At 41.5% G+C, this 57,671-nt stretch carries 52 protein-coding genes (1 of these 52 only partly in view); 33 read left to right on the forward strand and 19 right to left on the reverse strand.

Features of this window, described 5'->3' with window-relative positions:
• Window positions 1-190 (reverse strand): RRXRR domain-containing protein (locus tag FC83_RS17515; protein ID WP_236700858.1); only part of this gene is annotated, 190 nt, incomplete at its 3' end.
• 38 nt (window positions 191-228) lie between these two features.
• Between FC83_RS17515 and FC83_RS15355 the strand changes: the two genes are divergently transcribed.
• On the forward strand, window positions 229-1,473 hold the full coding sequence (locus FC83_RS15355) for an RNA-guided endonuclease TnpB family protein (RefSeq protein WP_035451392.1): 1,245 nt from the start codon (window positions 229-231) through the stop codon (window positions 1,471-1,473).
• A 361-nt stretch (window positions 1,474-1,834) separates the two neighbouring features.
• Here FC83_RS15355 and FC83_RS15360 read toward each other — a convergent pair whose 3' ends face one another.
• Window positions 1,835-2,518, reverse strand: coding sequence for a DUF6198 family protein (locus FC83_RS15360; protein ID WP_476692196.1), 684 nt, complete (start codon window positions 2,516-2,518; stop codon window positions 1,835-1,837).
• A gap of 121 nt (window positions 2,519-2,639) precedes the next feature.
• Entirely contained in the window at window positions 2,640-3,659 is a 1,020-nt protein-coding gene (locus FC83_RS15365) for a sugar kinase (protein WP_035451395.1), read from the reverse strand.
• A gap of 214 nt (window positions 3,660-3,873) precedes the next feature.
• On the opposite strand from FC83_RS15365, the gene FC83_RS15370 reads away from it, so the two are divergent.
• Complete coding sequence (locus tag FC83_RS15370; protein ID WP_035451397.1) at window positions 3,874-4,074, forward strand: hypothetical protein; 201 nt, start codon at window positions 3,874-3,876, stop codon at window positions 4,072-4,074.
• Between the two features lie 60 nt (window positions 4,075-4,134).
• On the opposite strand, the gene FC83_RS15375 is transcribed toward FC83_RS15370, so the two are convergent.
• Together FC83_RS15375 and FC83_RS15380 are read right to left on the reverse strand one after the other, a co-directional pair.
• Entirely contained in the window at window positions 4,135-4,917 is a 783-nt protein-coding gene (locus FC83_RS15375; protein ID WP_035451400.1) for a sulfite exporter TauE/SafE family protein, read from the reverse strand.
• A 12-nt stretch (window positions 4,918-4,929) separates the two neighbouring features.
• The gene (locus FC83_RS15380; RefSeq protein WP_057002973.1) at window positions 4,930-5,892 is read right to left on the reverse strand and encodes a sugar-binding transcriptional regulator; all 963 of its coding nucleotides are present in this window, start codon (window positions 5,890-5,892) and stop codon (window positions 4,930-4,932) included.
• Window positions 5,893-6,074: 182 nt separating this feature from the next.
• On the opposite strand from FC83_RS15380, the gene deoC reads away from it, so the two are divergent.
• Genes deoC through rbsK form a run of 4 tightly spaced genes read left to right on the forward strand, consistent with a single transcriptional unit; the run spans window position 6,075 to window position 10,096 of the window.
• On the forward strand, window positions 6,075-6,728 hold the full coding sequence (gene deoC, locus FC83_RS15385) for a deoxyribose-phosphate aldolase (RefSeq protein ID WP_035451402.1): 654 nt from the start codon (window positions 6,075-6,077) through the stop codon (window positions 6,726-6,728).
• Window positions 6,729-6,749: 21 nt separating this feature from the next.
• Window positions 6,750-8,126 carry an L-fucose:H+ symporter permease gene (fucP, locus tag FC83_RS15390; protein ID WP_035451405.1) on the forward strand — a complete coding sequence of 459 codons (1,377 nt, stop codon included), beginning with the start codon at window positions 6,750-6,752 and terminating at the stop codon, window positions 8,124-8,126.
• 17 nt (window positions 8,127-8,143) lie between these two features.
• Window positions 8,144-9,160, forward strand: a complete 1,017-nt coding sequence (locus FC83_RS15395; RefSeq protein WP_035451407.1) for an aldose 1-epimerase family protein — start codon at window positions 8,144-8,146, stop codon at window positions 9,158-9,160.
• Between the two features lie 12 nt (window positions 9,161-9,172).
• On the forward strand, window positions 9,173-10,096 hold the full coding sequence (gene rbsK / locus FC83_RS15400) for a ribokinase (RefSeq protein ID WP_035451409.1): 924 nt from the start codon (window positions 9,173-9,175) through the stop codon (window positions 10,094-10,096).
• A 210-nt stretch (window positions 10,097-10,306) separates the two neighbouring features.
• Here the strand turns inward: rbsK and FC83_RS15405 are convergent, their stop codons facing one another.
• The gene (locus FC83_RS15405; protein WP_035451410.1) at window positions 10,307-10,738 is read right to left on the reverse strand and encodes an Hsp20/alpha crystallin family protein; all 432 of its coding nucleotides are present in this window, start codon (window positions 10,736-10,738) and stop codon (window positions 10,307-10,309) included.
• A gap of 438 nt (window positions 10,739-11,176) precedes the next feature.
• On the opposite strand from FC83_RS15405, the gene FC83_RS15410 reads away from it, so the two are divergent.
• Genes FC83_RS15410 through FC83_RS15420 form a run of 3 tightly spaced genes read left to right on the forward strand, consistent with a single transcriptional unit; the run spans window position 11,177 to window position 14,659 of the window.
• The gene (locus tag FC83_RS15410; RefSeq protein ID WP_057002974.1) at window positions 11,177-12,631 is read left to right on the forward strand and encodes an ABC transporter substrate-binding protein/permease; all 1,455 of its coding nucleotides are present in this window, start codon (window positions 11,177-11,179) and stop codon (window positions 12,629-12,631) included.
• Between the two features lie 12 nt (window positions 12,632-12,643).
• Window positions 12,644-13,387: an amino acid ABC transporter ATP-binding protein gene (locus FC83_RS15415; RefSeq protein WP_057002975.1), complete on the forward strand. Its 744-nt coding sequence runs from the start codon at window positions 12,644-12,646 to the stop codon at window positions 13,385-13,387.
• A gap of 15 nt (window positions 13,388-13,402) precedes the next feature.
• Entirely contained in the window at window positions 13,403-14,659 is a 1,257-nt protein-coding gene (locus FC83_RS15420) for a M20/M25/M40 family metallo-hydrolase (RefSeq protein WP_035451411.1), read from the forward strand.
• A 58-nt stretch (window positions 14,660-14,717) separates the two neighbouring features.
• On the opposite strand, the gene FC83_RS15425 is transcribed toward FC83_RS15420, so the two are convergent.
• Both FC83_RS15425 and FC83_RS15430 read right to left on the reverse strand, forming a co-directional pair.
• Window positions 14,718-17,339: an efflux RND transporter permease subunit gene (locus FC83_RS15425; RefSeq protein ID WP_035451414.1), complete on the reverse strand. Its 2,622-nt coding sequence runs from the start codon at window positions 17,337-17,339 to the stop codon at window positions 14,718-14,720.
• Between the two features lie 113 nt (window positions 17,340-17,452).
• Window positions 17,453-18,037, reverse strand: a complete 585-nt coding sequence (locus FC83_RS15430) for a TetR/AcrR family transcriptional regulator (RefSeq protein WP_052004496.1) — start codon at window positions 18,035-18,037, stop codon at window positions 17,453-17,455.
• A gap of 458 nt (window positions 18,038-18,495) precedes the next feature.
• On the opposite strand from FC83_RS15430, the gene FC83_RS15440 reads away from it, so the two are divergent.
• From FC83_RS15440 to FC83_RS15455, 4 genes are all read left to right on the forward strand, one after another.
• A complete protein-coding gene (locus FC83_RS15440) occupies window positions 18,496-18,735 on the forward strand; it encodes a hypothetical protein (protein WP_035451419.1) in 240 nt (79 codons plus the stop codon).
• A 76-nt stretch (window positions 18,736-18,811) separates the two neighbouring features.
• The gene (locus tag FC83_RS15445) at window positions 18,812-20,239 is read left to right on the forward strand and encodes a glycoside-pentoside-hexuronide (GPH):cation symporter (protein WP_057002976.1); all 1,428 of its coding nucleotides are present in this window, start codon (window positions 18,812-18,814) and stop codon (window positions 20,237-20,239) included.
• 525 nt (window positions 20,240-20,764) lie between these two features.
• Entirely contained in the window at window positions 20,765-22,507 is a 1,743-nt protein-coding gene (gene ilvD, locus FC83_RS15450) for a dihydroxy-acid dehydratase (protein ID WP_057002977.1), read from the forward strand.
• A 37-nt stretch (window positions 22,508-22,544) separates the two neighbouring features.
• Entirely contained in the window at window positions 22,545-23,537 is a 993-nt protein-coding gene (locus FC83_RS15455) for a bile acid:sodium symporter family protein (protein ID WP_035451421.1), read from the forward strand.
• Window positions 23,538-23,681: 144 nt separating this feature from the next.
• On the opposite strand, the gene FC83_RS15460 is transcribed toward FC83_RS15455, so the two are convergent.
• Together FC83_RS15460 and FC83_RS15465 are read right to left on the reverse strand one after the other, a co-directional pair.
• A complete protein-coding gene (locus FC83_RS15460; RefSeq protein ID WP_035451424.1) occupies window positions 23,682-24,560 on the reverse strand; it encodes an alpha/beta fold hydrolase in 879 nt (292 codons plus the stop codon).
• Between the two features lie 73 nt (window positions 24,561-24,633).
• Window positions 24,634-25,182: a TetR/AcrR family transcriptional regulator gene (locus FC83_RS15465; RefSeq protein ID WP_035451426.1), complete on the reverse strand. Its 549-nt coding sequence runs from the start codon at window positions 25,180-25,182 to the stop codon at window positions 24,634-24,636.
• Between the two features lie 199 nt (window positions 25,183-25,381).
• On the opposite strand from FC83_RS15465, the gene FC83_RS15470 reads away from it, so the two are divergent.
• Window positions 25,382-26,383: an NADP-dependent oxidoreductase gene (locus FC83_RS15470; protein WP_057002978.1), complete on the forward strand. Its 1,002-nt coding sequence runs from the start codon at window positions 25,382-25,384 to the stop codon at window positions 26,381-26,383.
• 164 nt (window positions 26,384-26,547) lie between these two features.
• On the opposite strand, the gene FC83_RS15475 is transcribed toward FC83_RS15470, so the two are convergent.
• Entirely contained in the window at window positions 26,548-27,432 is an 885-nt protein-coding gene (locus tag FC83_RS15475; RefSeq protein ID WP_236700852.1) for a helix-turn-helix domain-containing protein, read from the reverse strand.
• Between the two features lie 156 nt (window positions 27,433-27,588).
• Between FC83_RS15475 and FC83_RS15480 the strand changes: the two genes are divergently transcribed.
• The 3 genes from FC83_RS15480 to FC83_RS15490 all read left to right on the forward strand — a co-directional run bounded on the left by FC83_RS15480 (window position 27,589) and on the right by FC83_RS15490 (window position 31,716).
• Window positions 27,589-29,664 (forward strand): beta-galactosidase, encoded by a 2,076-nt coding sequence (locus FC83_RS15480; protein ID WP_057002979.1) that lies wholly within the window; start codon window positions 27,589-27,591, stop codon window positions 29,662-29,664.
• A 12-nt stretch (window positions 29,665-29,676) separates the two neighbouring features.
• A complete protein-coding gene (locus FC83_RS15485; protein WP_057002980.1) occupies window positions 29,677-30,987 on the forward strand; it encodes an MFS transporter in 1,311 nt (436 codons plus the stop codon).
• A 177-nt stretch (window positions 30,988-31,164) separates the two neighbouring features.
• Window positions 31,165-31,716, forward strand: coding sequence for a TetR/AcrR family transcriptional regulator (locus tag FC83_RS15490; protein ID WP_052004497.1), 552 nt, complete (start codon window positions 31,165-31,167; stop codon window positions 31,714-31,716).
• A gap of 56 nt (window positions 31,717-31,772) precedes the next feature.
• Here FC83_RS15490 and FC83_RS15495 read toward each other — a convergent pair whose 3' ends face one another.
• From FC83_RS15495 to FC83_RS15515, 5 genes are all read right to left on the reverse strand, one after another.
• Window positions 31,773-32,138, reverse strand: a complete 366-nt coding sequence (locus tag FC83_RS15495) for a hypothetical protein (RefSeq protein ID WP_057002981.1) — start codon at window positions 32,136-32,138, stop codon at window positions 31,773-31,775.
• Between the two features lie 57 nt (window positions 32,139-32,195).
• The gene (locus FC83_RS15500; protein ID WP_052004498.1) at window positions 32,196-33,002 is read right to left on the reverse strand and encodes a GntR family transcriptional regulator; all 807 of its coding nucleotides are present in this window, start codon (window positions 33,000-33,002) and stop codon (window positions 32,196-32,198) included.
• A gap of 90 nt (window positions 33,003-33,092) precedes the next feature.
• The gene (locus tag FC83_RS15505) at window positions 33,093-33,404 is read right to left on the reverse strand and encodes a hypothetical protein (RefSeq protein ID WP_035451430.1); all 312 of its coding nucleotides are present in this window, start codon (window positions 33,402-33,404) and stop codon (window positions 33,093-33,095) included.
• 156 nt (window positions 33,405-33,560) lie between these two features.
• Window positions 33,561-34,682 carry an NAD(P)-dependent alcohol dehydrogenase gene (locus FC83_RS15510; RefSeq protein ID WP_057002982.1) on the reverse strand — a complete coding sequence of 374 codons (1,122 nt, stop codon included), beginning with the start codon at window positions 34,680-34,682 and terminating at the stop codon, window positions 33,561-33,563.
• Window positions 34,683-34,866: 184 nt separating this feature from the next.
• Window positions 34,867-35,874 carry an AraC family transcriptional regulator gene (locus FC83_RS15515; RefSeq protein WP_035451434.1) on the reverse strand — a complete coding sequence of 336 codons (1,008 nt, stop codon included), beginning with the start codon at window positions 35,872-35,874 and terminating at the stop codon, window positions 34,867-34,869.
• A gap of 122 nt (window positions 35,875-35,996) precedes the next feature.
• Here FC83_RS15515 and FC83_RS15520 point away from each other — a divergent pair, with 122 nt between their 5' ends.
• The 6 genes from FC83_RS15520 (at window position 35,997) to FC83_RS15545 (ending at window position 43,058) form a co-directional block, all read left to right on the forward strand.
• Entirely contained in the window at window positions 35,997-37,358 is a 1,362-nt protein-coding gene (locus FC83_RS15520; protein ID WP_057002983.1) for an MFS transporter, read from the forward strand.
• A gap of 14 nt (window positions 37,359-37,372) precedes the next feature.
• Complete coding sequence (rhaB, locus tag FC83_RS15525; protein WP_035451436.1) at window positions 37,373-38,839, forward strand: rhamnulokinase; 1,467 nt, start codon at window positions 37,373-37,375, stop codon at window positions 38,837-38,839.
• A 25-nt stretch (window positions 38,840-38,864) separates the two neighbouring features.
• Window positions 38,865-39,179 carry an L-rhamnose mutarotase gene (gene rhaM, locus FC83_RS15530; protein WP_035451439.1) on the forward strand — a complete coding sequence of 105 codons (315 nt, stop codon included), beginning with the start codon at window positions 38,865-38,867 and terminating at the stop codon, window positions 39,177-39,179.
• Window positions 39,180-39,209: 30 nt separating this feature from the next.
• Window positions 39,210-40,496, forward strand: coding sequence for an L-rhamnose isomerase (locus tag FC83_RS15535; RefSeq protein WP_035451441.1), 1,287 nt, complete (start codon window positions 39,210-39,212; stop codon window positions 40,494-40,496).
• 118 nt (window positions 40,497-40,614) lie between these two features.
• Window positions 40,615-41,502, forward strand: coding sequence for a rhamnulose-1-phosphate aldolase (gene rhaD, locus FC83_RS15540; protein WP_035451442.1), 888 nt, complete (start codon window positions 40,615-40,617; stop codon window positions 41,500-41,502).
• Window positions 41,503-41,735: 233 nt separating this feature from the next.
• A complete protein-coding gene (locus tag FC83_RS15545) occupies window positions 41,736-43,058 on the forward strand; it encodes a CitMHS family transporter (protein ID WP_035451443.1) in 1,323 nt (440 codons plus the stop codon).
• A gap of 182 nt (window positions 43,059-43,240) precedes the next feature.
• Here the strand turns inward: FC83_RS15545 and FC83_RS15550 are convergent, their stop codons facing one another.
• Window positions 43,241-44,026, reverse strand: a complete 786-nt coding sequence (locus FC83_RS15550; RefSeq protein ID WP_035451444.1) for a class II aldolase/adducin family protein — start codon at window positions 44,024-44,026, stop codon at window positions 43,241-43,243.
• Between the two features lie 186 nt (window positions 44,027-44,212).
• On the opposite strand from FC83_RS15550, the gene FC83_RS15555 reads away from it, so the two are divergent.
• The 8 genes from FC83_RS15555 (at window position 44,213) to FC83_RS15590 (ending at window position 53,746) form a co-directional block, all read left to right on the forward strand.
• Window positions 44,213-44,968, forward strand: coding sequence for a DeoR/GlpR family DNA-binding transcription regulator (locus FC83_RS15555; RefSeq protein ID WP_162260678.1), 756 nt, complete (start codon window positions 44,213-44,215; stop codon window positions 44,966-44,968).
• Window positions 44,969-45,115: 147 nt separating this feature from the next.
• Entirely contained in the window at window positions 45,116-46,903 is a 1,788-nt protein-coding gene (locus FC83_RS15560) for an L-fucose isomerase (protein WP_057002984.1), read from the forward strand.
• A 24-nt stretch (window positions 46,904-46,927) separates the two neighbouring features.
• Entirely contained in the window at window positions 46,928-48,433 is a 1,506-nt protein-coding gene (locus FC83_RS15565) for a rhamnulokinase (protein WP_035451446.1), read from the forward strand.
• A gap of 1 nt (window position 48,434) precedes the next feature.
• Window positions 48,435-49,949, forward strand: a complete 1,515-nt coding sequence (locus tag FC83_RS15570; protein WP_057002985.1) for a sugar ABC transporter ATP-binding protein — start codon at window positions 48,435-48,437, stop codon at window positions 49,947-49,949.
• Window positions 49,939-50,970, forward strand: coding sequence for an ABC transporter permease (locus FC83_RS15575; RefSeq protein WP_052004508.1), 1,032 nt, complete (start codon window positions 49,939-49,941; stop codon window positions 50,968-50,970). Before FC83_RS15570 ends, FC83_RS15575 begins: the two co-directional genes overlap by 11 nt.
• Window positions 50,971-51,036: 66 nt before the next feature.
• Window positions 51,037-52,131, forward strand: a complete 1,095-nt coding sequence (locus FC83_RS15580; protein ID WP_035451448.1) for an ABC transporter substrate-binding protein — start codon at window positions 51,037-51,039, stop codon at window positions 52,129-52,131.
• Window positions 52,132-52,153: 22 nt separating this feature from the next.
• Window positions 52,154-52,591, forward strand: coding sequence for an RbsD/FucU family protein (locus FC83_RS15585; protein WP_035451450.1), 438 nt, complete (start codon window positions 52,154-52,156; stop codon window positions 52,589-52,591).
• Window positions 52,592-52,624: 33 nt separating this feature from the next.
• Entirely contained in the window at window positions 52,625-53,746 is a 1,122-nt protein-coding gene (locus FC83_RS15590) for an NAD(P)-dependent alcohol dehydrogenase (RefSeq protein ID WP_057002986.1), read from the forward strand.
• A 68-nt stretch (window positions 53,747-53,814) separates the two neighbouring features.
• Here FC83_RS15590 and FC83_RS15595 read toward each other — a convergent pair whose 3' ends face one another.
• A complete protein-coding gene (locus FC83_RS15595; RefSeq protein WP_035451452.1) occupies window positions 53,815-54,570 on the reverse strand; it encodes a DeoR/GlpR family DNA-binding transcription regulator in 756 nt (251 codons plus the stop codon).
• Between the two features lie 140 nt (window positions 54,571-54,710).
• Between FC83_RS15595 and FC83_RS15600 the strand changes: the two genes are divergently transcribed.
• Both FC83_RS15600 and FC83_RS15605 read left to right on the forward strand, forming a co-directional pair.
• Window positions 54,711-55,016, forward strand: coding sequence for a hypothetical protein (locus tag FC83_RS15600; RefSeq protein ID WP_035451454.1), 306 nt, complete (start codon window positions 54,711-54,713; stop codon window positions 55,014-55,016).
• Window positions 55,017-55,239: 223 nt separating this feature from the next.
• Window positions 55,240-56,082 (forward strand): hypothetical protein, encoded by an 843-nt coding sequence (locus FC83_RS15605; RefSeq protein WP_057002987.1) that lies wholly within the window; start codon window positions 55,240-55,242, stop codon window positions 56,080-56,082.
• Window positions 56,083-56,364: 282 nt separating this feature from the next.
• Here the strand turns inward: FC83_RS15605 and aldA are convergent, their stop codons facing one another.
• Window positions 56,365-57,671, reverse strand: the 3' portion of a protein-coding gene (gene aldA, locus FC83_RS15610) for an aldehyde dehydrogenase (RefSeq protein ID WP_057002988.1). It continues 157 nt past the right edge of the window; 1,307 of the gene's 1,464 nt are visible here — the last part of the coding sequence; its start codon lies off the right edge, out of view; the stop codon is at window positions 56,365-56,367.

Below are 57,671 nucleotides of genomic sequence, written 5' to 3' on the forward strand. Positions count from 1 at the left end.
CATGTTGTTTATAACCAGTTGAGCTGAACAATAGTTGAATAGTGAATGGTTCTTTCTTGATAACTTTGGCTCTACCAGCCTGTAAGAGTTTGCGACATTTTTGTGAGGAATTCCGATTGAGTTTGAAGAACTCAAATGATTTATAAATATGTGCACATTTTGAGCACGATTCTTCCTTTGTGGTTATCATATAAGTTATAATAACTATAAGAGGAAGAGGTGGTCAAAATGCTGTTAAGTCTAACGGTCAAGGCTAAACTCAAACTAGATAACGCTACTGATGCTGCTAAATTTCAGGAGACCAGTGAACAATATCGCTCAGCCTGCAATCATGTTTCTGAGTATATTTTTAACAATGGTTTTGAATTGAGTATCCTCAAAATTCACAAAAAGCTTTATCGAGACTTGCGGCAACAGTTTAGGCTGAAATCACAACTAGCCATCTCTGCGATCAAAACAACGGTTGCCCGTTATAAAACTGTTCAGACGCAATTGCGACGCAAACCCATGGCCTATGCCACCGGTAAAAAAGATAAAAAAGGTAAAGAAATTTATCTAAAAGTTCCCAGAGACCTGCACTGGCTTTGGAAACCAATCCGTTTCCAGCGTCCGCAAGCTGACTTAGTCCGTAATCGGGATTGGTCTATCGTCGCAAACGGTGAAAAGCTGTCCATCAATACGCTCCAAGGCCGGGTGAAAGCCCGCTTTGTGTTGAAAACTGGCTTTGAACAGTATCTGGATGGCACCTGGGAATTTGGCGGTGCAAAACTGATCAAGTCAGGTACCAATTGGTTTTTACACATTGCAGTTAATAAAGAATTCCCTGAGTTGGCCCGTACTGATATGCAACACGTTGTGGGGCTTGATCGGGGGATCCGGCAATTAGTCACCACCTATGATGAACAAGGGAAAACAACGTTTTTCAATGGTCAAGCCACCAACCATAAGCGCCGCCACTACAAAGCGCTGCGGGCTAGTCTGCAAAAACACAATACCAGAAATTCCAAACGACGTATCCGTCAAATGGGCAATAAAGAGAACCGCTGGATGACTGATCTCAACCATCAGCTGTCTAAGACACTTGTTGCGAAGTACGGACCGAATACCTTGTTTGTTTTAGAAGATCTGGTCAACGTTCGTTTTGCCACAGAAAAGGCCACCAAGGACACACGTTATGAGAAAGTATCTTGGGCATTTTACCAGCTGGAACAGCTGTTGACTTACAAGGCTATTCAAGCAGGCGCTGCAGTCATTACTGTCAGTGCAGCTTATACCAGTCAGCGCTGTCCTGCTTGTGGTGAAATCAAGAAGACAAACCGCAACCACCAACTGCATGCCTATCAATGTTCAAACTGCGGGTACCAGTCTAATGACGACCGTGTCGGTGCCATGAATATTCAATTTCTGGGCACCCAATATATTGCTGGCGTGAAAAAGCCCAAACTCAAAAAGAAAAAAAGTGCGAACGGGTAAACCTGTTCAATCGCCGGTGAAGTCGATCATCGGACTGCTGGGACCCTTAGATAAGTAAGACCCAACAGTAAGTAACGCCAACACAGCGCGTGCTTATCACACGCAAACTACGTGGGAGACCGGAAGGTTGTTAGACCACATAGCGTTAGGCGTAAGTCTAAAGGTATCTATCCAGATGCCCTCGCCACTTGGTGGTGAGAGACAAGCTTGGTACTTTAGTGCCGAGATCATTGACTCGCCTCCAACGTTATCTTTTATCTATCATAGCAATTCTCAATGGCCAGCGGAACTAAGAAGCCCTAGATTGGAATGAGTTTAAGCAAAAACTGGCCATCTTCAACAGACAGCCAGTTACTTGAAATTATTTATTAACAATTTTTTTAACATTTTCGGGGAGCTTGAAGTTATGTTTTAAATGACCCCAGATATGCTCATCGGACCAGGCGATAATGACCCCATTGAAGGCCATGGAAAAGACCGTGGCAATATTGATGCCTAAGAGTTGTTTTGAGAAGATCCAAGAGATGATGATCAGGATAACGGGCGGCACAAAGTCAATCAATTGAGAAGCCGTGGCGTTACCTTTTAGATATTTGAATCTTAAAATATTGGTGGTGTCGTCGTTGGGATGCATGATGATGTTGGCCCGTTGGTAGAGCGAAATAGCCACGCCAAAGGTAAAGACCCCAAAACAAGATACGAAGGCCCGGGCCACAATGGGCCAACTGCCCACGCCCAGGATGGTGAATAACCAGGTGAAGATGTTGACAAAATAACCATAGAAAATGGCGTAGAGTACTTCACCAATGAAGCGGGGGAGGTCCAAACGGCGGATCAAGAACTGATTGATCACGGCATTTAAAAAGCCAAAGGCGATTAAAACCCAGCCAATATTAAAGCCCTGCCAATTATTTAAATTAATGGCAGCCGCAGTCCAAATACCACTCCCCATGGCCCCCACAATACAAAGACCCTGGCCCATGGCATTGAGTAATAAGCCGATAATTAAACCAAGCCAGCGCTCGGTTTTTGTATTTTTTTCCATGTGATCCTCCAAACTCGCTGCAACAGCTGGCCATGAAAAAGAGAATCAATTCTAAGAACTGATCCTCTTGAAACCAAGCTTGCAGCACGCTATAGATTATAGACCAAGTCCAGATTATTTGCTATCGGTCAACGGAATTGCCACTTTGCATGGCATTACGGACATCGGCATCAGTGACCAGGTTCAAATCCCCAGAGATGGTCAACTTCAAAGCACTGGCCGTGATGGCATAATCGATGGTTGCCTGTGGGGTGAAGTCATTGATCAGGCCGTGCATCAAGCCAGCTCCAAAGGCATCCCCGCCAGCAACGCCTTCAAAGACATGCATCTTATATGCTGGGCCTTCAAAGACTTGGCCATCTTGGAGCATCATGGCCGTCCAAGTGCTATCTTCTACGGAGTGGATATCCCGCAACACACTGGCAACAGTATGGCAATTTGGATATTGTTGTTGCACTTGCCGCATGGCTTGCTCGAATTGATCCCGTTGTTCAATGCCCCGGGTCATATCTCCATCAAAGGCTTTAATACCCAAAGAAGCTTCAAAGTCTTCATCGTTGGCCAGACAAATATTAATATAAGGCATTAATTTAGCCATGGCGGCTTGAGCAGCTTCAGGGGTCCACATTTTACCCCGATAATTCATGTCGCAGGCCACCGTGATATGGTTGGCTTGGCAATATTCACAAGCCTGTAGCAAAGCGGTGCGGATATCTGCGGACAATGCTGCGGTGATACCGGAGAAATAGAAATAATTCACACCAGCTAAAATCTTAGGCCAGTCAAATTCTGTACTGGTCATGGTGGCAAAGGAGCTATCGGCTCGATCATAAACCACGCTGGTGTTGCGAATGCTGGCACCTTTTTCAAAGAAATAAATCCCTAAGCGCTTGCCACCCCGCAGGACTTTACTGGTATTGACCCCATATTGACGCAGGGTACCAATAGCCATATCCCCTAAAGGATTGGCTGGCAGTTTACTAAAGTATTCAGCTTGATCACCCAATAAGGCTAATGAAACTGCCACGTTAGCTTCCGAACCGCCATAATTGGCGTCATAAGTATTTGCTTGAATAATCCGTTGGTGATCAGTGGGCTTTAAGCGCAACATCATTTCGCCCAAGGTAAGAACTTTTGTCATATATGTAGAACCTCCAATTGGTAAACGTTTTCTAGACCTATTTTAACCTTTTAGAAACGACATTTCCAGTAAAGAAATAACTTATTTTGAATTTATGACAATTGTCATGACATACCTGTGACAAAATGGTCTGTTGCGCGGCCAGTTTGGTAGCTATACTAGGTTTATCTTCTAGAAAACAGCGCTATATAATAACTAAAGGGTGGTCAAAATCATGCCTACAGAAAACCAACATATTGAAGAACTGGAACTTAAAATTAAAGCCATGGCTCTGGAGAATGAACGGTTACGCATTGAAGCTGATAAGGCGAAAGCTTCTAAAAACTGGATCTGGGCATTCGTGCCCATCGTCACTATTTTAGCCGGGAACTTTGCCCATATTTGGAATAGCTTAATAAACAGTTTTCTACACTAATACAAAACACGCTGACAAAGTATGGATTTCCAACTTTGTTAGCGTGTTTTACGTCGCATTTTAAAAATAAGCCGTCACGAATAAATAACTGGCTAAGCCAAAGGCGGCTAAGGCAATTAAAAGCCGCAATAGTGCCACATTGACATGGCGGACAATGATTGGCCCTAAGTAACCGCCGATGAATAACCCAATTCCTAAAGGCAGGACATAAAGCCACTCAATATGGGCCCTGAAAATAAAAATGACTGTGGCCACGAAATTGCCAGTGAAGGCGATGACGTTTTTCATGGCGTTCACAACTAAAAACTGCTCCGTGGTTACCAAGGACAACAGGGCTAGGGAAATAACCCCAGCGGCAGCACCAAAATAGCCCGTATAGGCCCCCACGAATAAAATACCCAAGCCACTGAGGATAGCTACTAGCTTTGACCGCGGCTCAGAAGTGTTGGTCGGTGCGGTATTTTTCGCCGTATTTGGCCGTCGCCCAGAAACCAACAGTAAAATACCCGCGGCTAAAATGAAAAAGGGCACTGCTTTTTCAAAAGAAGTTGCTGGGGCGATTAACAACAGGGCACTGCCACCAATACTGCCCACTAACGCTAAGATGACCAGGACTGCAATTTGTTTACCATGATGTTTAAGCTCTTTGGTGGAAGACAAAATAGAACTAAAGCCAGAAAAAATTAACCCAGTAGTGTTGGTAACATTAGCAATCACCGGTGGTAAGCCCGCGGCTAATAAAGCCGGATAAGTCGCCAGTGAAGCTAGGCCGGCAGTAGATTGCAATAAGCCCCCAACGAGGCCGGCGCTGACTAGAAATATGAAAGTCCAGAAAAATGTCATCATTCACCATCCTTACAGGTCTAATAGTTTTTGGGCAACATTTTGATCGGTGATGAGAACATTTGCATAGCCACCTAGTAATGCAGCATGAATAGAGTGAAGTTTTGATTCACCACCAGCTGTTAAGATTGAATAGGGCTTCTCGTGTAGTTTATCTAACGGGAGGCCAACAGTTCGTTTATCTAGTTCTGGATCAGCTATTTCCCCAGTACTAGTAATAAATCTGGAAAGAACATCCCCAACAGATTTTTTTCGTAAATCATCGATATGTTGCTGATCAAGATAGCCGAGCCGAAATAACATGGCACTTGGTCGAGTAGTACCCACAGTAAATAGAGCAATGTTGGCGCTGTAGCCTTCTTGGATAACACTTTGAATAAAATGATCTTTGGTAACAAGTTCTTTTGTTTTGGCATTATCGAATATTACAGGTAGGGGTAAAATCTGTGATTGAGTGTGAAAAGCCTTATTAAAGCTGCTGGTAATATCAATTGAGTAATTATTTTCTTGAGAATTTGCGACACTACCTTTAAGTTGAACAATTTTGACATTATCTTTTTGACTTTCTGTCAAATGATTAGCAATTGCCTTCATGGTTAAGCCCCAACTTATACCAATGATGTCATTATTCTTTACAATTTTATCTAAATAACGGGCCGCTTCCTCACCAAGCGCATCGTAAATAGTTTCAAGGTCATTGCTCGTTTGTAAAGCAATGATAACTTCCTTTAAACCATATTTCTTCTTAAGTTGTTCTTTCAATGAATTGATATCTTGAAAGGGATCGTTAATTTTGATTTCCACTATGCCAGTTTCTTTGGCTTGTTGCAATAATCTGGAAACAGTAGGTCGGGAAAGGGCCATCTTTTTGGAAATCTCAAGTTGACTTAAACCATCAATATAATAATAACGGCTAATATCTAATATTTGTCGTATTTTTTTTGTTTCATTTTTACTAGAAAAGGTAAATTGCATAAGTGTTTCTCCGCTTCTAAAAAATAGATTGCTGAAATATCAGGATAAAGCTATTTTACCACAAACACGAAATTTTACATTATTTCAAATTAACATTTTACATTTATAAAAATACGTGGTATATTGATGCTGTTATCACAAGTACTTTAATCTTAGGCATAACATACGAGGGAGAATTGACTATGAAATTAAACAAGTTTATTGACCACACATTACTCAAACCAGAAGCTACAAAAACACAAATCGATCAAATTATCAAAGAAGCAATTGATAATCAATTTTTTTCTGTGATGGTCAATCCATATTGGGTCAAGTATGTCCACGAAGCAGTTAAAAATTCTGGGGTAAAGACCGCAACAGTCATTGGATTTCCTCTAGGAGCAAATACAACGACAATAAAAGTTGCTGAGGCAGAAGAAGCAATTGACAACGGCGCAGATGAAGTTGATATGGTTATGAATATTGGTGAATTAAAGGGCGGCAATACTGATGTTGTTAAAGAAGATATAAAACAGGTTACTGATGCGACTCATGATCGAGGTAAATTAATTAAAGTTATTATTGAAACCGCTTTACTTACCGATGATGAAATTACACTTGCTTCAAAGATTGTGGCAGATGCAGGTGCAGATTTTGTTAAAACATCTACGGGTTTTTCTACAAGAGGTGCCCAAGTGCATGATGTAGAACTAATGAAGGCCGCTGTTGGGGACAAAATTAAAGTTAAGGCCGCTGGAGGAATCCATTCAGATACTGATGCAGAGGCTATGATTAAAGCAGGTGCATCCAGATTAGGGACAAGTGCAAGTTTGGCAATTATTAGCAAACAGTCATAATTCAGTGAGGAGATGAGCCTGATGGAAAGTACTGATAGCCCAAAGAAAAAAGGTTTTCACTTGTTTAAATTACAAGTTAAAGAGCTGGATGATGGCTATGTTGACAAAACACCGATGCTACAATATATTTTGCTTTCACTCTTATTCCCTATGTGGGGCGCTGCAGCAAGTTTGAATGATATTTTAATCACGCAATTTAAAACAATTTTTACGCTCTCAAACGTTGCAAGCGCTTTTGTCCAAACGGCTTTTTATCTAGGTTATTTCTTAATAGCAATTCCGGCGTCTTTAATCATCAAGAAGACATCGTATAAATTGGCCATCATGATTGGATTGTCTCTTTATACAATTGGCTGTTCACTCTTTTTCCCGGCATCGCAAATGGCTACGTATGGATTCTTTTTAATTGCATTATTTTCATTGGCATGTGGATTAAGTTTTTTGGAAACGTCGGCGAACACATATAGCTCTTTAATGGGGCCAAAAAAATATTCAACACTCCGCTTAAACATTTCTCAGACCTTTTATCCATTAGGTGCTATTGGTGGTATTCTACTTGGCAAGTACTTGATCTTTGGATCTGGTGCAAGTCTAGAAAAACAGATGTCAGGTTTGTCTGGACAAGCCCGCATAGAATTTGGGGAAAAGGCACTACAACAAACATTGTTGCCTTACAAATATATCATCTTTGTATTATTAGCAGCGCTGGTTATTTTCGGATTGACACAATTCCCAAGTGGTAAACCCAAGAAAAAAGACACAACAAAAGAACTTGCAAATGCCAAGATCACAGAAACTTTGGCTTATCTTGCGCATAACAAAAAATTTTTGCAAGGTATTTTTACTGAATTTATGTATGTCGGCATGCAGACAGCCGTCTGGTCTTTCACAATTCGATTAGCTATGGAGTTAAACGGCAGTATTAACGAGCGAAATGCATCTACATTTATGGTTTATAGCTACGCCGCATTTTTCATCGGGAAAGTTATTGCTAACTTCATGATGAAGCGCATGCCTGCATCTCGTGTGCTACAAATATTCTCTTTATTTGGACTAATTTCATTAATGTATATTATTTTTGTTCACAATATGACTGCAGTTTATTTCGCAATAATTGTAAGCGGTTTATTTGGACCTTGTTGGGCAACGATCTATTCTCAAACTTTAGATACAGTGACGGATAAGCGACATACTGAAACTGCTGGTGCAATTATCGTTATGTCTATAATTGGTGGTGCATTTATTCCAATTGCACAGGGATTCGTTGCGGATATTTCTAATATGTCCATATCATTCGTTGTTAATCTGATTTGTTTTGCGGTTGTTGGTATTTATGCCACTGGGAAAATGAGGGAACTTAAAAATGACGCGTCGTTAAAGGATAAATCAACCAAATAATTGGGGGAATATACAAGATGAAAAAAATACATTTAAATCACAATATGTTCAGTAAAGATACCTTTAATCTTTATGAGGATGATGCATTTGAAGTGACCACGTTTGTTTACCCTTCAGGGATTGAAGCCCTCAATATTAAGAATTCAAAAGGGTACCTCACTGTTTTACCGTTTTATGGATTGATCATATGGGATGCAGTTTTTGACAACATATCTCTTAAAATGAAAGATATGTTTTCTCAACCTTTACCTGGGACGGGTATTGCTGATACGTATGGCTGTTTTCAATTCTCGTCTGGGCTGTTAGCAAATGGCACACCAGCGCCAGAGGACAATTATCAATTACACGGGGAATTTCCATGTTCGCACATGGATCATGCGAATCTCATCATTGGCAACGAGACTATCACGGTTCAGAGTGATTTTGAATATGTAAAAGGTTTTGGATATCATTATTTAGCTGAACCATCAGTGACGATGTATAAAGATAGCGGGCTATTTGATATTGAACAGAAAGTTACAAATCTATCAAATTATCAACCGATGCCGTTACAATACATGTGTCATATGAATTACGCATATATAGATAATTCTGTTATCAGTTCTAATGTTCCTGATGAAGCATTTCAATTACGTCAAACCGTTCCGGGACATGTTCATCCAACGGTTGAATGGCAGAAATACAATGATGAGTTGAAGGCTTCAGGAAAACTGATTAATAAATTGGATGATGCTGCACACTATGATCCAGAAATTGTTTTCTTTTCCTCTGATTTAGCCAAGTACACAGATAATGCAGAATTTCGTATGAATATTGGTAATGGTAAAAATTTCTTAACAAAATTTGTTACGGCACAATTTCCAATTGCAACACGCTGGATTTTATATAATCCGGATCAGCAGGTTGGCGCTTTTGTATTACCGGGTACTAGTCGCCCTGAAGGCTATACTGCGGCAGAAAAGGCTGGGACGCTAATTTGGCTTAAATCCCATGAAACTCGTCAATTTAAAGTGACAACGGGTCTTGAAAAATAGGGGGATAGATTGATGACAAAAAGTGATGTGCTTGTAATTGGTTCCAATATGATCGACCTAATTTCGTATGTTGATAAAATGCCAATTGCCGGAGAAACACTTGAAGCACCAGAATTTGAAATGGGTTTTGGTGGGAAAGGTGCAAATCAGGCTGTGGCAGCCGCACGGTTAGGATCTAAAGTTAGCATGATTACGATGGTCGGGAATGATGCTTTTGGACAACAACAACTAGAGAACTATAAAACGAATGACATCGATATAACAGGTGTTGGTATCGGGACAAAAGGAAGTGGGACCGCTCCGATATTTGTAGACAAGAGTTCTGACAACCGTATTTTAATTATTAAAGGAGCCAATAGTGAATTGGTTCCAGAAGTGTTGGATAAATATCTTGATTTGATCAAGGATACGAAATTAATTGTCTTGCAACAGGAAATTCCATTGGAAACGAATTACCGTGCAATTGATCTTGCAAATGAATATGGTATTCCAGTTTTATTGAATCCAGCACCAGGGAATAAAGATTTGGACATCAGTCATGTAACAAAAGTTGATTTCTTTACACCAAATGAGACAGAATTAGCAATTTTAACAAAGATGCCGACTGATACACTTTCTGAAATTAAAGCGGCGGCTCATCATTTGAATGAATTAGGTGTGAAGAACGTAATTGTCACATTGGGTTCTAAAGGGGCACTTTGGGTCCATGACGATGAGGAGCAAATTATAGATTCCATCAAAGTTAAGGCTATTGATACTACCGGTGCAGGGGATTCATTTATTGGTGCCTTTAGCCATTTCTATACAAGCGGTGAAGATATCCCCACTGCGCTATATCATGCAAATGAGTATGCTGCAGTTACTGTTACCAGGAGGGGAACACAGAAATCTTATCCAACGGCAGCAGAGTTTAAATCTATTTTGATCAGCGAGTAGTTTTACTGTTAAGGTTAGCTTAGATTCTTGTGAGTAGCGCTGGAATTAGTATTATTCATGCGGCATAACTTCTAAATTTATTTTGAAGTTATGCCGCTATTTATATATTTGGATTCAAGTTGAAAATAAAAAAAGCCAACGCTGTAAATGCAGCGCCGACTTTAGTTAAATTGGTATAGGTTATTGAATCAGGTAAGTGGTTATTGGTCTTTATTGAATCTCGATATTACCATTGCCCTGGACTTCAGTAGTCTTGGGCAAGGTGATCTTCAAGACACCGTTGTTGTATTCAGCGGAAATATGAGCTTGGTCAACATTTGGCAACCGGAAGCTCCGACTCATTGTGCCATAGCTCCGTTCACTCAACAACAAGTTACCTTGTTTATCTTCATGATCCACAAAATTGCTCTTGTTCACATTGATATTTAAAACACCGTCTTCGTAATTCATTTGGATATCTTGCTTATTGACGCCAGGCAAATCTACCACAGCTATATAAGCTTTATCGGTATCTTGAATATCAGTCTTCAAATTCTTTTGTACTTCTGGTGCCATTGAACCGAAGAAGTGATCTTCCAAGTTATCAAAGAATGGATCCATACCCCAATCAACATTATTACGACGAGTGACTTCATTAGCCATAATCCAAAACTTCCTTTCAAAAATTTTATTTTATGGGTTAAAAGGTTTTTGCTAATTTGGCGGGGGAAGCAGCGGGGGAACCGCTAGTTCCTTATCCCTCTCAACAACTATATAGTAACACCAATTAGCACTCTTGTTAAGAGAGTGCTAATTGTTTTTTGAATTTTTTTAACACAAAATAAACAGCATATGTCATATTATATGACGGAATTTCAATGTGATCTAGGAAATATCTAGTATTCGAACCCATAATTATTAGTGAGTATGACTAGAATTTAACACTGACATTAGTCATCGTAACTAATGATTACCAAAAAAAGCTTATAGTATCAGTATTTTTGCTAGATTAGCCAAGATTAGCAAATTATTGGAAAACCATTGCAATTCAATTATAGTTAGTGTTAGTATTGCTAACATAAGATTTGAAGGAGGGATTCCATGAAGTTTGTTGTCAAACTCGTATCAGCCATTATTGCAATGGTTAGCCTCGCTATCCTGGTGCCACCACATAAGGCCCAAGCCGCCAGTCACTATACCATCGGCACCGAAACAACTTTTGTCCCCTACGCCATTCAGGGCAAAGACGGTACATATAATGGCAAGCATCCCGGTATTGATATGGAAATATTACGGGCCATTGCCAAAAATCAGCATTTCACCTTTGATCTTAAAATCATGAACTTTGCCGCCATCGTCCAAGCCCTGCAAAGTGGGCAAGTTGACGGCAATATGGCCGCCATGATGGTCACCCCAGAACGGCAGCAAACTTTAGATTTTAGCCACACCTATTTGAATGCTGGCTTGTCTCTAGCCACTAAACCCGGCAGCAGCATTAAGAGCTACAAGGATTTGAAGGGGAAAATCGTCGCCGTCAAGACCGGATCCACCTCAGAGACCTATGCCACATCGATCCAGAATAAATATGGCTTTACCATTCATCACCTAGACTCCACCAATACTGAGATCAATGATGTGACTACCGGTAACGCCGATGCCGCCATCGACGCCACCTTAAGCCTGCAGTACACCATCAAAAATGGCATGAAGCTGCGTTTGATTGGGACCCAACAAAATGTCCATCCCGTGGCCTTTGCCGTTAAAAAAGGTGAAAATGCGGCACTGCTGCAAAAGTTTAACAAAGGCCTAGCCAATATTAAAAAGGACGGCACTTACGCTAAAATCATGGCTTACTATACCGGTGCCAAGGCTCATACGAATGCCAATATTGCCACCGACCGTTCTTATCTGGGTATTATCAAAGCTAACGCCCCGCAGTTTAAGGCCGGGATTACCATGACCATCAAATTAACCATCGTGTCCATTATCATTGCCACCATCGTGGGGGTGTTCATCGGATTATTTGGGGTCGTCCCCAGTCGGTTGTTGAAGGGATTTCATGGGGTTTATACCTTCATCTTTAGAAGTATTCCGGTGATGGTGTTATCTTTCTTCATTTACATGGGTATTCCCAGTCTGATCGGTCATAAAATCCCCCTATTCACCGCCGGGGTCGCCACATTAGTCTTGGAAAACAGTGCTTATATCGCCTCCTTTGTGGCTGGGGGGATCAAATCGGTGGACCGGGGCCAAATGGAAGCCTCCCGCTCTTTAGGGGTGACGTATCTGGCGTCCATGCGCAAAGTGATCATGCCCCAGGCCGTACGCACCATGGCCCCATCCTTCATTAATCAATTTATCATTGCCCTAAAAGGAACCTCGATTTTATCCGCCATTGGTTTGGCCGAAATGACCCAACAGGGCACGATTATTATTTCTCAAAATATGGAAGGTTTTAAAGTTTGGTTGATCATCACCGCGATGTATCTGGTATTGATTGGCTGTCTCACGTTATTGTCGGATCGGGTTCAAAAACATTATAGCTTGGCAAATTAGGAGGCCGATATCATGTTAGATGAAAAGATTGTCATTGCAAAGCATATTCATAAAAGTTTCGGGGATAATGAAGTCTTAAAGGATGTGAGCTTATCCGTTCATTCCGGCGAAGTGGTGGTGATGATTGGACCTTCAGGATCAGGGAAAAGTACTTTTTTACGCACATTGAATGGGCTTGAAACCATCGACAAGGGGCAAGTGATGGTTAACGGCCAACTATTATATGACAAGAAAGTTAATCTTAATCAGGTCCGCCAAAATATTGGCATGGTATTTCAGCACTTCAACTTATTTCCCAATATGACGATTCTAAACAATGTGATCATGGCGGCGATTTCCACCAAACATTTTACCCCGGAAAAGGCACGACAAGAAGCCAAGAAGTACTTAGACATGGTAGACTTAAGTGAGAAGATGAACAGCTATCCGGCCCAATTATCCGGGGGTCAAAAGCAACGGGTGGCCATTGCCCGGGCTTTGGAGATGGAGCCAAAAATCATGTTGTTTGACGAACCTACCAGTGCATTGGATCCGGAGATGGTGGGGGATGTGCTAGAGGTCATGCAGCAGTTGGCTCAAAATGGCATGACCATGATCATCGTGACCCATGAAATGGGCTTTGCCAAACGGGTGGCGGACCGGGTTGTTTTCTTCAGTGATGGGATGATCCAAGAAAGCGGGACCCCAGAAGAAGTCTTTGATCGGCCGGCTAGTCCGCGAACCCAGGGATTTTTGGAACGGGTCTTAAATGTTTAAGAGGGGAAGTTGGATATGTTTAGTGATGATGAAAAGGTTAAGATACTGCAGGATTTAATTCGGATACCTAGTGTTAATGACCATGAGAAAACTGTGACAGATTACTTAACGCAATTGTTAGCCCAGTATGGCATTGCCGCCACGGCTGTGACATATAAACCCAATCGTAACAATTTAGTGGCCGAGATCGATAGTGGCCAACCTGGGCCAGTATTGGTATTTTCCGGCCATGCCGATGTGGTCCACGAAGGCGATCGCCATGACTGGCAGCAAGACCCTTTTGAGCCCTGGATTGAAAATGGCCGGCTGTATGGCCGGGGCACGTCCGATATGAAGGGCGGTTTAGCCGCTTTAGTCATTGCCATGATCGAATTCAAAGCCAGTGGCCACCCCTTCACCGGTAAGTTGCGCCTATTGGTAACCGCCGGCGAAGAAGTGGGGGAGCTGGGCTCTAAACAGTTAGCTAATCTAGGCTATGTGGATGATGTGGATGCCATGATCATTGGGGAACCCACCGGTGTTGCCAAAGAGAAATATCAATCCTATGTGGCCAGCGGTACGGCCTTATTGTCCTCCGAACTACAAGCGGATATTTTAGCAGACACGGAAGAAGCCACGGCAGGCCAACATTTCATCTTCTTTGCCCATAAGGGTTGGGTAACCTACAAAGTGACCGCCCATGGTCGCGCCGCCCACAGTTCCATGCCCAAGGTGGGGGTCAATGCCTTGGAATTGATCCTGGCTTATTTTCAAAGGGAAAAAGCTTTCTATGAGGGTATCACGGCTTATAATCCGGTTTTAGGCGAAACGGTCTATGCCCCGACAATTATTCGCGGCGGCACCCAAGTCAACAGCATTCCCGACACGGCCAGCCTACAGGTCAAAGTCCGGACGATTCCTGAATATGATAATGAGCGTATTATCGCCGGTATTAACCAGATCATTGCTGAATTAAATGCCACAACTGAAGGGCACTTTACTTTGGAATATGACAGTAAGCGCCCGGTGATCAATCATCGCGATTCACCAATTATTGCCCTGGCTCAAAAGATTGGGCAATCCGAGCTGCATGAACGCCTGCCCCTGCCAGTGATTGGTGTATCTCTAGGGACAGATGCCTCTGAGTTTACCCGGGCTAATCCTGATATTGATGTGGTGATTTTAGGCCCAGGTAATACCAGTGCCCACAAGGCCAATGAATATGTGACCATTGCCAGTTACTTAAATATGATTCAAACTTATCACGATATTGCAGTTGAATATTTGCAATAATTAAAAAATGAGTCGTCCACTTCTCAACTTGTTGAGAAGTTGGCGGCTCATTTTTAGATTAATCTTGTTGGCTAATACCTTGATCCATATCTAAGCTACGGTTTCGGAATAGGTAAATCACCGCGGGTAAGATAGTTAAGGTGCTAATCAGCGCATAGGCCGTATCTAACACCGTGATCAAACCAAAGGATTTTAGAACTGGGAAGTTCACAAACATCAATGTGGAGAAACCACCGATGACTGTTAAGCCAGAGACGGTAATGGCTTGGCCTACCGACCCCATGGCTTGTTGTAGTGAATGGAGCGTAGAGCGACCTGAGCGCTGTTCCTCCACAAAGCGTTCCAGCACCAGAATCGTAAACTCAGTTCCGATCCCAAGGATCAAAGAACTCAATGAAACGGTCACAGGATTATAGCTGATGCCCAACAGACTCAAGGTCATGGGGGATAAGCCTAAAACGATGGCAATAGGGATGACAGGGAAGAGGGCTTGTTTGAAGTTGCGATAAACTAACAATAAAGCCATGAAGATGATTGCTAAACCGGCAAAGATAATTAAACCATGATTGGCAGTCATGTTATCAATACCTTGGAGCATCATGGCCGTGCTACCGGCCGGGGCAATCGTCATGGCTCTAGGAAGATGTTGTGCCTTGGCATCAGCTTCGATCTGGTTCATCAACTTCAATTGCTTATCTGATTTTAATTTGAGACTAATTTTGAAACTAATAGTAGCATTTTTATAATCTGAGCTAATCAAGGTAGAAGTCAATACCCGCGGCATTTTTTGAATACTATGATTCAGGGTATTTTGAGATTGTGTCAAAAGATGACTTTGTTTTAAAGCATTGGTAATCGAGGTGGCGGATTGAATCTGGCTACCATATTTCTTAACTTCAGCTTTACTAAAGTCATTGATTTCATTTAAAACAGCTTTATCCCGGACGTCATCAGCAGAGACCAGGTAAGAAATATTGGTCGTGGAACCTACAAGTTTGACCAGTTGGTTATTGCGCTTTAAAGAGGGCAAATCTTGAGGAATCATTTTGATCAGGTCGGTTTCCACGTTCAAGTGACTTTCAAAGAAGAAGCCCACACCGCCTAACAGTAAACCAATGGCAACAACGGGAAAGGCGTGTTTAGAAATCCAAGTCGTATACTTGACCAATGTTTTTGACAGCCAAGATTCTGTTGAAGCTTTAAGCTCGCCCTTGGCTTTGATAGCCTTGCGGTCACGATAGCTCAAAGTAGCGAACATCAAAGCTAATTCTACCAGATAGCTGGCAGCGACCCCAATGGCTAAGGTAATACCAAAGCCTTTAATTAACGGCGCCTTAGAAATTAACATGGTTAAGAAACTTAAAGCCATAATGACCACCGCCACACCTACAGCTGGGCCGGTATTTGTTAACGTGGTATAAGTGGCAGCAGTCACATTGTGATCCTTGCGGAATTCTTCTTCATAACGATTTAAGAATTGAACCCCGAAGTCCGTCCCTAACCCAATGATGATAGGCAAAGTTGCCATGGTGGCCATGGTTAAGTCAATACCTAACCAGCCCATGATGCCAAAGGTCCAGATTAGACCCACCAGGACGAAGAGTAACGGTAATAAGCGGCGGCGCACAGGAAAGACCAACATCAAAATGAAGATCATTAAAATTACGGCAGCCACTAGCATGATTGCCATACTTTTACCCATTTGGGCTGTTACATCGGTGAAGATAGCTGGACTCCCAGCAATTTCAGCGTGATAGTTACCACTTTTGAGGCCACTGGTTTTGAGGGCCTGATTAAGTTGGTCATAGCGAGCGCCATTTCGACTAGCGGCCGCATCACCCTTTAAAGTGACGCTGATTAATAAATGCTGGCCATCTTTAGGCAAAAGCTGGTTTAAAGCACTAGGTATTTTACCATTTTGGCTATAAATGAGTTGCTTTAACAGTGCCGTATCCATTTGCTGCACTTTGGGTAGCATGGCCGTAACCGTCTGGCTTAAAGCGGCAGTTTGAGTCTTGGTCAAAATGCCCATCGTATAGTTTTGCACTTGGGTTTGTTGAGCCGGGGACAACAACTGATTGATTGCGGAACTGGCGGCAGTTTGCCCACCAGCTCCTTGGCTAGTCGCTTGGGTCATCTGGGCTTTTTGTTCGGCAGTCAAAATTGATTGGGTATATTGGGAAATTTGCTGCTGTTGGGCTTGGTTTAAACTACCTGTGATCTGTTGTTGCAGCTTTGCTTGTTGTTTGGTCGTTAGTTGCTGCAACATAGCCGCCTGCAATTGCCGGCTACTTTGAGAACTGGCGCCACTGGCCATATTGGTACTTTTTAGTTGACCATTCAGAGCATCGACCACACTGGTAACCGTATAAACGCCAGCGATTTTTTCAGCTTTTTGACTGAAATCAGCAACTTTTGCTAAGGTACTTTTAGTCACAGTTGACTGATTGTTTTGTGTTGATAGATTAACCACAAAAGCTTCGCCACCAAATTTCTTAGCGTAGGTTTTAGAATCTTGGCTAAGTTTGGCACTGTCAGCGACAAACATACTATTACTGGTGTTGAAATTAATTTTAGGCATCCCCAAAGCCAGAAATGCCGTCAAAACTAATGTGATGGCAATGACCGCACCAGCGTGATGGTGGATTTTTTGACCGATCCAGGTAAATAATTTAGCCATGAAATAAAATCAGCTCTCTTTCTTAGTTGAATAACTAAGTTTCGATTATAGAGAGTCAAGACAGTACAGGCCAGATACAGTTATGGAGATCGTTGCGGGATGAGACATTTTGATTAATCTGTCTTGGCATTGAGCTGGTGTAAATAAAAGCCGGGATAATGAATGGCGGCTAACACATCAGCCATGGTCAAAGCATCATCTTGAAGCCACTGCAAAATAGTGCTGAGAATCATGCTACTCAAGCTAGTAATAATGATTTCAGGTTTTGGTGCATCTCGAATAAATTGAAAAAAGGGTTGTGCGTGGAGTTCATTGGGTGGCATGGTTTCAATGAACTTCTGACCCTCAGCGGCGATATTAGTCACGATAGATTCATAAAAAGTTACATCAGAATTATTGACTAATATATGTCTAAATAGGCTAGCATGGGCATCTAACCAGCCAACAACTCGAATAAACATTGGGTCATCTTCTAAAATGTTATCATTCAAATACGTTGTGCCGTGAAGGAAATTGAAAATAACGTCACGTAACAGGTCAAATTTATCTTGGTAATAGCGATAAAAGGTGCTACGGTCAGTCAGGGCCTGATCAACAATCATTTTTACCGTAATTTTTTCTAAGTAATTAGTTTGTAATAAATCATATAGTGCTTGGTTTAAAGCTCTTTTTGTCCGCATCACTTGTTTTGATGTCATAAAATTACCTCACGCTATCATTGTCTTGGTTAAATTAACCAACCCTAGCAAGTTTACCAAAGATGATGTCTGAGGTAATGGTAAGAAAGTCTGAATTATCACGCAGTAGTTTTGCTTGCGTAGATGGCAGGTGCCACAGACAGCGCGATTGAAGATGATAAGTATCGTCTGATTATAATGAATAAGTTATACATTATTATCTTTTTGAAAAGTATAACTTATACATTACGGGTTAGCGACGATAGTCCAGACTATTGGTACGAGGAAAGTCATGCGAATATTATGCAGATCATTAAAGAAATTGAGGGAGGTATTTTAAGAGCAGTAAACAATCGTTACTAAATAATTTACTTAAATTACAATTGAGTAAACAAATATTTAGTAAAAACGTTTACAAAACCTATGGGATTTTGTGCAATTATATGCTATCCTAGTCCTATGTTAAAGGGGGTGTCACGATGGCTAATAATGACAAAATTACACTGGACTCTAAAGAATTTGCCCGTTCGATCATTTCTAGCAATCCGATCAAAGATGGGGAAGATGAAAAGGCTTATATCAAACGGCAGCTACGTTTGTATTTAGAAGCAGTGCTCTTGGTTGATGATTTTAATAACTTGGAAGAAACACGCTTTGACGTGGCTAAATCTGAACAACGTAACAGCATTTTACAGAAGATCATCGAAAGACGTTATTAAGGGTTGGTTAAACAAAAGCGACCCTTTTGTTTAAGCCAGTCTTGAAAGCGCTCTAGAAGGGAAGATGAGTTTATAATTGAAACACGCAAAGCAGTACACGTCGTACGCACTCGGGGCCTTTGGGCATGATGCTTTTTACGCAACCTTAAGTACTTACTTTATGCTATTTGTCACCAGCCAACTTTTTACCACTGGCAATAAGGCCTTCAATGCTAAAATGATTGGCCTAGTGTCCATGTTGATGGTAGTCATCCGGATCTGTGAGATCACCTTGGATCCAATGATTGGTGGCGCCGTGGACAATACCCAGACCCGTTGGGGGAAGTTTAAACCTTGGTTAGTCGTTGGGGCCATTATCAGTTCCGTCATGTTGGTCCTGATTTTCACCGACTTTGGCGGACTGGCCACCAGTAAGCCCACCTTATATTTGGTATTATTCGGCATTGTATTTGTAGTTCTAGATATTTTCTATTCGTTTAAAGATATTGCTTTTTGGTCCATGCTACCAGCTTTAAGTGTGGATTCTAAGGTCCGGGCCATGTTTGGGACCATTGGCCGGTTTGGTTCCACGTTAGGCCAACAAGGTGTGCCCATTGTGATTTTTCCGTTAGTCGTGTTCTTTTCCCAAACCTTTTCTCATACCAGTGGCGATACGAAAACACAAACTGGCTGGTTAGGCTTTGCCATTGTCATCGCGGCGGTTTCTTTATTAGGAGCCTTGGCCACGGTATTTGGGACCAAAGAAAAGAAAAATGCCATCCGTGAAAATACGGAAAAAGTCCGGTTTAGAGATGTCTTCAAAGTCATTGGTCAAAATGATCAATTGATGTGGCTGGCTTTATCCTACTTCTTGTTTGCCTTAGGTTATGTGGTGACCAATTCCCTATTGGCCTATTATTTCCAATACGTCCTAGGTCAACCAGATAAATTCAGCTTGACGGGGGTTATCACGGCCATTCTAGGGATTATTTCCGTGGTCTTATTCCCAGCCATCGTTGCGGCAGTTAAACGCCGGATGATTTATATCGGCGGAATTGCCATGATGTTGATTGGTTATGTCCTTTTCTTAATGGCTGGTCAAAATATTGTGATGGTTCTAATTGCGGATGCCATTTTCTACTTCCCTTATCCCATGATTTTCTTAGCAGCTTTAATGACCATCACTGATAGTGTGGAATATGGCCAATTAAAGACCGGGACTCGGAACGAGTCTGTCACCTTGTCCGTACGGCCATTGATCGATAAATTGGCTGGTGCCATTGCCATGGGGGTCGTCAGTATTGCCGCTGTGGGTTCTGGCATGGTGGGTAGTGCTAAACCAAGCAGTATCTCCGCCCATGGTTTGACTATCTTTAAGACCTTCATGTTCTTTGCCCCAATTGTATTGATTTTGGCAGCTGCCTTTGTCTTTTTCTTCAAGGTGAAGCTGACTGAAAAGAAACACTCCGAAATTGTTCGGACCCTGGAAAAGAAATTAAACGTGGATCCAGACGATGTGGATTAAGCAGGTTTGATCGTCACATATTAACTTAATGTTAAGTCACAAAAACTCAGGAAATCAGTTAATAGATTTCCTGAGTTTTTGTATCTAAGTCTAAATTTTTGATGAAATATAAAATAATTTCAAATAAATTTTACAAATCCGATATTTGGACCGTGAATACTAATATAACAGTGTATGTGAGTAAATAAGTCACGTTTAGGAAACGGTTACATCAACAAATTAATCGTATTTTAATGCTATTTTCATAAATTAGGTGTTTACAAATCATCATTTTATAATATAATGATAATCAATCTTAGAAATACGAAAGGAATTAGACTTATGAAAACAACCAATGCCACATTATTACAAACTTTAGTCGTCCGCATCGTGATTATGTAGCGCGGGCTATTTTGTAATTGCCCGCGTGGATAAGGCGGGCAGCATTGGTTAAGCCAAGAGCTGTTCTATAGCTTTTGGCTTTTTATTTTAGTCAATTTCGTTTCCGATGTTCCTAATAAAACAAATTTACAAAGGGTGGTAAATATGGCAGATACATTAGGTTTTTCGCTTACAGGTGCAGATATTAAAAAACGCAGTGACAAAATTAAAGTAGGGGTAGATACAGCCCCGGGACGTAGTTTGTTATACGCCACTGGTCAAGTTAAAAACGAAGATGACATGAAGAAACCGTTCATCGCCATCTGTAATTCCTACATCGAAATCGTTCCTGGTCATATTCATCTGCGAATGTTGGCCGACATTGCTAAAAAAGCGATTCGTGAAGCTGGGGGTATTCCTTTTGAATTCAACACCATCGGGGTCGATGATGGGATCGCCATGGGTCACGTGGGGATGCGTTACTCCTTACCAAGTCGGGAAGTTATCGCCGATGCCGCTGAAACCGTGATCCAAGCTCATTGGTTTGATGGGGTTTTATTCATGCCAAACTGTGACAAGATCACACCGGGGATGTTGATGGCAGCTGCTCGCACCAACGTGCCTTCCGTATTCGTATCTGGGGGCCCAATGCGTGCTGGGGTGGATCCTAACGGCAATGCCACTACCTTGTCCACCATGTTTGAAGCCGTTGGAGCTTTCAAATCTGGCAAATTATCTAAGGAAGATTTATTGGAATATGAACAAAATGCCTGTCCTGGCTGTGGTTCTTGCGCCGGGATGTTCACCGCAAACTCCATGAACTCTTTGATGGAAGCCTTAGGTGTAGCTTTGCCTTATAACGGCACTGCCTTAGCTGACACTGAAGAAAGAAAAGAACTGGTTCGTAAAGCCGCTAAACAAGTCATGTACGTGGTCAAACATAATATTCGGCCGAGAGACTTGATGACCAAAGAAGCCTTTGATGACGCTTATGCCTTAGATATGGCCATGGGTGGTTCCACCAACACTGTCCTTCATGGTCTGGCCATCGCCCATGAAGCTGGCGTGCCTTATTCTGAAGAAGATATTAATGAAATTTCTAAGAAGACCCCTTACGTGGCTAAAATTGCCCCATCTTCTCACTGGACCATGCAAGATGTCCATGCCGCAGGTGGCATTCCCGTTATCTTAAATGAATTGATCCAAAAGGGTGGTATTTTACATCCCGATCGCATGACTGTCACCGGCAAGACCATTCGGGAAAATGTCGCCGGTTGTGAGACAAAGAATCCAGAAATTATTCATACCGTTGAAAATGCTTATTCCCAACAAGGTGGTCTGTCCATCCTTCATGGGAACATCGCCCCTGATGGCGCGGTTATCAAAGTCGGCGGGGTGGATAAGGATATCCATAAATTCGTGGGCAAGGCCATTTGTTTTGATTCCCACGATGATGCCGTTAATGGCATTGATTCTGGCAAAGTTCAACCAGGCCACGTTGTGGTTATTCGCTACGAAGGTCCTAAAGGTGGCCCTGGTATGCCAGAAATGTTGAACCCAACTTCTAGTATCGTTGGTCGGGGCTTAGGTCGTGAAGTTGGCCTGATCACTGATGGCCGCTTCTCTGGGGCTACCCGGGGCATTGCCGTGGGCCATATCTCCCCAGAAGCCGCCGATGGTGGCAATATTGCCTTAATTAAAGATGGGGATACCATCACCATTGATTTGACCAATCGCAGCATGATGTTAGATGTTTCCGATGAAGAATTAGCCGAACGTCGCACCCATTTGAAGAAGTTTGAACCAAAAGTTAAAACAGGTTACTTAGCACGTTACCAAGCCTTAGTTACATCTGCCAATACTGGTGGCGTTATGAAAGGCTACGATGAATTGTTTGCTGATAAGTAAATATTAGGGATCAAGAAACTAAATGGGGGATAACTATATGAAAGCAGTCACTAAAGTCGGTAATTGGATGAGTAAATGGTTCACATTACTTGTTGTCCTGTGGGCAGCTGTCAACTACTTCTTACCACAAACTAGTTTATGGATCGCACCAAAGACACCAATTTTATTAGGGATTATCTTGTTCGGCATGGGCTTAACGTTAAATCGGGATGATTTTGCCCGCATCTTAAAACAACCAATTCCGGTTATTTTAGGCACATTCGCCCATTACGCCATCATGCCAACTATTGCTTGGCTGTTGTGCTTATTGTTCCACTTATCCGGGCCAACAGCCGTTGGGGTCATTTTAGTCGGATCTTGTCCAAGCGGAACTTCCTCCAGTGTTATGGCTTACTTAGCCAAAGGGGATGTGGCCCTAGACGTATCTATTGAAGCATTGTCCACCCTGTTAGCACCAATCATGTTGCCAACGATGCTGAAATTGTACGCCGGCCAATGGGTCGCTATTCCCACCCAACAATTATTCTTAAGCACTGTCAAGATTGTGGTTATCCCAATCATCGCTGGGGTCATTGTCCATACCTTATTTAGCAAACAAGCTGAAAAAGTTACCAAAGCACTGCCATTAGTTTCGCAAGTGGCTATCTTAGCCATCATTGGTGCGGTTTTCGCCGCTAACCATGCCGACCTATTCACCGCCCAAACAGCACTGGTTATTCCAGTTGTCATGTTGCATAACTTGTCCGGTTACGGGTTAGGCTTCTTGTTCAGTCATTTGATCCGGTTGCGGGAACCACAGCGTAAAGCCATCACTTTTGAAGTGGGGATGCAAGATTCAAGTCTAGGGGCAACCTTAGCCATGAAGTACTTCGTCCCAGCCGCTGCCATCCCATCAACCATCTTCTCGATCTGGCATAACATCTCCGGGTCAATCTTGAGTTCATGGTGGCGTCAACATACCCATGAAACCATGCAAGACTTGGAAAGAGAAGCTGCCCAAGCTAAAGCGCAGGCCCAAGCAACACGGTAATGGGTTGATAAGTTAATTAAAAGAGGATCTCAAATGAGGTCCTCTTTTTATGCGCTGATTTTTCGATTTGGTGAAAACTGTCTACTGGTGGGCAGGGGTATAATCTGTATTTTTCCGGTGTGTGACTGAATAGGCCTGAAGAAGTTACTTTTCAGAGATACGGTTAATAAAAGCTGTAATGTGCTGGCACAGGACAGTTGGGGCTTCTTCGGGGACATAATGGCCTGAATCTGGGATGGTTTCACCATACGAAACTTTGCAAAACGGCGCAATTTTTTCAGCTAAATCTCGGGAAGAGCCAAGTTCGCCGCTCACCGCCAGTAAAGGCACGGCAATTTTTTGCTGTTTTAATTCATCATGGATGGTCATATCGGTTAATACTGCCCGATAATAACCCAGCATCCCCCGCATCACACCCGGGGTTTTATAAATATTTTCATATTCATCCACATCTACTTTAGAAAAGGATGATTGCCAATTTGCGGCTTTGTTTGAGAAAAACCAATCAAGGAGTTTCCGTTCATTACCAGCTAAAAGGGACTCCGGTAAGTCAGGTAGGGCATTGAATAAGAAGTGCCAACTGCGCCAACTTTCTGAGTTGAGGGGAATAGCTTTGGGTAAGGTAACACTGGGGATGTTGCCATCAATTAAGACTGTTCCTAAGAGCTGGTCAGGATAGAGGTGCGAAAAGGCAAAGCCCACCCAAGCGCCAACATCGTGGCCAATATAAATACGAGTTGTGACGTGCAGTTTTTCCAGAAGTGCATTGAGGCGCTGACTAGTGGTACGGGTATCAAAGCCAGTTGTCGGCACACTAGAGTAACCTTGACCGGGTAAATCAATGGCTAGCACATGATAATTAGCGGCTAATATGGGAATAACCCGCCGCCAGGCATAGGCACTTTCGGGAAATCCGGCGATTAGAACCAATGTCAACTTGTGGGTCACCCCAGCTTCAACCAAGTGCCAGCGGATGCCATCATCTGTCGTGACCATCCGATGTTGTTGTTTAATCTCAACCATAGTTCGCCTTCTCATAGTTTTTTGAGACTACTTTTACCCTAGTCTCTTGATAACTATTCTAAGACATTGAGATTTAAAGTCCAAATTTAATTAAGGCCCACATAGCTTCAAAGCGTTCTTGATAGTTCGGCGCATTCCAAGTGTCTTTAAAATTAGGCAGGGTAAAGACGGAAAAAGCGGATAAAATAATTTCCGCCCGTTTAAATTCGGGATCGTGATAGGCCATGATTTTATCAATAATGGCATAGGCATCCAGTAAGACCTTGTGCAGTGCATAGGGATTATTATCGATATATTGGGTGTTCAGCGTAAACATTTCCGGATTATTGTTGTAGGCATTTTTTTTGGCGTTGACAAAATGCCATAGCCAATCATGCAATTGGTCTCTGGGGCTTTGGCCGTCTTTGGGGGTAATCGCCACGTTGCCAATAATATTATGATCGAACCAATTTTTGGCGACGGCTTCCCATAGTGCTTGCTTATTTTTAAAGTGTTTATAAATGGCAGCATGGGTAATGCCGAGTTCATTGGCGATTTGTGCTAATGAAATTTCGGCGCTCCCTGTACTTTTAATTAATTGTTCTGAGGTCTCGATGATGAGGTCCTGACTGATTCTTTTCATGTCATGATGCTGACTGTTGCCAGTCGCAGAGGATTCAACACCTTTCTAAAAATTAAATTGATGTAAATAATTATATGATCAGTATAGCACAGAATTATTTCGGTAACAATATTTGACTTTTGTAACTTTAAGATTTAATATGACATCATCGGTTATAAAATAAACAAAAAGTTACCAAAATAATTTTGGAGGTTTTTAAATGAAAGCAGCACAATTAATGAAATATGATAAAAATTTCGACTTAAAAGTTAATGATATTCCGGTGCCAGCAATTAAGTCCGACGAGGTATTGGTCAAGGTCAAAGTGGCCGCCGTTAATCCCCTGGAAATGTTAATTGGGACTGGTAGCGTCAAGTTGATCCAAGACTATGACATGCCCGTGACCATGGGGAATGAACTAACCGGCGTTATTGAAAAAGTCGGGGATAAAGTTACTGATTTTAAAAATGGGGATGCCATCTACACCCGTTTGCCCATTGAGAGTATTGGGGCCTTCGCGGAATATGTCGCTGTCAAGAGTGATGCTATTGCCCCACTGCCAAGCAATTTAGACTTTGTCACTGGCGCGGCAGCACCGTTGACCGGTTTGACCGCTTATCAAGGTTTACATGAAGAACTGAATGCCCAAGCCGGTAAGGCCTTATTCATTCCCGGCGGTTCTGGTTCCTTTGGGCAAATGGCCGTGCCCATTGCCAAAGACTTAGGTTTGCGGGTCATTGTCAGCGGCAACGCCCAAGCCAGAGAACGCACATTGGCCATTGGAGCTGACCAGTATCTTGATTATCAAGCCGTCAATTACTGGGAAGTTTTAAAAGATGTGGATTACGTCATTGATACCCTAAGTCCTGATGAGTTCGACCATGAATTGTCTATTATTAAGCCTGGTGGCCGCTTACTTTCTTTGCGGACTGGTCCCAATAAGCAATTTGCCATTGATCGTAATTTCTCTAAATTGAAACAAACAATGTTTGCCATGGCCAGTGCCAAATTTGATCGCAAAGCTGGTCAAAAAGATGTGCAATATCGGTTTATCTTTGTAAGAAGCAGCGGTGAACAATTAAGAAAGATTTCAAAGATTATTGAAGCGAATCAAATTGTACCCGCTGTTGATCCAACGAAATTTGAAATTGAAGATATCAACGATGCTTTAGCGTTAGTCAGAAGTGGCCATCCCCAAGGTAAAGTTGTGATTCAATTTTAAAGCGGTTGCCTCAAATCCTAGTACCACTTACAAACTTGACAAATTTTTCATGGGAAACAATATTGAACTTATTGTTATATCAAAAAAGGATCTCACAGGAGGTCCTTTTTTGATGCACATGATGCAAAACATGCTTTGTATTTATCCAAATATGACTTTAACGGTTACTTGTTAAGTTGTTGTTTGCGAAATTCATTCGGTGATATATTCGTCCAGCGTTTGAACTGACGACTGAAGTTTGAGATACCACTGTAACCTAGCGCTGAGCTGATGTCTAAGATGGCATAGCCAGGTTTTAGCAATAATTTTTTAGCTTCGTTTACTTTCAATTTCGACAAGTACTCTCTTGGGGAGATGCCATAGGTTTCCTTGAAAATTCGAAAACCATAGCCTTTACTAAGACCAACATGATCGATAGCGGCTTCCACAGCGGGTTTGGTTTGATCTGTGGTATAGCCCTCTTTTAAGTAGGCCAGCACTTGACTGGTTAGGTCGTTTTTTAAATAGTCCGCAATGGTTCTGGCGTACTCATTTTGGGTGGAGGAGCCCTGGGTAGCGTTGTTTTGTGAGGCTTCATAAAAGTGCATTAAAATATGGGACAACTCAATTTGAATAATCATTTTTGTTGTAAAATCAAACGTTGAATCTTGGACCAAGGCATCTAATTTCAATAAATGTGGGGTGATGGCTTTATTAATGGCCGAGCCAACTGGATGATAATAGTCCAAACCCTGAATCAGTTGGGCCTTGAGTCTGGGATCGTCAATATCAAAATGATAACAGAAGTATTTCAAATCACTTTCAGCCCGGACGCGATGTAAGAATTCCGGGGGCACAATAAAGAAATCCCCTGAGTTTAAGGTGAAATCCATGTGATGCATGATGATTGTTTCTTTCCCAGATAGGACATAAATACATTCAAAGGCATAGTGTTTTTCAATGGGAACAGCCCAGGTTTTAGTCACGGCTTGTTCGTGGGCCCCGAAGAAGGTTAAGTTCCAATCAATGACCGGGAGCCGTTTGGCATTTTTTAAAAAATCGATGATCATCACCACCATTCAAATTTATTCGAATATATTTATAGTATATGTCATATTTGGATAAATTAAAAGGTGATTAGACAATGTACTTTGGAACACTGAAAACGGATAATATACATATTGAAGAAAACGTTTTCCTAATCAACAAATTCAGGAGGTTACACGATGGTTTTACAAGATTTTTTATACGGGGCAGCCTATTATTACGAGTATTTACCCTATGATCGCTTAGATAAAGATATCGAAATGATGCAAGCTGCTAATATCAATGTGGTGCGTATTGGTGAAAGCACCTGGAGTACTTATGAACCCCAGGAAGGTGTTTTCGATTTTTCAAAATTAGATAAAGTCGTTGATGCCATGAATGCAGCGGGTATCAAAGTGATCATTGGCACACCAACCTATGCCATCCCCACCTGGCTGGCTAAGAAATATCCCGAGGTTTTGTTGACCGATAAAAGTGGCAAACGTGAATACGGGGGTCGGCAGTTGATTGATATCACCAATCCCACGTTCAGGATCCTTTCCGAACGGATTATCCGCAAAATGATCAAACGTACTGCAGATAAACCAAATGTTGTGGGTTTTCAAGTTGACAATGAAACTAAACATTTCGACACAAGCAGTGCGAATGTCTATATTGCCTTTCAAAAGTGGTTGAAGCAAAAGTTCAACGGTGATTTAGATGCTATGAACCACGCCTACGGGTTTGACTATTGGAGCAATCGCATCAACAGTTGGGAAGATTTTCCACCTGCTAATTCAACAATCAACGGGAGTTTTGGCACGGCGTTTGAAGCCTTTAAACGCACGTTGGTTGTGGACTTCTTAAGTTGGCAAGTCGGGATCGTGAATGAATACAAGCATGACAACCAATTTGTCACTAATAACTTTGACTTTGAATGGCGCAAACAGTCCTTCGGTTTGAATGCTGATGCCAATCATTTCGAGATATCAAAACATTTTGATATCACCGCAATTGATGTGTATCATCCCACCCAAGATAATTTAACCGGGACGGAGATTGCATTTTGTGGGGATGTGGCCCGCTCCATCAAGGATGCCAACTATATCGTCATGGAAACTGAAGCCCAGGCCTTCAGACATTGGGTCCCATATCCCGGGCAATTAACGCTGCAAGCTTATTCCCATATTGCCTCCGGGGCGAATATGATTGGCTACTGGCATTGGCATTCTATTCACAATAGTTATGAAACTTATTGGAAGGGCTTACTGGGGCACGATTTTAAACCCAACCCTGTTTACAACGAAGCTAAAGTCATTGGGCAAGAATTGCATGACAATGGGGCAGTTTTTGTAAACACCCATAAGCAAAACCGGGTAGCCTTTGTGGTCAGCAACCAAGCCCTAAGTGCGGTGGACTGGTTCCCTTATCAAAATACAATTTTTGATAAAACCGCCACCCATCAGTATAACGATGTGCTCCGTGCTTATTATGATCCCCTATACAAATTAAACGTTGAAGTGGATATCCGTCAAATCGGTGATCCCCGGATCAACAATGACAATTATGATTTCTTAGTGGTACCCATGTTATATTCGGTCAGCGATGCGGACTTGCAACAATTAAACACGTTCGTTAAAAATGGTGGCAACATTTTATATTCTTTCCGTTCTGGTTTTACCAATCAAGACGTACAGGTTCGCACAGATGTCCAACCCGCTTTAATATCCGAAGCAGTTGGTGCAGAATATGAACTCTTTGTTGAACCGAATCGTAATTATGGCACTGGAAAATCTGAAGATAACATCACAATTACCGGCACAGCTGAATTGGCGCAGATAAAAGATCAACCGATTCAATATTGGATGGAATTGTTAACACCTACAACAGGGAAGGCCTTAGCCACTTACAACCATCCTTATTGGGGGAAATACGCCGCTATTACTGAAAATCAGTTTGGCCAGGGGAAGGCTTTTTACACAGGATCATATTTGAACGAGAAATCAATTACGGCATTGTACCGATACATTTTGAAGAAAATTGGGCTTTGGACAGTTCGTCAAGAACAACAATTTCCAATTATCAATAAGCGATTGGTCACTAAAGATAATACCACGCTGGATTTTTACTTTAACTACTCAAATGATATCCAGACGGTTAAATTTAGTTCTGAAACTGGTCAAGGGCTTACGACTAATGAAACTATTAAAAAAGGGGACAGCTTCACCTTGAAACCTTGGGGATATCAAATTTTTAAAGCGGCAGCGCAATATTAAGGAGGAAGGATCATGGCACAAGGCAAGAACGGATCAACTGCAACGCCAACCTGGTCGGCCAACGTTACAGACAAGCAACAACCAAAAGTTCCCGTGTTTATTGGGATTGCTACTGGTTTAGGGGCACTATTATGGTTGGCGCCATTTATGGGCTTAAACTCAGTGTTAAACCCTGCTAAATTAGCGAATATTTTTGGAGGTGCTGGCAGTCAGGTCAATAACTTCTTGGCTCTACTGGGAACTCTAGGGGCAGTGACGTCCACCATCACCACAATTATCATTGGCGCCTTATCTGATCGGACCCGCTCTCGTTGGGGTCGGCGGACACCTTGGATCGTCGTGGGTTCCGTATTAACCGCAGCCGTCATGGTGGGTCTAGGGATGATCAATGATCGTTCCCAATTACCAATTTTCATTGTACTTTGGTGCTTAATTCAAACCTTTATCAATATGATTGTGGCACCTTTAATTGCCGTTATCGCTGATCGGGTGGCACCGCAACACCGGGGGACAATTTCCTCCATTTATGCCATTGGTTATGTCATTGGGCAATATGGTGGTCCGGTTGTCGGTGGTCGTTTTATGAGCAGTACAAATCCTGGTTTGGTCAATACCGGTTACTTCGTTTTAGCTGTTTTGATGCTAGTCTCTGGTCCCGTAGCCGCCTTGATCATGCATGAAAAATCAAGTTTGGGTATGGTCACTGAAAAGCTGGATTGGAGCGGTTTTGTCAAAGCTTTTGTTTTCCCAATCCATAATGTTCGAAATTTTTACTTAGCTCTTTTTGGCAAGATGATGATTAACATTGCTGTCACCGCTTTTGGGGTATACCAAGTATTCATTTTGACCAGTGGGATGGGCTTAGATAGTTCCAACGCTGGTAAGTATGTGTCATTGATGGGAACCGCTACAATGATCACAGCAATTATCTTCTCATCTACTTCAGGGGCTATTTCCGATAAATTAGGAACCCGGAAGTGGCCAGTAGCCTTTGCAGCAGTGCTGACGGCCATTGGCACAATTTTACCATTTGTTTTCCAAAATCCATCTACGATGATTTGGTATGGGATTATCGCTGGGACTGGGTCCGGGATTTTCTTCTCTGTGGACCAGGCCTTAAATCTGGAAGTGTTACCTAATCCAGAAAACTCCGCCAAAGATTTGGGGATTTTGAACTTTGCCAATACCGGTGCCCAAATCTTAGCTCCAGTTTTGGGAGCCTTGATTTTCGATATGGTGGGACACAAATATTTACCTATCTTACCAATTTTATCAATCATCGCCTTAGTTGGTGCCGTATTGGTACTGATGATCAAAGAATAAAAAGACGTAGCTGTTTAAAGTGCGATTTAAAAAAGGCCCTCAATTTGAGAGGTCTTTTTGCTGTCACGATTACTGAGATGATCAAAATGTTATCCAATAAATAATAGACACCTGTATGTTTATTATGCCAGAAGTGTTATATTAGAAACAAATAATTTGGAAAAGAGTGGCACAATTATGGCAGATTTACGGACCCGGCGGACCGATATCAGTATTCAAAATGCCTTTGTTAGTCTCGTATTGAAAAAGGGCTTCAAGAACGTGACCGTGATTGATATTGCGACGGAAGCCATGATCAATCGGCAAACTTTTTACAAGCATTATCAGGATAAATACCAATTAGCTGAAAAAATGATGACAGATTTTACCGATAAGTATGATCAACTCTTAAAAAAACGTATCGAGTTGACACAACAACATCAAGATTTCATGGTGATTCAGAGTATGTTTACCCAAGAAATTAATCAAACGCTACGAACTCACTCCCAGCTGATTAGGGCCTTAAAGGTGATCCAATTTGATCATATCAGTTTGGATCAAAGCCTAAAGCGTGTGATAGCGGCAAACTTACCTTTAATAATGGGGCATCAACCCTCGAAATTTGAAATGGCTTTATTAACGGCTTTGATATTGGGGATTTTTGATTATGTCATTGCCGGACAGAAGTTACCAGAGCCTGAAGAAGTCAAAGCCGCTATCCATGACATGCTAACGTTACTGGGCCAATAAAAAATGTGCAGGCCACAGGTATCGTTATCTACGGCTTGCACATTATCAGTTAAACTTTAAATACGTTGTTCGATTTGGTCAATTGCGATGACCAATACCCGGGTGATCCAAGGAAATTTGGCTTTCATTTCATCGAATTCACTACCGGCAGGTAAAAATGAGCCGGTGCCATGGACGTGAAAACCTGCACCAGGACCTTGCGTCCCTTCAACAGCCTTACTGCCAACTGAGACGATCACGTGGTTATCGGTTTTAAAGTCGGCTTCAATGCTGGTCATGCCAGCGGCTGGAATATATAGCTTATCTTCCGTGACTTTGACATAAGAATTCCATGTATCCACCACGTGCGCAGGCTGGGCGTTGATGGTGACAATTGTAGCGGCGCCTTCGTGCTGCATGACATCTATAAACTTTTGATCCATTGGTTGTACTTCCCCTCATAGTTGATACTATCATTTTAAGCGCTTTCTTTAGCAGCGTCAACGCAATAAACGTTCTAAGGCATGTTTAGCAGCGCACTGGGTACCATCACAAAACAAAGGTTGGTCTAACTTAGTTTGGCGTGATTGATAGCGGGTCACGCCACTGGCATTTGCGATTACGGCAAATTTTCGTAAAGCAGCTTCTTCTGAATCTTGAATATGTTTGTAAACAGCAGTTTGTAGACTAACTAAATCTTGGCTTTGAATACAATTAATAATAAATAAATGTTCGTAAGTAGCTAAGCGTCGCCTATTTTGCGTGGCTAAGGAATAATTTCGAAAGTTTTTAAAATAAGTATCAAGATCGGCTAACATGCTTGCTACGGTCGTCAGGTTACTTGTTCGGATGATTTTTTGATTAAAGTTGTGGAAATCTCTCAGCAGGTCAGGGACTTGATTCATATTTTCATGACTGATCATGTGGTGACGAAAACGGGTCAAAGTCAGTAAGTCGTTTGCTGAGTATTGAGCTATAAAACTGGTATAAATCAATTTTTCTAAAGCCTGACGAATGCTAAAGATTTCTTGAACTTTAGTCACACTGATACTTTTAATAACGGTACCACGATTAGGCAGATATTCGGTGAGGCCATCAGTGGTTAATTGCTTTAAAGCTTTCCGGACAGGGGTTCGGGAAATGTTAAGTGATGTGGCCAGATGATGTTCATTGATTCGTTCACCTAGAGGCATCATCCCTGCAAGAATAGCATCTTTTAGAGTATCATATAAAATAGTACTAATTGGCTTAGGCTGGTTAAAGTTGAATTTAACGGCCAGATGTTGACTATTGATTGAATTGGTCATTTGAAACGCCCTCCAAATAAAAAACGCTTACAGCTATAGTTTAACATAGCGTAAGCGTTCTTAGGTAACACGGGTTTTTAAGAGAACTTATTATTTATTCACACTAACAACAACAGCGATGCAGCCTTCACAAGCTGCTTCACGATCTAAATACTTGCGACCATAAACCTTGAAAGGAATGCTGTTTTGGGCCACACCTTTTAGAATGCGATTGGTATCTTTAAAGGTCAAGCCGCCACGAATATGGACCATGATCTTTTGAGACTGTTTGTATAGATTTTTCATGTCATCCAAACATTCTGTCCAACGGGTTTGAATGTCTTCTAGGGCGTATTCTTTTAAAACTTTGGCATGGATTACATCTAAGAACTCGTCAGTGACACTTTCTTTTTTTGCAATCATGTTTTTCTCCTTTAATTTTAGTAGAAATAACAAAAAGATTAATTAGAGCAAATAAATAAAATTGATAACTGTTAACGCTTCCATGATACAACAATAGAGATTCCCATTCAAGCGGAAATCTCTATTGTTTTTTATTTGGGGAATAAAACCAAGTGATTATTCGCCTGGTTTATAGTCTTCATCGATGATTAAGACTGGTTTGATCGTCTTACCAGAACCAGAATCAGCGTTAGCTTCATTGATTTGATCAAATTTATAGAATTTTTCGGTCTTATCAAAATCAAACATCCCTTGACGATAGAAACGGATTAAACGAGGGACGTCGATTTGAGGAATAGAGTCACCCATATTAACACCAATGACAGATTTGTCATCGACACAAAGATCATTCCAAGTATCTACGTCAATATGGTGTGGGGTAACGGCGATACATGCAGATACACCGCCTTGATTCAAGGCTTTGATGGAACCTTCCATGACTGATGTGACACCAGTGGTATCAACAGCAAAGTCCACACCGTAGCCATCAGTCAATTTCTTGATAGCGGCAACAGGATCTTCATTTTTACTATTGATAGCATGAGTGGCGCCTAATTCTTTGGCTAATTCCAAACGGGAATCAACGATATCCACGGCGATAACGGAAGTACAACCAGAAATACGACCAGCCATCATGGCAGCTAAGCCAACGGCCCCGGTCCCAAAGACAGCAATGGTATCACCAGGTTTTGGTTTTAAAGTATTTAAAACTGTGCCACTCCCAGTCACATAACCACAGCCCAAAGGTCCTAAGCGGCGTAAATCCAAGTCTTTAGGCACTTTCACACAGTTGGCCTCACGGACAACGGTTGTGGTCGTGAATGAAGATTGGTCGAACATATCGGCTAACTTTTCACCATTTTCAGTGAAATGATCAGTGCCATCCGGGCGAACCCCAGATAAGTTATTTTCAGCATAGTGTAAACATTGTGTTGGAATACCCTTTAAACAATTGTCACAGTTGCGGCAGGCGTAAAAAGAAAGCACCACGTGGTCACCAGGTTCAAAGTTTTGCACATTCGAACCAACTTTTTCAACGATCCCAGACCCTTCGTGGCCTAAAATGATTGGGTAGCCAATGACAGCGTCCCCTTTACGTAAAGCTTCATCAGAGTGGCAGATACCAGTAGCGACCATGTGGACTTGGACGTCGTCTGGACCCATTGGTGCTAATTCAATATCATCTTTGATGACAAATGGATCACCTTGTTTTTCAACAACAGCGGCAGTGATTTTCATAAGTTAAGACTCCAATCAATATTTTTTATTTGATGTCTACATTGCATATGATTTCACAAAAACCGCCTATTGACAAGCGCTTTCATAAGAGACGTCAGAGTATCTTAGTTTTTGGTACTGCAAAACATAAGGTGAATAAGCTTTCATAAAATTATGCTTCATTTGATAGTATCAAATTTACAGGTCAGAGCTTTTTGCTGAGCGCGTCCGATTCGGCATTGGCCCGGTCTTGGCCGGGGGAAGAGTTGTATTGCTCATTGTACTTTTTATAAAAGAAATTTTTGTTGCTCATGCCAATGGCTTCAATGATATCTGAAATGGGCATGGTCGTGGATGTGACCATGGACCGAGCATGGATCAAACGTTGCTGGGTCAGCGCTGTAGAAAAGGTTTTACCAGCTTCTTTTTTGAAAACGTTACTTAGATAGTTCTTATTATAGTTGTATTTTTTGGCTTCAGATTCTAATGAGATATTGCGGTAATGATTCGTGATATCCCGCAGGACTTTTAAAACAATACGTTGGGATTCAGAGATTTCTTTAGCCCGGACATTGTAGTTGCGGACCAGTTGAGTCATTAAAATCGATAGGTAGTTTTTAATAATGGAATTGGAAAATTCACGGGGTTGAAAGTATTCCACAATAATATGATCTAGGGTACTACGGACTTCATCGTTGCGGTCATTATGTTGAAACAACATAAACTTACGAATGTTTTGTTTCTTGATGGTGCGATTCAGCAAGAACTCATAGAGGACACTACGATTCCGGCGCATATCATTGAGCATACGGATGCTGATATCTTGGTCACGAAATAAAATATTGACCATGACATCATTTTCCCCTAAGGCCGCAATGGCGTGTTTACAGCCCACATCTAAAAGTAATAAATCACCTTCTGATAGATGAATATGCTCACCGTCGACCCGTTCATCAGCTGAACCTCGGAGCATGTAATTCATCTCTAGAAAAGTATGGGTATGCATTGGGTAAGGGGCAAAACGGTTGTGTTTACGGATAAATATATCTTTATTTTTAAAAAAGTAATTATTTAAAACGGGTGCTTCTGCTTTAAAAGATAAGGGATTACTGACTGCTGACATAGGAATATCATTGTGAAAGGATTTGCTATCATGTTGCAGTTTCTCAATGTTATTGAGTTCTAAAAAGGATGCCATAATTTTTGGATCCATATGATTACCTCCCTGTAGATATGATACCAAGTCCAACATCAAATGTCATTGTTGAATTTTATGTAAGCGGTTAAATTAGACATGTAATCATTTCATTCAAACATTTTTTAGGAGGTAAAAACATGGCGGAAAAGCAAAGAGGTTCGCTTAAGTCAACGATCACCGTGTCCATCACTAACTTCTTGGATTCAGGCTCAATCGTGGCTGGGGCCAGTGGCTTAACACTTTGGACGCAACATTTTGGATTATCAAGTTTTCAAGTTGGTTTACTAGGTGCATTAAGTGCTAACGCTTTTGGTTCTGCGATTGGGGCATTGATCGGGGGCCGTTTGTCTGATAAGTATGGTCGTAAATTAATCTTCACTTATAACATGTTAGTTTATATGCTTGGGACGATTTTAGTAATGTTCGCCGCAAGTTTTCCAATGCTATTGGCTGGTTTCTTAGTAACCGGGATTGCCGTTGGGGTTGGGGTGCCAGCTTCTTGGACATATATTTCGGAAACTTCGGAAGACAACAATCGAGCTAAGAATATCGGGACATCGCAATTCGCTTGGTCTTTGGGTCCTGCCATTATCTTCATTGGCGGTGTCGTCTTAGCACCTCTTGGCTTGATGGGTAACAGAATCTTGTTTGCTTTCTTAACAGTTGTTGCCTTCATCGCTTGGCGCTTACAAAGTAAATTGGAAGAATCCCAAGATTGGGTGGAACAAAAGAAAGCTGAAAAAGCTAGTGGTCAAAAGGAACATCCGTACCGGGATATCTTCTCTAATAAAGTAAGTTTGAAATCACTTTGCTTCTTGATTGGGGTTTACATGTTCTGGAACTTAGTTGCCGGAGCAATGGGCTTCTTCATGCCATTCGTTTATGAAACTGCCGGTGGTTTGTCCAACATGCAGGCTAACTTGTTACAAGCCGTCCTTTGGATCTTAACTGCTGCTGCCACCTACTTTGGCTTTGCAAAATATGGCGATAAAGTTAACCACAGAATTTTCTTCTTCGTTGGGGCTGCCATGGCCTTAGCATCTTGGATCGTCTTAACCTTTGCCGGGATGAAGAGTTCTGTTAGTCTTTGGTCCTTCGTGGCACTTTGGGGTATTTCCGCAGGTATCGGTGCCCAAGCGTGGTACGCCTTATGGGCAACCGAATTATTCCCAACGAAGTTTAGAGCGGGTTCTCAAGGAATCATGTTCTTCGTCGTTCGGGCTAGTGCCGGTGTTTGGTCCATCTTCTTCCCAACTATCTTGGCTAACTTAGGATTCACTGTTGCCGGGACATTCATGATTATTCTCTTGGCAGTTTCCCTATTGGTTGGGACAATTTGGGCACCAGAAACCCGCAACAAGTCCTTGGATGAAATTACAGAAGAACGTTATGGCAAAGAATATGTGCTGGAACCTAAGAAAAATACGACTGACAATAATGAAAACGGTGCCAGCGGTTCTGACTTATCTTCCAACTATCAAGCACCAAACAAAAAATAATGAGGTGAGTTTTATTGCAAGCATATGTTGCAGTTGATATCGGTGCCTCCAGTGGCCGTTTAATGTTATCAGGTATTGAGGATGGCAAGTTGACCCTCAAAGAAGTGCATCGTTTCAGTAATGGCTTTGTTGAAGAAGAGGGCCATCACCGTTGGAATATTGATCATTTGGTCAATGAAATCTTTACTGGCCTGGAAAAGGTCAAAAAGATGCATATCAATCAAGTGCGCTTAGGGATTGATACGTGGGCCGTGGATTATGTGTTAGTTGGCTTTGATGGCCAAAAGCTCTGTGATCCGGTCAGTTATCGGGATAATCGGACCCGGACAGCTATTAAAGATTTAACCAGTGACCTACCAAAAGAATACATTTATGAAAAAACTGGGATTCAATTTCAAGATTTCAATACGCTCTATCAACTTTATACAGAAGACAGAGATAAATTAAGTCAAACCGATAAAATCATGATGATTCCCGATTACTTGGGCTATGTGTTGACGGGTAATGCCGTGACCGAAGTCACCAATGCTTCCACAACGCAGATGCTGAATTTGCGGGAAGGGCTGTTTGATAACGACCTGTTAAAGAAGGTCAATGTCTTCGCCGATCAATTCCCACGATTAGTTGAATCTGGGACTTACTTGGGCAATATCAGCCATAAGTGGCACACCAAGTATGACTTGCCAGAAACCGAAGTCATCACCGTGGCCACCCATGATACAGCATCTGCCGTGGTGGGGACACCTGGCAAGGGTGATGATTGGGCCTTTCTAAGTTCAGGAACTTGGTCTTTATTAGGGGCTGAATTGAATACCCCTGAAAACGGACTGGATGCCTTCAAAGAAAACTACACCAACGAATGGGGCGCTTATGGCACCTATCGTTTCTTGAAGAACATCATGGGCCTATGGATCGCCCAATGTGTCAAAAAGGAATATGACAATAAGTACTCCTTCAGTGAATTAGCTGAATTAGCTGCCAAGGAAGAACCCTTCCAACAATTCATTGATGTGAATGATAAGCGTTTTGAGAATCCCGTCAATATGATTGCGGAGTTACAAAGCTATTGTAAAGAAACGGACCAAAAAGTCCCCGAAACGCCAGGACAACTCATGATGGCTATTTATTCTAACTTGTCCTTGTTCTATGCCAATGAGTTACAAAAACTTGGGAAGATCTTGGGCCATCCCATCAATGTATTAAACATTGTGGGTGGCGGCAGTAACGTTAAGTTAATGAACCAATTGACCAGTGACTTGGCCAACGTTAAAGTGATTGCTGGTCCAAGTGAAGCTACAGCGATTGGCAATATCTTGGTTCAGATGATTACTACCAAGCAAGTTGACAACATTCATGAAGGTCGTCAATTGATCGCTGAATCCTTTGACTTGAAGACCTTTGAACCAGAAGCTGGCAATTATGCCAGCGAGTTAACGGATTACCAAAATTTTTTACACCGGGTGTTAGCCCAAGCAAAATAATCTAATTTTATAGGAGGTTTCACACATGCAACGTATCGGCCAGATCATGTATCTGCACAAAGATGCCTATGCTGAGTACCAAAAACGTCATTCAGAACTTTGGCCAGAAATGAAAAAAGAGCTGAAGGATCATGGCGCAACCAACTATTCAATTTTTCTAAACAAAGCCAATGGTGAGTTATTCGCCTATGTGGAAGTTCCAGATGTGGCCAAGTACAACGAAATTGCCAATACTGAAATTTGCAAAAAATGGTGGGCTTATATGGAACCGTTAATGGAAACTAATCCAGATAACAGTCCGGTAGCCACTGATTTAGATGAAGTGTTCCATTTAGATTAACCTGTAAAAAATGAAAGGAAGTTTTTAATAATGGTTAAAACTGAAAATATTGATAAGGCCTATGAAGCTGCCAAACAACGCTATGCTGAAATTGGCGTTGATACCGAAGCAGTTATGAAACAATTAAGCAAAGTTAAATTATCATTGCATTGCTGGCAAGGCGACGATATTCATGGTTTCTTATTCCCTGGTCAAGAATTAACAGGTGGGATCGGTGTTTCTGGGAACTATCCTGGTATTGCTAGAACACCAGATGAATTATCCGGTGACTTGCATGAGGCTTTATCTCTAATTCCAGGGAACCATAAAGTTCAATTACATGCTATCTATGCCGTCACTGATAAGAAAAAGGATCTTGATGAACTTGAACCTGAAGATTTCAAGTATTGGGTAGACTGGGCTAAACAAGAAAAGATTGGCTTAGATATGAACGGGACCTTCTTCTCTCATCCTAAGGTCGTTGACAACTTTACATTAGCTAGTCCTGACAAATCTATTCGTGATTTCTGGATCGAACATGGCAAACGCTCTCGGGCCATTGCCAACTACTTTGGTGAAGAATTAGGCCAACAATCTGTCAATAACTTCTGGATTCCAGATGGCTTTAAAGATAACCCTATCGACAAAGCAACACCAAGATTACGTTTAATTGATTCCTTGGACCAAATTATTGATAAGAAATATGATGAAAAGAATACAATTGAAGCCTTCGAAGGTAAATTATTCGGGACTGGGATTGAATCTTACACCGTAGGTTCTCATGAATTCTATCAAAACTATGCCATCAGCCGGGGCAAGATCTGGACGATTGATGCCGGACACTTCCATCCAACTGAAGATGTTTCTGACAAATTCTCTGCTTACTTCCCATTTGGCAAAGGCTTAATGTTACACGTTTCTCGGCCAGTTCGTTGGGATTCTGATCACGTTGTTATCTTTGATGATGCTTTGATTCGGATCACGCGTTCCTTAGTTCGGGATAATGAATTAAGCAAAACAAATATTGGGTTGGACTACTTTGATGCCACAATCAACCGGGTCGCTGCTTGGATCATTGGCGCTCGTGCTACCCAAAAGGCTTTATTACAAGCAATGTTAGCACCAATTGATCAATTGAAGAAGGATGAATTAAACTTCGACTTCACCCAACGTTTGGCTGAAACTGAAGAATTGAAGTCTTATCCATTCGGTGCTGTTTGGGATAAATTCTGCGAAATTAACAATGTACCCGTTGGTTTGGATTGGATGAACAATATTCGCCAATACGAAAAAGATGTTCAATTCAAACGCGATACTAAAAACAGCGTAACTGTTTAATTTATACATTTTGAATTACTCGCTACTTGATTGGGAATAGCGAGTAATTCGTGGCCTAATAAGTTTGATAACAATCGTTTATAAAAATTAAGTAAACAAATAAAAGGAGTTCTTTATATTGACAGGTAAAAATGATTTCTTAAATCCAACTGGCGGCAGAGAAGCTTTTGTTGAATCACCATATGTAACTGAAATGCGGAAGATCACCATGCGCTTATATGAACATGGTTGGGACGAACGTAATGGTGGGAATGTTTCCTTACGTTTGACCGAACAAGAAGTCGCCAATTATGGGGATGTCCATGATGTTAAACGCAACATTCCCATTGACTTTGATGCTTCTAAGTTAAAGGGTGTTTACTTCCTAGTTACTGGGACGGGTCGTTACTTCAAGAACGTTTACGACTTCCCTGAAAGAGATACAGGCTTGGTTCAAATTGCTGAAGATGGCCATAGTGCCAACTTGTTATGGGGCTTTAATGATGGTGGTTTGCCAACAAGTGAATTCCCATCTCATTTGATGACCCATATCCAACGGCTTACCATTGATCCTAACCAACGGGTGGTCATGCATTGTCATCCAACTAACGTCATTGCCATGAGTTTCACGGTGCCATTAGAAGAAAAAAAATGGAGCCGGATCTTATGGAAGATGCAAGCTGAATCTATCGTTGTCTTCCCTGAAGGTGTTGGTCTCTTGCCTTACATGACACCTGGTACCAACGAAATTGGTGAAGCTACCGCCAAGAAGATGGCAGACTATCGCATTGTTGTATGGCCACACCATGGTATCTTTGGCGCTGGGGACTCTATTGATGAGACCTTTGGCTTGATTGAGACCGTTGAAAAAGCGGCTCAAATTTATACAACGATTCAATCACAAGGCGGCGAATGCCTTGCTGAAATCAGTGATGAAGACTTGGCACATTTGGCTAGTCGGTTCGATCTGACACCAAATCCTAAGTTTTTAACTGGTGCTTCTATGGTGAAAGAACCTAATAAATAATTAGGTATTTTCTATAAATAGTGACTGTCATGAGTCATTAATAAGTATTACCCCTGTTTGAATAAGTCCTGTTGGCGTTCTTGTGATGCTGGCAGAACTTATTTTTTTGCTCTAAGGAATAGTTAAAAAAGCAATATTTGTCAATCTTTGAATAGAAAACGGTTACAACCTAGCGTAACACATGCTATGCTAGGTTTTGTGTACCGTAACACAAATAAAAGGAGTTGACGAAAATGGTTGCATTTTTAGCTTATGCATTGGTAATTGTATTTATGATCTTGATCATGACAAAGAAAATGTCTCCCTTTGCTGCCTTGACCGTTGTACCACTAGTTTTTGGGATTGGTGGCGTCATATTTGGTATTTGGCATGCTGATATTGGCGCAGCCGCTTTAAATGGGTTAAAAACTACTAGTGTCACAGCAATCATGCTATTATTCGCAGTTTTATTCTTTACGTTAATGATTGATACTGGTTTATTCGACCCTTTATCAAATGCCATGATCAGATTTGCCAAAGGCGACCCCTTAAAGGTTATGATGGCCACTGTCTTGCTATCAGCTGGAGTTTCTTTAAATGGCGACGGGACCACCACAATGATTATTGTCTGTTCAGCTTTTGTACCAATTTACAAAAAATTGAACATGAAATTATTGGATTTGGCAGTTCTAACAATTTTATCCCACTCAATTATGAATTTACTCCCTTGGGGCGGACCCACAGCACGAGTCATTGCAGTTTTGCACTTAAATGAGTCGCAAGTTTTACGGGGGTTAGTCCCTATGATTATTTTTGGTGAGATCTATATGGTCATTGTCGCCTACATCATGGGTAAACAGGAACGTAAACGCTTAGGGATTTTAAATTTTACGGAGGATCATATTCGAGAACTCACTACGATTACGGATCCAGAAGTTTTGAAAATCCGCCGGCCTAAGAAAATCTGGATTAACTTAGTATTGACCATCATTGTATTGATCATGCTGATTTGGGGCATTGTTCCCTCAGCAGTTATTTTCATCGCGGCAACTGCTTTAGGTCTGGTCATCAACTATACCAGTGTTAAAGAACAACGAGCCCGGATTGAAGCAAATATGCCTGATGCTGGTTCTGTGGCTATGGTAGTCATTGCCGCCGGGATATTCATGGGTATTTTATCCGGGACTCACATGGATTTGGCTATTGCCAATAGTATGTCCTCAGTTATTCCAGATGAATTCGGGAAATATTGGGGCCTAATTGTTGCATTCATTTCAGCGCCAGGAACCTTCTTCTTGTCTAATGATGCCTTTTACTTTGGCGTACTACCCGTTTTAGCTAAAACAGGTGCGACTTATGGTTTCACAAGCTTACAATTAGGATTTGCTTCTTTAATCGGTCAGGCTTTCCATTTACTCAGTCCGTTAGTGCCATTTATTTACGTGTTATTGCGGCTGACTGATGTGGATATGGGTCAATGGCAAAAAAAGAGTGCACTGTGGGGCATTGGTATATTTGTAATTTACATTCTTGTGGCATTGGCGTTTGGACTCATGCCATTAACTGGAAAAGCCTAAAGAAAAATTTAATAAATATGTTATTATATTATCCATTTAAGAGAAACCAACTAGTATGATGATTGAAGGCGGATCGCAAGAGGCTAGCAGTTAATTTTGGGAATACATGCTTAAATAAAATACCATCACTTATTTTTCAGCGATGGTATTTTATTTCGAGACAATATTATTATTGGACGTAACTAGACTTCTCCGGGTATCATGGTATCGGCAGGTCGTTTTGGATTCTCTGGGAAATCTTCATACTGACTCTTTAAAGGTTTGCCAGGCAATGGAATTGGGAAAAGCTCGTCTTTAGGAATCGGTTGATCCGCGTTTTGGCCACAGGATTTATAGGTATCTAAGAGGCCCAACTTAATAAAGATGGCTTGCTGAAAGGCGATTCTGGCATTCCACTCTAAGGTTTCCATGATGCGAGCAGCAATATGCAGGTCGGTAGCAGTGATTAAAATACCATGGGAATCTAGCAGGAAAACATTTTCCATGGCTTTATCGCCAATTTTCTTTAAGTTTTCCTGGACAATATCTGCTAAAGCCTTGGAGGTTGCAGGGGCATATGGCAATACTTTAATTTTGCCTAATTCTCTAGTGGCTTCTGTCACATTTGGCATATCTAAACCAGAGGTGGCCCAAAACATTGATTCTTCAGCATGAGAATGGTAGACACATCGGATGCCTGGATGCACTGAATAGGCTTCAAAGTGCATATTGATTTCCCTGGTAATATCACCAACACCATCTATTTTCTCATGAGTGGCTTCATCAACTACTAGAATTTGGGCGGGGGATAGTTCGGCGTAATAGGTTTCAGACATAAAAGTTGGTGTGATCAAAATATAAGATTTTCCATCAGTACCTAATACCTTGGTAGACATATTGCCGCCAGCAATGTTTGTGTCGAGACGATCAAAGGTTTTTTGAACTGTATGAGCTAGGTCTTTACGCTCTTCGAAGAACATCATTTCCATGGCAATTTACCTCGCTTTATTTTTTTATGAGAGTTGTGATTCGAATTTAGTATAAACCGCTTTCAATAATTACAGAACGATTCTTACATAAATTGGAGATGTGTCTAAAAACGAACTGGAAATTCTTCAAACTGGTTCAAATAAGCCAGTCAATTATTCAAATCTAATTATTTTGGAGGTTTTATGTTGGACAAAAGTAAGCGACATAAAAATATACTGGATATCTTAAAGCGTCGTAAAATTATTTCGGTTCAGGAACTATTGACCTTAACCTATTCAAGTAAATCTACTTTAAGGCGAGATTTAATTGCATTGGAAAAGCAAAATCGCCTAATTCGTGAATATGGACACGTGAAATTGATAGAGTCAAAAAATATTGAGTATAGCTACAATGCCCGCATGCAAGAACACCAGTGGGAAAAGCGAAAAATTGCTGCCATTGCAATGCAGTTGATTGATTCAAATATGACACTGTTCTTGGATTCAAGTAGCACACTTTATGAGTTGACGTCACTTTTAAATACAAAGCGTAATTTAACTGTAGTGACAAATGGTATTTTTAATGCCGAGCAATTAGATCAGTTTAAAAATGTGCACACTTTTCTCGCGGGAGGACGGCTTTATCCAGGCACAGGCTCAGTTCTTGGGGAGTATGCCACCAGTTATTTGAACCACTTCAAGGTAGATTTGACTATTTTATCTTGCAGCGCGCTTGATGCCCATGGTGTCTACATGTCTAGTTCGAAGCAAGCCAGTTTAAAGCGGAAGATGATGCAAATTGCCAAGAAGACACTGCTATTATGTGATAGCTCAAAATTTGAGCATACCAATTACTTCAAGTTAAGTGATTTGGCAGCGATTGATACTATTATTACAGACAAGGCACCCAGTATTGCTTTAAGGGACGCGCTCATCACGGCAGATACAACATTATTATTTTAAGGAGGTGAACTTTTTTGAATAATTGAACCAATATTTTGTGAAAGATGTCCAAATCAGTGGAAAACGCTTTCAAATTGTAGCCTAATGTCATATATTTACGATGTGTTCAAAATTATCAGTTTTTTAAAAAATCTAGGAGGTATTGCAATGTTAGATGTTAAATTTCCTAAAATCGGAATTAGACCAACGATTGATGGTCGACGTAAGGGTGTTCGGGAATCATTAGAAGAACAAACCATGAACATGGCTAAGTCCGTAGCCAAGTTACTTCATGATAATCTGAAATATCCTGATGGTTCACCGGTGGAAACAGTCATTGCAGATACAACCATTGGTGGGGTACATGAAGCCGCCATGGCTAAAGAAAAATTCGATCGTGAGGGTATTTGCGGCACTATCACGGTAACGCCTTGTTGGTGCTATGGCACAGAAACGATGGATATGACCAAAGATATACCCCACGCTATTTGGGGCTTTAATGGGACTGAACGTCCAGGTGCAGTTTACTTAGCAGCAGTTTTGGCAGCGCATACACAAAAAGGTATTCCTGCCTTTGGGATTTATGGCAAAGAGGTTCAAGAAGCTGATGACAAGTCTATCCCAGGAGATGTTACTGAAAAAATCTTGCGTTTTGCCAAGGGGGCATTAGCAACTGGTCTGATGCGCAATAAGGCATATTTATCCATTGGTAATGTTGCTATGGGTATCGGTGGTTCCACAGTAGACCCTGATTTTTTCCAAGATTACTTAGGTATGCGCAATGAATACGTCGATATGACCGAAATTGTTCGACGTTGGGATGAAGGTATCTACGATGAAGTTGAATTTAAGAAAGCTAAGGCTTGGGCCAAAGATCACATGAAAATCGGCCCAGATGTTTATAACGCTGGCAAACCCATTCAATTTGACGATGCTGCCAAAGAAGAACAATTTGATAACTGCTTGAAGATGATTATCATTGCCAGAGACCTGATGGAGGGGAACCAAAGACTGGCAGAGATGAACTTTAAAGAAGAAGCAGAAGGCCATTTTGCAATTGCCGCCGGGTTCCAAGGGCAACGGCAATGGACTGATCACTTCCCAAATGGGGATGTGATGGAAGCCATGTTGAACTCACAATTTGACTGGAATGGTAAACGGGCACCGCATATCTTTGCAACTGAAAATGATAGTTTGAATGGGGCTTCTATGCTGTTTAACTATTTGCTAACCAATACACCACAAATTTTCGCGGATGTTCGGACGTATTGGAGCCCAGAGTCAGTTGAACGCGTCACTGGGACCAAATTAACGGGACTTGCTGCTAATGGTTTCTTACACTTAAGCAATTCTGGCGCACAAACTTTAGATGCCACTGGGGCTGAAAAGATTGATGGGCAACCTGCAATGAAGCCATTCTGGGATTTAACAGATGAAGAAGTTCAGGCCAACTTAGATCAAACCGATTGGGTGCCTGCTAACGTGGAATACTTCCGGGGTGGTGGTTTCTCCAGTCACTATTTGACTAAAGGTGGCCCTAAAGGCATGCCAGTAACAATGACTCGAATCAATTTGGTTAAAGGTGTTGGGCCAGTCTTACAATTGGCTGAAGGTTATGCCATTGATTTACCTGAAAATGTCTTTGATGCAATTAACAAGCGGACTGATCCTGGCTGGCCATCCACATTTTTTGCACCAACGTTAACCGGTCATGGGGCATTCAAGTCTGTTTATGATGTGATGAATAACTGGGGCGCAAATCACGGTGCCATTAGCTATGGCCATATCGGCGCTGACGTCTTAACACTAGCTTCTATTTTGAGAATCCCAGTTAATATGCATAACGTTCCAGAAGACAAGATTTTCCGGCCACGGGCATGGGCTTCCATTGGGACGGAGAACCTTGAAGCTGCTGATTTTAACGCTTGTAAAATTTTTGGTCCTTTATATCAATAATTTACGTAGAGAAGGGATATGTTCATGAAATTAACAAACGTAATTGCCGTGGATTTAGGAGCCAGCTCAGGCCGTTTAATTTCTGGAACTTATGACGGCAACAAAATCACTTTAAAAGAACAATTCCGTTTTTCAAATTTACCGGTACAAGTGGTTAATGACTTGAATTGGGACTACATCAAGATTTTGCAAGAAATCAAGTATGGCTTAAGCATTGCCCATCAGGATTTAGACTCACTTGATAGTCTCAATGTTGATACTTGGGGTGTAGACTATGGTTTGCTAAATGCCCGCGGACAATTACTCATGGCTCCCCATAGTTATCGGGATGACCGGGTCAATCAATTTGAAGATCAATTGTATAACATCATCTCACCTTTTGAGCTTTTCAAACTGACCGGCAATCAGCCCGCTAAGATTAATTCAATCTTACAATTGTATTCAGACTTACAACTCAATCCGTTTTTAAAGACTGAAGTGGCGCATGTCTTGTTTATGCCTAATTTAATTAGTTATTTCTTGACTGGACAAATGCGCAATGAGTTTACCATCAGTAGTACCAGTGGTTTATTGGATACAAGCAGCCGAGACTTCTCCAGCACCGTTTTTAAGCAACTTGGTTTTAAAGCTGCTTGGTTTGGGAAGCTATCTAAAGGTGGGGCTGATCTTGGCCCATTATCAAAATCAATTCAGCAAGAGCTTCATTTGGACCAACAATTGAAAGTCATTACTGGTGTGGGTCATGATACGGCTGCTGCCTTGTTAGCTTTACCAATTGCACCGGCTGATAAAGAAGATGTAGCTTTTATCAGTTCTGGCACTTGGTCAATTATTGGCCGGCAAACACCAAAACCTGTTGTGAGTCAAGTTGCTTTTGATTCTGGTTTAACCAACGAAGGGTGTTTTGACGGGAGTAATCGCCTTTTAGCCAATTTAACCGGTCTTTGGATTGTTCAGGAATTGCAACGAGAATGGTCCTATAAGGGTGAGGTCGTGGAATTTGGCAAAATGGTTGAGGATGCTTTATCGGTTCAATCAATCAATAGTTACATCGATCCTAACAATGAATTGTTTACAGCACCTAATCAAATGGAGGAAAGGATAAAAACCTATCTCAAAGAAACCGGCCAAAGATTGCCCGAAAATCGTGGTGAACTCATTTTACTGGTTTTGGAAAGTCTCGCCTTTTCCTACAAGAAGATTATTGAAAACTTAGAGGCTGTCACGGCTAAACCAATTACGAAAATCCATATGTTTGGCGGTGGGATTCAAAATAAATTGCTTGTTCAGTTAACAGCTAATTTCACCCAAAAAGAAGTCATCACTGGGCCTGTGGAGGCCAGCGTGATGGGTAATATTGTCTCACAGCTTTTTGTAAGCGGTTTATTTAAGGGCGAAGAAGTTAATCAGATTTTGGAAAACTCTTTTGCGGCCCAACATACGCAACCGGGAGTGGTTGAGGACCTATCAGAGAAGTATCAGCAATTTCTGAAGCATTCTGCGTATATTAATTATGAAGGGAGGAGTTGAAATGGCAGATTTAATACTAGAAATGAAAGATATTTCTAAAACATTTGGTCCAGTTCAAGCCTTAAAGGACGTCAGTTTTAATCTACGTAAAGGTGAAGTCCATGCGCTTATGGGAGAAAATGGTGCAGGGAAATCTACGTTAATGAAAGTATTGACTGGTGAATACTCAAAAACTTCGGGCACAGTTATCTATGACGGTCAAGAAGTTGAGTATAAAAATCCAAAAGAATCAATGGATGCCGGTATTTCGATTGTCCATCAGGAATTAAATATGATAAACCACTTATCCGTTTCGGAAAATGTATTCATCGGTCGTGAATCGATGAATGGCCCAATGATTAATGATGATCAAATGATCAAAGAAACTCAAAAGTTATTTGATAGGTTACATTTGGATATCAACCCCAGAGTGAAAGTTGGTAGCCTCTCAGTTGGTCAAATGCAAATGGTTGAAATTGCCAAAGCAATCTCGATGAATGCAAAAGTTGTCGTTTTTGATGAACCGACCGCTGCGCTAACTGATAATGAAATCATTGAACTGTTTAAAATTATTAATGATCTGAAACAACAAGATATTGGTATCGTCTATATTTCACATCGAATGGATGAAATTAAACGAATTACTGATCGGGTAACCGTCATGCGGGATGGTCAGTATGTTGGCACAATTGATACAGCGACATCAACTAAAGATGAAATCATTAATATGATGGTTGGCCGAACAATATTTGAAACACCTAAGTCAAAGTCTAATGTTCCCGAAGGTGCCGAGACAGTTTTAGAGATTAAGAATCTCAATTCAGGAAAGCGGGTGATTAATCTAAACTTTGATTTAAAAAAGGGTGAGATTCTCGGTGTTGCTGGGCTTATGGGAGCCGGTAGAACAGATATGGCCAGAATAATTTTTGGCGCTGATCCGATGGATTCAGGTGAAATTTATATCCGAGGTAAAAAAGTTAAAATCAATTCACCAAAAGATGCGGTCAAAAATGGGATTGGCTATTTATCTGAAGACCGGAAACAATTTGGTGTCATTGTGGATATGTCGATAGCCAACAACATCGTGATGACCGATTTAGCAAAATTTATTAAGGCTGGATTGATCCATGACAAAGAGATTGAAACTGAAAGTTCAAAATTTGTTAAATCTTTATCTATCAAAACGCCGTCAGTTGCGCAATTAGTTCGTAATCTATCAGGTGGGAATCAACAGAAAGTCGTTATTGCCAAATGGCTTGAACAAAATAGCGACATCTTAATATTCGATGAACCAACGCGAGGAATTGACGTTGGTGCTAAGAGTGAAATTTATGAATTGATGACATCATTGGTGAATATGGGTAAGTCAATTATCATGATTTCTTCAGAGTTAACCGAGATACTCAGAATGAGTGATCGGGTTATGGTCATGTGTGAAGGTAGAAAAACTGGAGAACTTGATATCGCCGATGCAACTCAAGAAAAGATTCTATATTATGCAACGTTAAGAGAGGAGGCAGTCTCAAATGGCGAGTAATGTGAGTACTAAAAACACCAATAATTCCAACAAAAATGGTAGCTCTTCAAATAGTGTAATCTCCAAACTCAAAAACACATTTGGATTGCAACAATTGATTATTTTAATTGTTTTGTTTTTAATTTATGGGTTATTCGCTGCTTTGAGTCCAGCCTTCAGAAGTGGAAGTACCTTAACCAGTATTTTTGATGCATCGTATTATGTCGGTTTCTTAGCCCTGGGGGTTACCTTTGTTATTATCACAGCTGGGATCGATCTGTCCATTGGGACAAGTATGATGTGTGCTGCGATTACAGGTGGTGTTGTTTATAATCAACTTCATGCACCGCTTTGGGTAGCATTACTTGTTATTTTGGCAATGGCAACTGCGGTGGGCTGTTTGAATGGGTTCTTAGTAGCCAAACTTAAATTACCATCTTTTATTGCAACGCTTGGGACGATGATGATTACCCGTGGTTTAAGTTCAATTTTATCAAATGTACAGACAGAAACATTTCCCCTTCGTGGGACCTCAGACGGTTGGTACAAATCAATCTTTAGAACAAGTGGTGATTTTCCAACCGGAGCCATCGTATTGATTGGTGTCGCAATCTTGTGTGCAATTATTTTAAATAAGACCAGAACTGGTCGGTATATTTTTGCAATTGGTAGCAATCGAGAAGCAACACGTCTGTCAGGGGTAAACGTTGTTCGAAGTGAAGCTATGGCTTATATTATTGCAGGTTTTTGTGCAGGATTGGCAGGAATTGCCTACGCTGCAACTTATACGACGATAATGCCTGGTTCAGGTGCAGGTTTTGAAATGGATGGGATCGCAGCTGTCGTCGTTGGGGGAACGTCACTCGCCGGCGGTGTTGGTTCAATTCTTGGGACGTTAATTGGTACTTTCATTATGACAGTGTTAAAAGTTGGTCTTCCTTACCTCAATTTGCAGCCACATTATCAGATTTTTATTACTGGGTTCGTTGTTATCTTGGCAGTTTATGCAGATATCTACCGGAACAGAAAGAAAAATCAATAGTTGACCCAGATTTATCAAAGTCAAAATACTTGTACGAATTAACTACACAATGAGAGGGTTATTAAAATGAAGAAAAAAATATTATTTGGGACTATATTTGCAGCATTATTACTGCTAGTTGGCTGTAGTGGTGGGAATAGTTCAAGCAGTTCAAAGAGCTCTGGTGGCAATAGTAAAAATATTGAAGTTGTAGCAAAAGGTTTCCAGCATGACTTCTGGAAAGCAGTACAATCAGGCGCTAAGCAAGCAGCAAAAGAACAAGGCGTCACCATGAACTTTGTTGGACCAAAAGATGAAACCGCTATCGCTGAGCAATTGGAAATGTTGAATAATGCTGTTAATAAGAAACCAGGGGCGATTGCATTAGCTGCACTGGACACCAAGGCTGAAATTGATGCGATTAAGACGGCTCAAGAAAAGGGTATTCCAATTATTGGATTCGACTCTGGGGTTCCAAATGCACCTAAGGGCGCTGTTAAGGCAACAGCGTCAACTGACAACTATAAAGCTGGTGGGATTGCAGCCCAACATGCCTATGATGCAATTAAAGCAAGAATCGATTCGTCTGCTACACCACCGCGTATTGGGATCGTCTCACAAGAAGTAAACTCTCTTTCAATTTCTCAAAGAACGGGTGGTTTTATTGATAAAATGGTTCAATTACTAGAAGCTAATCCTAAGATTGGTAAGGGTAAAGTTGCGGTAACTGGTCATGATAAATTCAAAAACAAGGTCAATGCCAGCTCTGCAAAAGCTATCATTGAATTGCGGGTGCCTGCTGATGTCACTGATGCGGCAGGTAAGACTGAAGCTTCTGCATTACTGAAGAAAAACGATACAATTTGTGTTTATGGATCTAATGAATTTGGTGCGAAAGCCATCATTAATGCCGATGACAGTGTTGGAGGCAGAATTGGTAATACCGAAGGTAAAGTAGTAGCAGTTGGTTTTGACTCTGGTAAACTACAAATCAATGCAATTAAGAGTGACAAGTTCCTAGGTTCCGTTACACAGAACCCTATCAAGATTGGTTATGAAGCCGTAAGTTTGGCAGTTAAAGCAGCTAAAGGTCAAAAAGTTAAAAACATTGATACCGGCGTTAAATGGTATAACAAAGATAACGTTGATTCAAAAGAAATCAAACCGTTGCTATATCAATAGGATTTAAAGTCAGAGGTATATTATGTTAAAGAAAATTCCAAAGGGACTTTCCCCAGATCTTGTCAAAGCGCTAATGGAGATGGGACATGGGGATGAAATTTTACTTGCTGATGCTAATTACCCTGCATTTTCAAATAATGATCATGTCATAAGAGCAGATGGTATCGGCATTCCAGATTTATTGACCGATATTCTAGAGCTTCTACCACTTGATGCATACTCCGACTATCAAGGTATTCTGATGGAGGTTGTGCCAAATGATAAGGCCGTTCCTAGCGGCCGAGCAGAAATTTGGGATAGATATGCTGCGATTATTCAAGAGAGCTTTCCTAATTACCATTTGGAGAATCTTGAACGACAGGCTTTTTACGAGTATTCACATAGGTGTTTTGCAATTGTTCAAACTGGAGAATTGGCACTGTATGGAAATTTGATTTTAAAAAAGGGCGTTGTAGTTTAAGGACGGCACAATAGTTAAAAGGGGAAATAGACAATGAAAATTACTGCTGCAGTAGTCGAAAAACAAGGTGATCCATTTGTCATCAAAGATGATATTGAATTAGCACCAATGGGACCAGACGACGTTCAAGTCCACATGGTCGCTTCTGGAATCTGTCACTCCGATGAAGCTTTACGAATTGGCGATGCTGTAATCGGTTATCCCATTATCCTAGGCCATGAAGGGTCTGGAATTGTTGAAAAAGTGGGTGCCAACGTCCAAAATTTTGAACCTGGTGATCACGTTGTTCTGTCCTTTTACGCTTGTCGTAACTGTGATAATTGTTTAAAAGGGATGCCAACTCAATGTCTACACTATGCTGAAAACAACTTATCTGGTGTTCGACCGGATGGCACGGATCATTTCACTGAGAACGGTGAAAAATTGGCCGACATGTTTGACCAATCTTCATTCACGACCACAACGGTTGTTCGCGAAGCTAACTGTGTGAAGGTACCTAAAGACCTAGATTTACGCCGCTTAGGGCCTTTGGGTTGTGGTTACGTTACTGGGAGTGGTACAGTTTTAAATACTTTAAAACCAAAACCTGGTGATACCATTGCTGTTTTTGGAACTGGAGCTGTTGGCCTAGCAGCCATGATGGCTGGCCGCATTTCCGGCTGTACCTCGGTCATCGCCGTGGATATCGTTGATTCTCGTTTAGAATTGGCCAAGGAGTTAGGCGCAACCCATGCTATCAATAGTAAAAATGAGGATCCTGTTGCCGCTATCAAGAAATTAACTGGTGACTATGGTGTTGACTTTACTGTTGATACCACCGGTGTCACGCAAGTTATGGAAGACTCTATCAAGGCTTTGAATCAAGGTGGTGTTTCTGCATGTATCGCCGTAACATCACACCATATTGACGTAGACACATGGAACGACCTTTGTGTCGATGACAAATCAGTCATTGGGGTTAATATGGGTGACTCTATCCCACAAATTGATATTCCAAGACTAATAAGATTCTATCGACAAGGTGTATTTGATTTTGATAAAACTGAAAAATTTTATAAGTTTGATCAAATCAATGAAGCTAATGCGGATTCTGGTTCAGGCAAGACAATTAAACCGGTACTGATTATTGACGAAACTTATCAACCTGAGTCATAAACAATGAAAAATCATTAAAATTGATTGTGTTAGGCCATGACGATCCTTGTCGTGGCCTTTTTATCGGTTTAAAACAAAATTTCTACGTTGGCATGTTCTAATGCATTCTTCAATTCTGTGTCAGGTTGTTTGTCAGTAATCAAGGTCGTAGCACCTTGTAAGTTACATAATTTGTAGTAATTTGTTTGGTTGAATTTACTGGAATCGCACATCATGATTGTCTCTTTAGCAAGATTCATCATTGTACGTTTAATGGCAGACTGTTCTTCACTAGACATATAAAAGCCCTTGACATCCATTGCACTACATGACAGGAAGGCGATATCAGTTGTGAAGTTAGTCAAGTAATCGCTAGCAAAATCGCCAAGTAGTGAGCCCGAACCTGGGCGTAATTGGCCACCAGTTAAAAAGGTTTTAATACCGTGAATTTGATTCAACTTACTGGCGTTATATAGACCATTTGTAATGACGATGAGGTTTTTTCGCTGCTCGAGATAAGGGATGAGCTCAGATACAGTACTACTTGAATCTAAAAATATCGCCATATTGTCCCCAAGGAAATCTTGAGCAATCTTGGCCATGGCTTGTTTTTGGGTTTCCATTTCTTGTTTACGAAATTGGAAGGGAAATTCGACGTTGCGGGCTTTAACGAGTTCTACTTGCCCATATCTATGTTGGATTTTATTTTCGTTTTCTAGGCTAATGACATCTCGGCGTAAGGTGGAATCCGTAAATTTTGTAAGTTCCCGGAGTTCTTTCATAGAAATCTTCTTAGATTTACCGAGTATGTCTAAAATTAAGGTTAAGCGATCTTTTTTATACATTAGAATTTAACTCCTTGCAGTTACATGTGAAGGATTATTTGGAACAATTCTATTATACTTTATTTTTAGAGAATATACATTTAACTGAAAACGCTTTATAATTAAATTCATGGCAAATATTATAATGATAGGTGATAATTTTGACAGATAATAAAAAAATAGTCGATCCATTTTTAGAGGCCATCCAAAAGCCAATTTTGAAACAATACGACATCGCCGCGGTGGGCACCAATTGGGAGGCGAGTTTCAATGAGATTTTGGCATTGTATCAGCAAAATCCTAAGATTGTCGTGAATGTGCGTGGGGGCTTGTCTTTTGACCAGACCCGGGTGATTCTACACAGCATCAATGTGAACAAATTGCCCTTTGAAATTTATGGTCGGAAATTCTTAGATGATAAACCTGCCAGTGACCAAAGTATTGCCGTTATCGTCACGGCCAAATAACGACCAAGTTCTTACGATTGCGAACCCTGTGGTGTCCTGTGCCATGGGGTTTTTGAATGATTAATAAGCGCTTTCAAAAAAACTATTCTGTATTATAACAGGGCTTGACAAAACACCCTATTTGGGATAATAATGAGTACAGAAATAAAAAATAATTTGGTGAGATAAATTTTTTTATGAATATATGAAAGCGATTACAAGAAGACGCAGGGGGTATGCAATCATGGGTGTAAGAACAAACAGCTACATCGGCTTACTGAAGTTCGGCGCATTTTTAATCGATGACAATGAAGATATCCAATTAGAAGACGGCACACCAATCACTGAAGTTATTGATGAGATGATCACGTTTAATCGCCTCAGTTTACAAGAACAATATCCGATCCATGTTGATAAAACCGCTGACGAGACTGTTTGGGATGATCTGATTGGCTTTGAACCCCAATTGCGGACTTTGATCAATTTTCCATCTGCGTTCACGACACTAGAGGCCTATGGTTTTTTAACCACGTGGCACGATAATTGTCGGTTATCGCCGTGTCACGCCGGCGCGCAACGGCAATTATTACAGAAATTGACGGCAAAGCTGGCATTGGAACATCTGGATGTGGCTTTGGCGGAACCAGTTCATTTAGATCAACTGAAGTATTTCATGGCCCTCCAGAATTTCAACGGCTTCTTAGTGGATCACACTGATGCTTTTGGTGAGGGGACGTCTCCTAGTTCACAATACTTGCGCCAAGCCTTTTTAGAGGCAGATTTTGAAGTGGCGGCCATCTCAGAACCAATTTTTATTAAACATGATTTAAGCATGATTTATGTCCGGGCGACGCAAGATTTAGCTGTGCCCGTGTTCTTCAATCCCGATGAACCTTATGCTAAAGCCTTGACACCAGAAAAAATAGCCGCCCGCTTCAGTGGCCCGTTGCAACACGTGGATGTTCGTGGGGCATTGTACGAGCATTTTGAGCCAAAATACATTCGTGACGTTGCCCAACCAGCCTTTGATACGTGGTTGCAATATTTGCGCCAAGCCGTATTACACCGGACTTGGGTCAGTTATTAGGGACTCCTGAATTTTAACCAGCGTCATAAGCAGTCAAAAAAGGCGCCATCGTAAAAATTAATTTACGGTGGCGCCTGATTGTGTTTAAAAGGAGGAGGCGATTTAGCTGCCTAAAAGGGGATTAAAAGACAGCCAACCCAGATAGCACCGAACCGTGCTAGGTGGCAATCATGAAAAAATTTGCAAAATTGACAGTTGTTGATGACCTTTCAGTGATGCCGTTTCAAGATAGGGCTGATCTAGATCCTTATCTTAAAAACAAGTACGACACTGAAGTCTTACTTATAGTTTGTCAGGGTGGCGTTGTAGATAAATCGCATGGGTATTCAAGAATTCTTCAATCCCGTGACGACCATCGGCACCACCAACACCGGATTCTTTCCATCCGGCATGGAAGCCCTGAATGCCTTCGAAGTGGAAGCGGTTGATATAAGTCTCGCCGGCTTCAATTTCGTTAGCCGCATAACTTGCAGCCTCTAAACTATTGGTAAAGATAGATGAAGTCAAACCGTAAACAGTATCATTGGCCAAACCGATGGCTTCTTTTAAAGTTTTGAAAGTTAAGATTGGCAATACCGGTCCAAAAATTTCATTTTGAACGATTTCAGAGTCTTGCTTCACGTTGGTAATAACCGTAGGCAAGTAGTAAAATCCTTTGTCGATATTAGCAGGGTGTCCACCAGTCGTTACAACACCACCAGCGGCAACTGCGCGCTGAACCATACCATCGACTTTTTCTAGGGCTGCCCGATCAATTAAAGGCCCCATGGTAACTTCGGCGTCTTTATTAGGATCCCCAACTTTAACGGCCGCCATTTTGGCTGTAACTTTTTTAATGAATTCATCTGCAACGTCTTCTTGAACGTAAACCCGCTCAGCGTTATTGCAGACTTGGCCATTGTTGTCGATACGAGAGTCAATGATCGCTTGAACGGCGAAATCAATGTCAGCATCAGCCATTACGATTGCCGGTGCTTTGCCACCTAATTCCAAAGAGACTTTTGCTAAATGATCACTGGCAGAAGCCATGACCCGTTGGCCGGAGCGTACGGAACCGGTCAAGCTAATGATCCCGATTTTATGGTTTTTAGATAATTCGTCACCGATGACAGACCCTTTGCCGGTAACGATATTGACCACACCCTTTGGAAAGCCTACGGCATCTACAATTTTTGCAAAGGCTAAGGCAATATTTGGGGTTTCAGAACTTGGTTTAATGACAATGGTATTACCAGTCACTAGCGCTGGCCCCATCTTCCGAGCAATTAAGAAGAATGGGAAGTTCCAAGCAGTGATGCCGGCAGCCACGCCAATTGGCTGTTTAGCAATCATAATGTTTTCGTTGGCGTTATCGGATTGCAGAATTTCACCTTCATAGGTTCGTCCAGCATTGGCCATATAATCGAAGTAGTCGGCTGCAAAAAGAATTTCAGTTACGGCAAGATCACGGACCTTACCCTGTTCCTCCATGAGAATGGTCACCAGTTGATCCTGTTGTTCCCGAATCTTTGTGGCAACGGCTTGGAGGTACTTACCCCGAGTTGGCGCCGGCACTCGTTTCCATTCTTTTTGAGCGGTATAGGCTGCTT

The sequence above is a fragment of the Agrilactobacillus composti DSM 18527 = JCM 14202 genome (assembly GCF_001436375.1).
In the GTDB taxonomy this organism is placed as follows: Bacteria; Bacillota; Bacilli; order Lactobacillales; family Lactobacillaceae; genus Agrilactobacillus; species Agrilactobacillus composti.

Excerpts from the sequence above, each read along its gene's own strand:
- FC83_RS15355 (WP_035451392.1), top strand. The coding sequence starts at position 229 with ATGCTGTTAAGTCTAACGGTCAAGGCTAAACTCAAACTAGATAACGCT.
- FC83_RS15360 (WP_476692196.1), bottom strand. The coding sequence starts at position 2,518 with ATGGAAAAAAATACAAAAACCGAGCGCTGGCTTGGTTTAATTATCGGC.
- FC83_RS15365 (WP_035451395.1), bottom strand. The coding sequence starts at position 3,659 with ATGACAAAAGTTCTTACCTTGGGCGAAATGATGTTGCGCTTAAAGCCC.
- FC83_RS15370 (WP_035451397.1), top strand. The coding sequence starts at position 3,874 with ATGCCTACAGAAAACCAACATATTGAAGAACTGGAACTTAAAATTAAA.
- FC83_RS15375 (WP_035451400.1), bottom strand. The coding sequence starts at position 4,917 with ATGACATTTTTCTGGACTTTCATATTTCTAGTCAGCGCCGGCCTCGTT.
- FC83_RS15380 (WP_057002973.1), bottom strand. The coding sequence starts at position 5,892 with ATGCAATTTACCTTTTCTAGTAAAAATGAAACAAAAAAAATACGACAA.
- deoC (WP_035451402.1), top strand. The coding sequence starts at position 6,075 with ATGAAATTAAACAAGTTTATTGACCACACATTACTCAAACCAGAAGCT.
- fucP (WP_035451405.1), top strand. The coding sequence starts at position 6,750 with ATGGAAAGTACTGATAGCCCAAAGAAAAAAGGTTTTCACTTGTTTAAA.
- FC83_RS15395 (WP_035451407.1), top strand. The coding sequence starts at position 8,144 with ATGAAAAAAATACATTTAAATCACAATATGTTCAGTAAAGATACCTTT.
- rbsK (WP_035451409.1), top strand. The coding sequence starts at position 9,173 with ATGACAAAAAGTGATGTGCTTGTAATTGGTTCCAATATGATCGACCTA.
- FC83_RS15405 (WP_035451410.1), bottom strand. The coding sequence starts at position 10,738 with ATGGCTAATGAAGTCACTCGTCGTAATAATGTTGATTGGGGTATGGAT.
- FC83_RS15410 (WP_057002974.1), top strand. The coding sequence starts at position 11,177 with ATGAAGTTTGTTGTCAAACTCGTATCAGCCATTATTGCAATGGTTAGC.
- FC83_RS15415 (WP_057002975.1), top strand. The coding sequence starts at position 12,644 with ATGTTAGATGAAAAGATTGTCATTGCAAAGCATATTCATAAAAGTTTC.
- FC83_RS15420 (WP_035451411.1), top strand. The coding sequence starts at position 13,403 with ATGTTTAGTGATGATGAAAAGGTTAAGATACTGCAGGATTTAATTCGG.
- FC83_RS15425 (WP_035451414.1), bottom strand. The coding sequence starts at position 17,339 with ATGGCTAAATTATTTACCTGGATCGGTCAAAAAATCCACCATCACGCT.
- FC83_RS15430 (WP_052004496.1), bottom strand. The coding sequence starts at position 18,037 with ATGACATCAAAACAAGTGATGCGGACAAAAAGAGCTTTAAACCAAGCA.
- FC83_RS15440 (WP_035451419.1), top strand. The coding sequence starts at position 18,496 with ATGGCTAATAATGACAAAATTACACTGGACTCTAAAGAATTTGCCCGT.
- ilvD (WP_057002977.1), top strand. The coding sequence starts at position 20,765 with ATGGCAGATACATTAGGTTTTTCGCTTACAGGTGCAGATATTAAAAAA.
- FC83_RS15455 (WP_035451421.1), top strand. The coding sequence starts at position 22,545 with ATGAAAGCAGTCACTAAAGTCGGTAATTGGATGAGTAAATGGTTCACA.
- FC83_RS15460 (WP_035451424.1), bottom strand. The coding sequence starts at position 24,560 with ATGGTTGAGATTAAACAACAACATCGGATGGTCACGACAGATGATGGC.
- FC83_RS15465 (WP_035451426.1), bottom strand. The coding sequence starts at position 25,182 with ATGAAAAGAATCAGTCAGGACCTCATCATCGAGACCTCAGAACAATTA.
- FC83_RS15470 (WP_057002978.1), top strand. The coding sequence starts at position 25,382 with ATGAAAGCAGCACAATTAATGAAATATGATAAAAATTTCGACTTAAAA.
- FC83_RS15475 (WP_236700852.1), bottom strand. The coding sequence starts at position 27,432 with ATGATCATCGATTTTTTAAAAAATGCCAAACGGCTCCCGGTCATTGAT.
- FC83_RS15480 (WP_057002979.1), top strand. The coding sequence starts at position 27,589 with ATGGTTTTACAAGATTTTTTATACGGGGCAGCCTATTATTACGAGTAT.
- FC83_RS15485 (WP_057002980.1), top strand. The coding sequence starts at position 29,677 with ATGGCACAAGGCAAGAACGGATCAACTGCAACGCCAACCTGGTCGGCC.
- FC83_RS15490 (WP_052004497.1), top strand. The coding sequence starts at position 31,165 with ATGGCAGATTTACGGACCCGGCGGACCGATATCAGTATTCAAAATGCC.
- FC83_RS15495 (WP_057002981.1), bottom strand. The coding sequence starts at position 32,138 with ATGGATCAAAAGTTTATAGATGTCATGCAGCACGAAGGCGCCGCTACA.
- FC83_RS15500 (WP_052004498.1), bottom strand. The coding sequence starts at position 33,002 with ATGACCAATTCAATCAATAGTCAACATCTGGCCGTTAAATTCAACTTT.
- FC83_RS15505 (WP_035451430.1), bottom strand. The coding sequence starts at position 33,404 with ATGATTGCAAAAAAAGAAAGTGTCACTGACGAGTTCTTAGATGTAATC.
- FC83_RS15510 (WP_057002982.1), bottom strand. The coding sequence starts at position 34,682 with ATGAAAATCACTGCCGCTGTTGTTGAAAAACAAGGTGATCCATTTGTC.
- FC83_RS15515 (WP_035451434.1), bottom strand. The coding sequence starts at position 35,874 with ATGGATCCAAAAATTATGGCATCCTTTTTAGAACTCAATAACATTGAG.
- FC83_RS15520 (WP_057002983.1), top strand. The coding sequence starts at position 35,997 with ATGGCGGAAAAGCAAAGAGGTTCGCTTAAGTCAACGATCACCGTGTCC.
- rhaM (WP_035451439.1), top strand. The coding sequence starts at position 38,865 with ATGCAACGTATCGGCCAGATCATGTATCTGCACAAAGATGCCTATGCT.
- FC83_RS15535 (WP_035451441.1), top strand. The coding sequence starts at position 39,210 with ATGGTTAAAACTGAAAATATTGATAAGGCCTATGAAGCTGCCAAACAA.
- FC83_RS15545 (WP_035451443.1), top strand. The coding sequence starts at position 41,736 with ATGGTTGCATTTTTAGCTTATGCATTGGTAATTGTATTTATGATCTTG.
- FC83_RS15550 (WP_035451444.1), bottom strand. The coding sequence starts at position 44,026 with ATGGAAATGATGTTCTTCGAAGAGCGTAAAGACCTAGCTCATACAGTT.
- FC83_RS15560 (WP_057002984.1), top strand. The coding sequence starts at position 45,116 with ATGTTAGATGTTAAATTTCCTAAAATCGGAATTAGACCAACGATTGAT.
- FC83_RS15565 (WP_035451446.1), top strand. The coding sequence starts at position 46,928 with ATGAAATTAACAAACGTAATTGCCGTGGATTTAGGAGCCAGCTCAGGC.
- FC83_RS15570 (WP_057002985.1), top strand. The coding sequence starts at position 48,435 with ATGGCAGATTTAATACTAGAAATGAAAGATATTTCTAAAACATTTGGT.
- FC83_RS15575 (WP_052004508.1), top strand. The coding sequence starts at position 49,939 with ATGGCGAGTAATGTGAGTACTAAAAACACCAATAATTCCAACAAAAAT.
- FC83_RS15580 (WP_035451448.1), top strand. The coding sequence starts at position 51,037 with ATGAAGAAAAAAATATTATTTGGGACTATATTTGCAGCATTATTACTG.
- FC83_RS15585 (WP_035451450.1), top strand. The coding sequence starts at position 52,154 with ATGTTAAAGAAAATTCCAAAGGGACTTTCCCCAGATCTTGTCAAAGCG.
- FC83_RS15590 (WP_057002986.1), top strand. The coding sequence starts at position 52,625 with ATGAAAATTACTGCTGCAGTAGTCGAAAAACAAGGTGATCCATTTGTC.
- FC83_RS15595 (WP_035451452.1), bottom strand. The coding sequence starts at position 54,570 with ATGTATAAAAAAGATCGCTTAACCTTAATTTTAGACATACTCGGTAAA.
- FC83_RS15605 (WP_057002987.1), top strand. The coding sequence starts at position 55,240 with ATGGGTGTAAGAACAAACAGCTACATCGGCTTACTGAAGTTCGGCGCA.